This window comes from Flavonifractor sp. HCP28S3_F3 (genome assembly GCF_052065355.1).
In the GTDB taxonomy this organism is placed as follows: Bacteria; Bacillota; Clostridia; order Oscillospirales; family Oscillospiraceae; genus Flavonifractor.
Map to the genome: position 1 here is coordinate 1 of NZ_JBQHUF010000009.1, position 57671 is coordinate 57671.

Genomic DNA, 57671 nt, shown 5'->3' on the forward strand with positions numbered 1-57671 from the left:
CCGCCCCCCCCCGCCCACCCGCCGCCCCCCCGCTCCTGTTGTGTGTGTGAACAGAGAGGTAAAAGAGAGAGTAGAGAGGAGGTTGGTTTGTCATTTCTTCCTGACATGCTTATCATACATGACGGGACTCTCTCATTGGTGAACGGACTGTGAACAGAATATAAAGGTATTATAAAGGATACTAAAAATTGCTTAACCTCCCATGTAGGAGAAGTGCATATAGTCGTGATAGCCCTGGCTGGCATCGCTGTCATAGGCCCAGGCGTCGCCGCCCCAGCTCCAGCCGTGCTCGGCAAAAATCCGCACCACCGAGCTGTCCGGAGCGATGGAGTAGGGGTTGCTGCCCGGCTGCCACAGACTGCCCACCAGTACCTGGCCGTCCCGGATCTGGTAATTCTCGTTGGCGTTGATGTCGATGGCGGTACCGCAGTTGTGTTCGCCGGTGGCACTGTCGCCCCGCCAGGAGTAGCCGCCGATGTCGTGGATGGGGAACTGCTCAGGATCGTTGTAGATCTCGGTAAAGATGGCCTTTACATCTTCGGCAATGGCGCTGTGTACGGTCAGAGACAGGGTGGAGCTGACCTTTTTACCGCCCTGCAGCTTCCACACCGGAATGGTGATGGTGGTCATGGCGGCCTTGGCCTCCTCCTGATTGGCAAAGCGGCGCTTGGTGGGGTCCCCAAAGAGAAGGGTGTACTTGCGCTCGTTCTCGCCCTGGAATTTCAGCCAAAAATCCTGCTTGGCGTAGTCCTCGTAGGAGGCAAGACCCTGCTCTACCTTTTCCCAGAAGTCTGCCTCCTCCCGCTGCGCCTGGGTCATGGGCTCATAGTACAGCGTGTAGGTGTCGCAGACGGAGCTGACCTGGTCGACGAAGCCGCCCTCCCAGCTATAGTTGTAGTACTTCAATGCATCCGTGTCGATCTGGTAGGGGAGGCTGGACAGGTATGTACCGATCTGAACGGACATTTGCTGGTCAGGCAAAATGGGCTGTCCGGTGGTCCGATTCAAAATACGAACGGTAATATCTTTTGAATCATATTGCGAACAGGAATCGACCACATCCAAAACCCGCATCACCAGCACCGTGCCGTCGCAGCGCTGGATGGAGTCGTTGCAGCCGAAAGAGCCGTCGCTCTTGCCGTTGATAATCCCCAGTTCCACCAGACCGGCCACGGCCTGCTGATGCAGGGAATCCATGGTGTTCCAGTCGGAGAAAAGGGTCGGATCGGGAACCTGCTCCCAGACAAAGTAGACGTCCCAGGCTTCCGACGGCAGTGCATTGTACAGCAGCACTGCCGCATCCTGCCGGGAGATATTGCTTCCCAGGGTCTCCGCCGTAACCGGCAGAGCGTCCTCTTCCCGCAGAAGACCGGCGTCTGCCGCTGCGGCATAGCCCGCCTGGTCCCAGGCCAGACCGGCGTCAGTAGCGGACTGGTAGGCGTCGGGGGCGAAGGTGCGGGCGATCATGGTCAGGAACTGACCCCAGCTCATGGTGTCGGCGGGGGCCATCCGGCCGTCACCCACACCTTGAATGATACCCAGCTCAGAGGCTTCCATCAGGTCGGAGTAGGCCCAGTGGCTTTCCGGCAGATCTTTGTACCCGGCGGCCAGGGCGGGCACAGCCAGGGTCAGGGCCAGAGCCCCGGCTAAAATCAGACTTTGGATGCGGCGTTTTACGGACATTTCTTCCCTCAGCTCCTTCAATTGTACAGATAAAATAAGTTTAGTACGAAGACGGAAGAAAAGCAAGAAAATGGACGAAACTTGTCGGGGCATCAGGCAGGCGCTTTACAAGGCGGCCTGTCGGGCCGTATAATGGGAGAAAACAGGCCAAGGAGGAAGCGGGATGAACAGTCTGCTGTGCTGTCCCATCTGTGGGGAAGAGCTGAGCCGGGAAGAGGGGCGCTATGCCTGTCCCAACGGACACAGCTATGACAGAGCCAGGGAGGGGTACGTCCATCTTCTGCCCGCCAACCGAAAGCACGCCAAGGAGCCGGGGGATGACAAGGGCATGACAGCTGCCCGGAACCGGTTTCTTTCCGGGGATCACTATGCACCGCTGCGGCAGGCCCTGTGTGACCTGTCTGTGGAGCGGATAGGCTGTGAAGGGGCGGTGCTGGACTCGGACTGCGGCGAGGGATACTATACCCAGAGCGTGTTTCAGGCGCTGACCGGAGCGGGAAAGTCCGTCCGACTGGCGGGCATTGACCTCTCCAAGCCCTCGGTGCGTCTGGCGGCCAGACGGCTGCCGGAAGGGGAGTTCGCCGTAGCTTCCGCCTACCATCTGCCGGTGGGGACCGAGCGGGTAGATCTGCTGCTCAATTGCTTTTCGCCCTTGGCCCTGGAGGAGTTTAAGCGGGTACTCCGTCCCGGCGGGGCTTTCCTGTATGTGGTGCCGGGTGCAGACCACCTGTGGGAACTGAAGCAGGTGCTCTACGATACCCCTTACCGCAATAAGGAGGAGGACATTCCCTACGAGGGGTTTTCCTGCGAGACGGTGGTGCCGGTGCGGTATCAGATGTCAGTGAAAGGGGAAGCTCTGGCCGACCTGTTCCAGATGACGCCTTATTACTGGAAGACGCCCAAGGAGGGGGCCGCCCGGCTGGCGGCTCTGGGCGGTTTGGAAATCACGGCGGACTTTCGGATCCATGTGTTCCGAAGAGTGTGACCAGAAAAGGAAAAAGGAAGCCATGCACAATGTGCATGGCTTCCTTTTTTGCTGAGCCCAGGGAAGAGTTATGCCTGGATTGGACAATGCGCACAAAATGTCGAAAGATGTGCGGAAAAAAGTATGAGAAAAAATCATACTTGCCCACTCAAATCACTGTGATAAACTGAAAATAGACTTGTTGGTCGATATTGGCAGATTGGAGGACTGCCAAGAAAAATGAAAGAAAAGATAGGAAGTGATGCCCGTTCCAATGTGCCTGTGAGCTGTAATCGTTCCAGCAAAAAAGAAGAGGTGAAATTTATGGGAATACAGAGAAATAAGCGTGTGCTGTCTCTGCTGCTTGTGGGTGCGCTTTTGTCCGGTGCGGTATCTCCGGCTTTTGCGCTGCAGCCGCCTGCGGAGGGACAGGTCCAGGACAGCTTGGTAAACGGCTTTTCAGAGGACCCTGACCGCTATGAAATCTATCCCGTTCCCCACTCGGCGGTCTATCCGGAGGGCGCGTCTTCCTTTACCATGACAAAAGAAGTCAATGCGGTCATTGAGAGCGGCGTTGACAGCAGCACAAAGGAATTTTTGGAGGAGATCCTTGCCGGCTATGGTATGACTATGACCACATCCGGCTCTGTGGATCCGAGCAAGACCAACATCCTGCTGGGCATTTACGGTGACGAGGATACCACCGTTGCGGATCCCACACCCACTTCCCGCACGGACCTGTTTGAAGACACGGACAGCACCGGGAAAGGGAAGTATGATCCCTATATGTTGGTGGCTGAAACGGGCGAAAATGAGAACGGGATCGTAACCATAGTGGGTAAGGATACAGACTGTGTCTATTATGGTCTTGCCACGCTTCAGATGATGTTCACATCCTTTGCCGGCCAGAAGTTTCTGCCGGTGACCATTGAAGACTACTCCAACGTGCGGTTCCGGGACTTTATCGAGGGCTTTTATGGCGGCTTTGACTATGCGGGCCGGGAAAGCCAGATGCGCTCCATCCGTGACGTGAAGGGCAATATCTATGTGTTTGCCTCCAAAACAGATCCCTACCATTCCGACCACTGGTATGAGCTCTATCCCGATGAGGAATTGGCGCAGATCAAGCATCTGGTGGAAGTCGGCGAGGAGACCAAGGTAGCCTATACCTGGTCGGTACACATCGGGAAGGGCGGCTTTTTCAACGGTGCCAGCACAAATCCGGATGCCGGTGCCCGGTACGAGAAGTATCTGGAAAATCTGGCGAAGCTGGAGGCAAAGTTCCAGCAGCTTTACGATGTAGGCGTGCGGAATTTCCATGTGCTCAACGACGACTACAACAGCGGCACCAACGCTGACGTGGTGGTGCTGCTCAATACGCTGAATGCCTGGTGCAAGGAAAAGGGCTGCGGCCCCATCCTGTACTGCCCCAAGAACTATAATGTGGGCTGGGCCGGCGGCGGAAGCGAGCTGAAGGAACTGGCGGGACTTGATGATGACATTTATCTCTACTGGACCGGTTCTGACGTCAACTCTCCCATCAACCAGAGTAATATCAGCTTCCCCTATGAGAAGTCCGGCCAGTATCCGGCCACATGGCTGAACTATCCCTGCTCTGAGCACGACAAGAGCGGTATTTATCTGGGTGACATCAGCCATTATGTCTCTGAGGCGGACGGCCTTACCGGGCAGATGGGCATTATCTCCAACCCGGTAAACTATCCCGAAGCCAATAAGGTAGCCTACTTCCAGCTGCTCTCCTGGGGCTGGAACCGGGATAACTATACCTCCTATCTGGAAGAGCTGTGGGAAGACTGCTTCAAGTATCTCCAGCCGGAGGTCTATGATTCCTACCTCACGATTGCCCGCAATGTGTCCAACTGTCCTGAGTCTGGCCGCATCAAGGAGGGCTTCCCTGAGTCGGAATACCTAAAGGATAAGCTGGACTCGGTCCAGACCAAGGCCCTTGCCGGTGAGACCCTTGCCGGTGACCCGGAGGTAGAGGCGCTGCTGCAGGAATTCAGCCACATCCTGTCTGCGGTGGAGGACTTCCGGGCCAACTGTACCAACGAGGCTCTGGTAGCGGAGCTGGATCCCTGGCTCAGCTCTCTGACGGGGATCACCAATGCCTGCAAATCCGCGCTGGAGGCCATCCTTGCGCTCCAGGCCGGGGATACCAACGGCGCGTGGCTAGCGCTGTCCAATGCCAGCCTGGGCCTGGACGAGTGGGACAACTACCCCACCCCTCAGTATGCCGAGAAGATGGCCAAGGCGGGCAGCAAGCGGCTGCAGCCCTTTGCGTCGAAGCTGGTTCCTTACATCAAAGAGGCCATTGTGCCCGTCCTGTTCCCTGACGGCGGCACGAAAGACGAGCCCACGTTCTATGGCATGATCAACGGCAAGCAGCTGACTGCCGATGCCGAGTCGGACAAGATGTTTGACGGCAGCGACGCCACGGCGTCTTCCTTTGCCGGCACCCAGCTGCAGGGCGACTATCTGGGCGTGGATTTGGGCAGCGTAAAGACGGTCAGCTCCGTTCAGGTCCTGCAGGGCGCGGACGACGAGGATCAGAGCTACTTCCACGACGCGGTCCTGGAGTGCTCTGCTGACGGTGAGAACTGGACTGCCCTGACGGCCAGAGCGGATTCCTGCCGCATCCAGGCGGATGGGCTCACGATTCCGGCCCGCTATGTGCGCATGCGCCTGACGGGCGACGGCAGCGGGGATATGACCCGGGTCCGTGAGTTTACCGTGACTGCCGCCTCTCAGGAGGGGACATCCCTGGTCTATACCAATCTGGACAGCGAAGAGGGCCTGTCTGTGGCAGAGTCCGGCGGCGTCTATACGCTGAGCGTCAGCCAGTCTCTTACCCTGGAGCCCGGCCAGTATGTCGGAATCCGGCTGCCTGAGATCATGGGCATCAGCGATATCGCGCTGGATGGTGAGATCCCGGCGGGCTTTGCAGTACAGATCTCCACTAACGGCGCGGTATGGACGGACGGAGCCATCGAGGATACGACCACGGTGCGCTATATCCGGCTGATCAACCAGTCGGAGAGTGCCTATACCGGCGAGCTTCCTGCACTCTCCGCCACAGTGTCCTATATCCAGACCGATTTGTCCTATGTGTCCACAAATATGGGCCTCTATTCAGGAAACTGGAGCAATATTGTGGACGGTGACCGCAGCTCTCTGGCCTGGACCAATGCCAAGCAGACCGAAGGCCAGTACATTATCTTTGACATGGGCTCCAGCCAGCCGGTTTATGACGTAACACTTTACTTCCCGGAAGAGGGCGACTATCCCCACTATCTGGACATCAGCATCGGCGACAGTTCCGATCCTGCCGGTGACTGGACTCTGCTGAAGAGCTTCGACAATCACCCGGATATGGAGGTGCCTTACCGCTACTATGCCTGCAATGGCGGCGGTCAGGCGGCCCGGTATATCAAGCTGGAGATCAGCAAGACGGACAGCGGCTGGATCAAATTTAATGAGCTGGAAGTCAATAAGAAGCTGGATCAGGGTGACCCGCTGGGCGCGTTCAGCGGCGAGCCCAAGGGCGATTTTGACAAGACCATGGATGGAGATATCACCACCTTCTTTGCGCCCGGCGAGATCGGGGCAGAGGGCGGCTATATGCAGTATCTCATTTCCGAGGATCCTGCCATCAGCAGCGTTACCATCGTCCAGTCCCCCACCTCCATCTGCGGCGCGGAGTTCTCCGTCCAGACGGCAGATGGGAACTGGGTCCCTGTGGGTACGCTGGATCAGGGTATCTGTACCTTTAAAACAGCCGGGCTGGGCGACCTGCTGGCCATCCGGCTGGATTGGAAGGCCGGTACCAGCCCGGCCATTGCCGAGATCGTGCTTCAGACCGGCGGGGAAGATGTGACGGTTCCCTCCGAGGATCTGCCTTTGCATGAGGCCGGCATCTATGCGCCGGTGGGCGATACCAGCCTGGAGATAGCAGTGGACCGCGGCACGCCCGAGGCGTTCGTGGGCCTGCCCCATCAGGCAGAGGTGGAGACCAGTGGCGGCCATACCGTGACCCTTCCTGTCTCCTGGTCCTGCCCGGACGGCTATGACGGAACTGTACCCGGTGTCTATTCCTTTACCGGCGTCTATGAGCTGGATGGGACCGGACTTACCAATCCGGGCGGCTTTGAACTGAGTGCCTCCGTCACGGTGCGGACGGTACCGGAGGATCCCGGACAGCCGCCTGTGACTCCGCCCACGGAGAATCTGGCGCTGGGCCGTCCTGTGGAGGTCTCCGGCTATGAGCCGGGCGGACCCCAGGGCAACAAGGATGTGGTGGTCAACGGGGTGACCAACAGCACCGATATCAATGAGCGGTGGAGTTCCAACTACATGAAGGGCGGCGGCCTGGTGGACGGAAAGCAGACGCCCTCCTGGGTCATCGTAGATCTGGGCGAAGACGTGGACGGCATCCAGTCCGTCAAAGCCTACTATCACGCCAAGGTATGGCCCACCGACTATGTGGTGCAGTTCTCGGCCGACGGCCAGGATTGGACGGATGCGGAGACCATCCAGCGTGACAATGGTTCCCTGGCCGACGCGCCTGTGGACGAGCTGGACCTGACTGATGCCCAGATCCCCGACGGGGTCCGGTATATCCGCCTCTATTTCAATACCGTCAATGAGAATGCAGCGGGCCATTCCGTCGGCCTGAAGGAGCTGGAGGTCTACGGCACCCGTGAGATCCCCGGCGGAACAGTCACCTTCGAGCCTGAAGTAGTGTCCGCCGATCCCGTGACCGCCGTGGGCCAGCTGGGCAGCGAATTTGACGCGCTGCAGCTGCCTGAGACCGTTGCAGTACACCTGAAGGACGGCAGCGTGGTCAGCCTGCCTGTGGACTGGCAGAGCGATGGCTACGACAACGCCAGCGGTGAGGCGCAGACCCTGACCGGCACGCTGGATGTGGCTGCGCTGAGCGCTTATGAGATCACCAATCCCGAGCAGATCACGGCCAGCCTGACGCTGACGCTGACCGGTACGCCTGAGGTGGAGAGCGTGCTGCTCAACCCCTCCGGGCTCACCGTGTTGGAAGGCACTGCGTTTGAGAGCCTGGAGCTGCCGGACCAGGCGGTCCTGCAGCTGGATAACGGCTATACCGTTACCTGCGGACTGGCCTGGAACAGCGAAAGCTATGATCCCCAGTACATTGGTGTCCAGACCGTTTCCGGAACGCTGGTCCTGCCCGAGCAGGTGAATAACTCCCTGGGACTGACTGCCCAGATGCCTGTCACCGTGACCAGCAGTGCGCCCGAGACCGTTACCGTGACCTTTAACAGCAATGGCGGCAGCGCCGTAGCGGCTCAGACCGTGGCTTACGGCGGCACGGTGCGGGAGCCCGATCCTCCCACCCGTTCCGGCTACCGCTTTGCCGGCTGGTATTCCGACCCGGGACTGACCCGCGCCTGGGATTTCAGCTGGACCGTAACCGCCGACATGAGCCTGTATGCCAAATGGGATACCGAGAGTTCCGGCGGCAGCGGCGGATCTGGGACCACCAGCTACGGCGTCACGGTGAAGAATGTTGAAAACGGTCAGGTGACCAGCAGCCACAGCCGGGCTGCGGCCGGCGTGACTGTGACGCTCACGGTCCGGGCGGATGAGGGCTTCCGTCTCTCTGGATTGACCGTAACGGACCAAAAGGGTGCTCAGGTGAAGGTGACCGACAAGGGTGCGGGCAAGTATGCCTTTACCATGCCTGCCTCCGCCGTCACGGTGGAAGCCTCCTTCGCTGCTCAGACTCCTCAGGATCAGTTGCCCTTCACCGATGTGAAGGAAACGGACTGGTTCTATGAGGCGGTAAAGTACGCCTATGAGCAGGGCCTGATGGAGGGCACCGCTGCCAATACCTTCGCGCCTCTGGCCACCACCAGCCGCGGGATGATGGTCACGCTGCTGTGGCGGCTGGCCGGTGAGCCCCAGGTGGACTATGCCATGACCTTCGGCGACGTGGAGAGCGGCAGCTGGTATACAGAGGCTGTGCGCTGGGCCGCGTCCGAGCAGATCGTGGGCGGCTACAGCGATACCGTGTTCGCGCCTGGTGACGCCATCACCCGGGAGCAGCTGGCGGCCATTCTGTACCGCTATGCCGAATATGCGCAGCGGGATACCTCCGCGCGGGGCGACCTGAGCGGATATACCGACGGCGCCCAGGTCTCCTCCTGGGCCCGGGATGCCGTTGAGTGGGCGGCAGGCACCGGACTGCTGACCGGCAAGGGCGCCGGAGTGCTGGATCCCGGCGGCACCGCCACCCGGGCCGAAGTGGCCACGATGCTGATGCGCTTCGTAACGGCCGCAGATAAGTAAATCCTCAGTCAAAGCAAACGCCGCCTGCAGCCGCAGGCGGCGTTTGTTGTGGTGCCCGGGCGGCGTCCGGCCCCCCTTGCGAAACAGGCCGGGCTATGATATAGTAGTTGGGCAAAATCCGCCGGAAAAGGGTTCCGGCGGCTGGATTTGAGGTCGCGCCCCGGAGGAACGGCGGGCGTTTGGGTACGAAAGGGAGTTTCGATGCCTGTGGGGACCTTGAATCAGGCAAATCGAAAGGAAAGGAAGTTTTGTACCCATGGAAATCAACGGCGAGCAGGTCAATGAGGTCGTGAACTATGCCGACCTGGGTCTGTCTCCGGAAGTGATGCGCGCCATCGACAAGAAGGGCTATGTCCAGGCCACTCCAGTGCAGGCGGGCGCCATCCCCTACTTTATGGAGTGGAAGGACGTCATTGCCAAGGCCCCCACCGGCACAGGCAAGACCTTTGCCTTCGGCATCCCCATGGTAGAGCACATCGATCCCGCCAGCGAGGATGTGCAGGCTCTGGTGCTGGCTCCCACCCGGGAGCTGGCGGTGCAGATCCAGGAGGAGCTGCGGGACCTGTGTGAATTCAAGGAGGGCGTGCGCACCGTCTGTCTGTACGGCGGCGCTCCCATTGACAAGCAGATCAACACCCTGAAGAAGCGCCCCCAGATCGTGGTGGCCACCCCCGGCCGTTTGATGGACCACATGAAGCGGCGCACTGTCAAGCTGGACAAGGTGCAGACGGTGGTGCTGGACGAGGCCGACCGGATGCTGGACATGGGCTTTGTGCGGGACGTGACCCGCATCCTGGACCAGATCAAGCACCGGAAGAACCTGGGCATGTTCTCCGCCACCATCAGCCGGGAGGTCATGGATATCTCCTGGGTGTACCAGCGTGATCCCATTGAGATCACCGTCCGGCCGGTGGAGGAGTCCAAGCCGGATATCACCCAGTACCGCATCGACCTGGACGGCCGGGAGCAGAAGCTGGATACCATCGTGGCCCTCATCACCCACGGGGAGTACGAGCGGGCCATCGCCTTCTGCAACACCAAGAACATGACCGACCGGCTGGCTGGTCTTTTGAAGATGCGGGGCATCTCCTGCGAGGCCATCCACGGGGATATCCAGCAGCGGATCCGGGAAAAGACCCTGGACAAGTTCAAGAAAGGGGAGATCCGGGTGCTGGTGGCCACCGATGTGGCGGCCCGGGGTTTGGATATCGACGACGTAGACGCGGTGTTCAACTACGATGTGCCCGACGAGCTGGAGAACTATACCCACCGCATCGGACGTACCGGCCGTGCCAAGCGCCACGGCGTGGCTTATACCTTTATCGCCACTGTGACCGAGGGCATCCGCATGGACGACATCATCCGCAACACCAAAGCGGAGGTCCAGCGGCTGAAATATGACAAGGACGGCTGCCTGATGCTGGTGGAGTCCTGAACTGCGGGCCGGACGTTTGTCCGGCCCGCCGGTTTTTCTTGCCATGTCCGGTATAAGCGTGATATCATATCGGCATACTAGACCAATATAAGGAGAAGCGCTCTATGATCGAATTTCATACGCCGGTCCCGGCCGACAAGCTCTGGGTGGACGAGCTGCTGGCCCGGAGCAGCCATCGGGGCTGTGATTATAATTTTACCAATATGTTTGTCTGGAGGAAGGCCTACGGTCTGGAGATCGGCCGGATCGGCGACTTTGTGGTGACCCATCTGTGCGGCCGAATGGGGTGCAGCTATATGTACCCCGCAGGCTCTGGGGATATTGCCGGGGCTATCCGGGCGCTGGCGGAGGATGCCGCCCGCCGTGGCCAGCCCCTCCGTCTGGTGTGTCTCACCCGGCGGCAGATGGCAGAGCTGGAGGAGTTCTTCCCTGGCCAGTTCGACTATATCTCCGACCGGGACGGCTATGATTACCTCTACGAGATCGACCGCCTGGCGGATCTGGGGGGCAAGAAGCTCCACGCCAAGCGCAACCATATCAACCGCTTTATTGACAACAACCCCACCTGGGTGTACGAGGAGATCACGCCCGAGAGCCTGCCCGAGTGTCTGGAGATGGACAAGCAATGGTATCTCCGCTCCCTGTCCCGTGAGGGAGAGGCCGAAGAGCGGGACCTGGGGGATGAGGGTATCGCCCTGCGTACCGCCATGGAGTATTATGACCAGCTTGGGCTGGAGGGCGGCCTGATCCGGGTGTACGGTGAGGTGGTGGCCTTCACCATGGGAGACTTCCTGACCCGGGACACCTTTGACGTCCACTTTGAAAAGGCCTACAGTGAGCTGCAGGGCGCCTATGCCATGATCAACCGGGAGTTTGCCCGCTGGGTGCGGGCCAAGCACCCGGAGATCAAGTACCTCAACCGGGAGGACGACATGGGTGTGGAGGGCCTGCGGAAGGCCAAGGAGTCCTACTATCCTGATCTGATGGTGGAGAAGTATGCCGCCGTGCTGCGTGCCTGAGAGAAAGGAGCGGTCCCATGATTAAAATCCGTCCTTCCCGGCCGGAGGAGGCCGAAGCCCAGAAGAAGCTGTGGCAGCTGGCGTTTGGGGATGACCCGCGGTATATCGACTGGTTTTACACCTGCTGCTGGCAGCCGGAGAACATGCTCCTGTTGCTGGAGGATGACAAGCTGGCCTCCATGCTGGCGCTGCTGCCCCATGAGCTGACCCTGCCCAACGAGGATACTGCCAGCGCATACTACGTATATGCCCTGGCCACCGACCCGGCGGCGCGCAGCAAGGGCTATGGCCGGCAGCTGCTGCACTATGTGGACTTCCACCTGGCGGCCCGGGGCGCCGACTGTGTTACGGTGGTGCCTGCCGAGCCCAGCCTGTTCAAGTTCTTTGCCACCGCCGGCTTTACCACCGGCTTCTATACCCGTAAGGTAGAGCTGCTGCGGGAAGAGGCCAGCCAGCCTCGGCCGGAGGATCAGGTGGAGCTGGCATCTCCCCAGGTGTACAACACCATTCGGGACCGCCTTCTGGAGGGTACCCCATCGGTACACTACGATACGGAGCTGATCCGCTATCAGGAGGGCATGGGCAAGCTATCCGGCGGCGGACTGTACCGGGTAGTGGCCGAGGGAGTGGAAGGCTGCGCGGCGGTGGAGTATGTGGGGGAGGACAGTGTGCTCTTCAAGGAACTGCTCCTGCCTGTGGCTCAGATTCCCCGGGCGCTGGCAGTCTTTTCCCGGCTGCTGCCGGGCCGGCGCTGTCATGTGCGTACTCCGGCCTGCTGGGACGGTGTGCCCGGCAGCTATATTCAGCCCTTTGGGATGGTGAAATGGTATCATCTGGACAAGGCTCGCCTGTGGCAGGAGGATACCAAAGGCTATATGGGTTTAGGCTTCGATTGAGCCTGTGGGCGGCACAGCATGCTGTGCCGCCCTTTTTGAATTAACATGAAGGAAAAAATGCAGGTAAAAATTTTCAGAAGAACCAGCAAAATGAATATTTATATCACATAAAACGAATAAATATATCAAAAAATTTAGCGTGATAGCGAATAGAAGTATTAAAACTCAGTATTTCCGCCACCGAAGCAAAAAGAAATGCCAAATCATTCATGGACAAACATGCAGATAAATGTACTCCACACAAAGACACTTGCAAGAAATGACGGAAGAAACGGCAAAAATGGGGGCTCAACCCTTGACGCAGAGAGTGAGATAAGATAAAATAAGTAAACTCAATAAGCGCGGATTCGACCAGAAGAGACTCCGAAAAGCTGATGTATGCCCGACGGCTGCGGGGGAAAGCTGGTATGGCAGGTGTCGCTGAGTCGGATGCGCGGTATGTGGTACGCCGGGGGGAAGCCTCCGGCGACTGTGTGTCATTAGGGGCACACAGCGGAAGGAACAGAGAAAGGTATTATAGGAAGTGAAGAAATGGCAAAATACATTTTGAAAAGGGTGCTGATGGCAGTCATCACGTTGTTTGTCGTGATCTGCCTCACTTTTTTCCTGATGAACGCCGTGCCGGGCAGCCCGTGGCTGTCGGAACGGTCCCCCAGCCAGGCCACCATTGACGCGCTGAACGCAAAGTATGGCCTGGACAAGCCGGTCATTGTTCAGCTGGGCATGTATCTCAACGACCTGCTCCACCTGAATTTCCGGGACTCCATCAAGATGCAGAAGGACCGGCCGGTGCTGGACATCATCGTGAACATGTTCCCCATTTCCGCCAAGATCGGCGTGATCTCCATTTTGTGGGCCATATTGGTGGGCGTCCCATTGGGCTGTTTGGCGGCCTACCGACGAGGTACGTGGGTAGACAGTTTGCTGCGGGTGATCTCAACCATAGGCATATCCATGCCGGGATTTGTGGTGGCAACGCTGCTGCTGCACACCCTCACCGGCGGTCTGCCGGGGGTGAACTTGTTCCCGGCCACCTTTGTGGAATCGGACTGGCGCAGTTACGTGCTGCCCTGCCTGTCTCTGGGCTTCTATCCGATGTGTTATCTGTCCCGCCAGACCCGGACGGCCATGCTGGACTCCATCAGCCAGGAGTATATCAAGACCGCCCGCGCTAAGGGCCTGAAGAATGGGAAGATCATCTTCAAGCACGCTCTGCGCAACGCGCTGATTCCGGTCATCACCTATCTGGGTCCCCAGATCGCCTTTACCCTGTGCGGCGGCTTCGTGGTGGAGACCGTGTTTACCATCCCCGGCCTGGGCCGCTACTTTGTGCAGTCCATTACCAACCGGGATTATCCGCTGATTATGGGCACCACCATTTTCCTGGCGGCATTTATCATCATTATGAATCTGGTGGTAGACCTGCTGTACAAGCTGGTGGATCCGCGGATCAATCTGAGCAAGGGAGGGGACTGAGTTGGCGGACAAGAAGCATAAGAAAGTACTCGGCTCCCTTCAGCCGGACATTGAGGATATCCTGAGCTGGAACGACCTGCCGGCCAACGCCTTTGAGCCGGCCAGCGTCCAGGAGAAGGAGGGCTTCATCCAGGACCGCAAGAGTGTGTCCTACTGGGCGGACGCCTGGCGCCGCCTGCGGAAGAACAAGGTAGCCATGGTGGCCCTGGTTATCATCGTGCTGCTGGCCCTGTTTGCCTTCCTGGGTCCCGTGATCGTGCCCTACAGCTATGACGAAGTGATCCCCGGCGCCAACAACATCCACCCCTGGCACTACTCTCTGGAGGACCAGGAGAAGCTGTCCGAGGCCCGGCTGAGCCCGGACGAGGCCGTGGAGAAGGCCCGGGAGGAGGCGGCGGCCGAAGGCCGTGAGCTGAGCCGGGTTGAGGAGGCCCAGATCCGGGCCCAGGCCAAGGTGAACAGCTCCAGCGAGAGTGTGGACGCCCTGATCAAGGAGCTGGGCATCAAGGCCAAGCCCTTCGGCTACACCAATGAGGAGCTGGAGCGGATGGCCGCGGGCGAGTTTGTGTTCCCCCATGTGTTCGGCTGCGATATCCAGGGCCGTGACATTATGGTGCGTACCATGGTGGGCGCCCGGGTGTCTATGATCGTGGGTATCTGCTGTGCCCTCATTGTGCTGGTCATCGGCGCGCTGTACGGCTCCATCTCCGGCTACTTCGGCGGCAAGGTGGACGCAGTGATGCAGCGCATTGTGGAGATCATCTATACCATTCCCGAGGTGCTGGTGATCCTGCTGCTGGGCGCCACCCTGAAGCCTATTTTTGAGGAATTCCAGAACTCAGGTGACGGGCCGCTGCAGCAGCTGGTCACTGTGCTGGGCCCCAACCTGATTTCCATTTTTATCGCCTTCGGTATGCTGTACTGGGTGACCATGAGCCGCATCATCCGCGGCCAGATCCTCCAGCTCAAGCAGCAGGAGTACGTCACTGCCGCCCGGGCGCTGGGCGCCAAGGGCGGACGGATCATCAGCCGCCACCTGCTGCCCAACTGCGTGGGCCAGATCGTCACCACCACTTTCCTGCAGATCCCCTCGGCCATCTTCACCGAGTCCTTCCTGTCCTTCCTGGGCATGGGCGTTTCCGCTCCCATGACCAGCCTGGGCTCCATGTGTTCGGACGCGCTGAGCGGCCTGACCACCTATCCCTACCGTTTGTTTATCCCTGCCGCCATCCTGAGCCTGATGATCCTGTGCCTGAACCTGTTCGGTGACGGCCTGCGGGACGCTCTGGATCCCCGGCTGAAGAAATAAGAAAGGAGGAGACAACATGGAAGAGAATGTAAAGACCGGCAAGCTGCTGGAAGTGAAGGATCTCCACGTCTCCTTCTTTACCCCCGCCGGCGAAGTCAAAGCGGTGGGCGGCATCAGCTACGACCTGAATTATGACGAAGTCATGGGCATCGTGGGTGAGTCCGGCTCCGGCAAGAGCGTGGAGGCTTACTCCATCATCGGCCTGCTCCAGTCTCCCGGCAAGGTGGTGGGCGGTTCCATCACCCTGGAGGGCGAGGACGTGCTGTCCAAGAGCAAGGAAGAGATGATCGCTCTGCGGGGCAACAAGGTGGCCATGATTTTCCAGAACCCCATGACCTGCCTCAACCCTGTGTATACCATCGGCAACCAGCTCATTGAGGCCCTGAAGGCCCACGACAAGAAGGTCTCCAAGGAGGAGGCCGCCAAGCGTGCCATGGAGATGCTGGAGCTGGTGGGCATCAACAATGTCCAGAAGCGGATGAAGCAGTATCCCCATGAGCTGTCCGGCGGTATGCGTCAGCGCGTCATGATCGCCATGGGCCTGATCTGCCATCCCCAGCTGCTTATCGCCGACGAGCCCACCACCGCTTTGGACGTGACCATCCAGGCTCAGATCCTGGAGCTGATGAAGGACCTGCAGAAGAAGACCCACATGGGTATCATCTTCATTACCCATAACCTGGGCGTGGTGGCCGAGATCTGTGACAAGGTCTCCGTCATGTACGCCGGTAAGATGGTGGAGCAGGGTCCCGTGGACGATATCTTCTACAAGCCCGGCCACCCCTACACCATGGGCCTGCTGCGGTCCATGCCCCGTGTAGATGCCGAGAGCTATGAGCGCCTGATCCCCATCGAGGGCACTCCTGTGGATATGCTCAATCCTCCCGAGGGCTGCCCCTTTGCGCCCCGGTGTGAGCATGCTATGAAGATTTGCCTGCAGAAAATGCCTCCCTATGTGGAGCTGGGGGAGAATCACCGTTCTGCCTGCTGGCTGCGGGTGCAGGAGCAGCTGGAGCGGGAAAAGCAGGGCGCTGCTGAGAACAAGGAGGTGGGAGACCATGAGTGAGAAAAATGATATTCTGCTCCGGGTAGACCACCTGACCAAGTACTTTCCCGTCAAGGGCCTGAAGGGTCCCGGTGTCCAGGCTGTGGAGGATGTGTCTCTGTTCATCAAGCGTGGCGAGACCCTGGGCCTGGTGGGTGAGTCCGGCTGCGGCAAGACCACCCTGGGCCGCACCATCCTGCGGCTGCATGAGCCCACCTCCGGCCAGATCGTCTATGACGGCAAAGTCATCTACGAGCATAAATACCCCTTTGAGCCCAAGACTATGCCCGTCAAGGACAAGGACGGCTCTGTTCATGAGGATACCGTGCTGGTGAAGAAGCCCGTTCCCCGGGCGAAAGCGGTGGATATGCTGCCCTACCGGCGGAAGATGCAGATCATCTTCCAGGACCCCTCCGCCTCTCTGGACCCCCGCATGACGGTGGGCGAGATCATCGGCGAGGCTCTGGACATCCACAAGCTGTATCAGAGCAGAAAGGACCGTGCCGACCGCATCAAGGAGCTGCTGAGCATGGTGGGCCTGAATACCGAGCACGCCAACCGCTATCCCCATGAGTTTTCCGGCGGCCAGCAGCAGCGTGTGGGCATCGCCCGGGCGCTGGCGGTCCGTCCCGAGTTCATCGTGTGTGACGAGCCTATCTCCGCCCTGGACGTGTCCATCCAGTCCCAGGTGGTGAATATGCTGGAGGACATGCAGCAGGACCTGGGTCTGACCTATCTGTTCATCGCGCATGACCTCAGCGTGGTGCGCCATATCTCTAACCGCATCGGTGTTATGTACCTGGGCACTCTGGTGGAGCTGGCGGAGAGCTACGAGCTGAACCGCAACCCCATTCACCCCTATACCAAGACGCTGCTGTCTGCCGTGCCGGTGCCTGACCCGGAGGTGAGCCGTTCCCGCCAGCGTATTGTGCTGCAGGGCGACATTCCCTCTCCCATGAATCCGCCCAAGGGCTGCCGGTTCCATACCCGCTGTCCCTATGCTACGGAGAAGTGCAAAGAGGTTGTGCCTCAGCTGAAGGAACATGCACCCGGGCATTGGGCTGCCTGCCACCTGCTGGGGTAAGCGCAGCGCCTCTATGCGTATCCTGAAAGGCCATGGCCTTTCGCCGTCCACGAGGGTGGACGGCGAACATAATAACCCTGTGTATCCCGTCTTTTGATGGATCGATACAAAAAACTGAAGGAGGAAGAACGATGAAAAAAAGGAAGGTACTGTCCCTGTTCCTTGCCGGCGCCATGACTGCCGGTCTGCTGGCCGGCTGCGGCAGCAACAAGGACAATACTCCCGATAGCGGGAACAGCCCTGCTGCCGGCGGCGAGACTGCTGCCAACGAGATCACTGTCAACTTTGCCTCTGAGCCCGAGTCCCTTGACCCCGCCCGTAACACTACCGTGGACGGCGCTGTCATGATCAACCACCTGTTTGAGGGCCTGATGCGCTGGGAGGACAGCGGCGAGGAGGTCCCCGGCACCGACGGCACCTGCAACAACGCTGTGCTGGGCTACGGCCAGGCCGAGAGCCACGATGTGACCACCAACGATGACGGCACCGTCACCTACACCTTCCACCTGCGCGACGGCATCAAGTGGTCCGACGGCAAGGACGTGACTGCCCAGGACTTTGTGTACGCCTGGCAGCGGGTCGTCTCTCCCGAGACCGGTTCCGACTACAGCAACATGCTCTCCGGCGTTGTGAACGCCACCGCCATCACCAACGGCGAGATGGATCCCTCTGAGCTGGGTGTGGCCGCTCCCGACGAGAAGACCTTTGAGGTCACTCTGGTCAACGACCTGCCCTACTTCCTGGAGATCTGCGCATTCCCCACCTGCATGCCTGTCCGTGAGGACGTGGTGAGCGACACCCAGTGGACTTACGATCCTGAGAAGTTTATCAGCAACGGCCCCTTCAAGCTGGATATCCGCGAGACCAACTCTCAGATCAGCATGGTGCCCAACGAGAACTACTACAATGTGGATCAGGTGAGCCTGGACCGTCTGACCTTCAAGCTGATGGACAACGATAACGCCATTCTCAACGGCTTCAAGTCCGGCGACCTGGATTATATCCAGACCGTGCCCGTGGACGAGACTGCCGGCCTGATCGCCTCCGGCGACCTGAAGATCGTGGACCAGATCGGCACCTACTATGTGTGCTTCAACACCCAGCAGGCTCCTTTTGACAACGCTCTGGTCCGTGAGGCCTTTACTCTGGCCATCGACCGCACCTATATCGTGGAGCAGATTGCCCAGTCCGGCCAGGTCGAGGCCGGCGGCTATGTGCCCGCCGGCGTGTATGACGCCGAGGGCGCTACCGGCGAGGACTTCCGCACCGTGGGCGGCGACTACTACAAGCCCACCGACGCCGACTACGAGGCCAACTGCGAGCGCGCCCGTGAGCTGCTGGCCGAGGCCGGCTATCCCAACGGCGAGGGCTTCCCCGTGGTGGAGTACCTGTACAACACCAGCGACAGCCACAAGGCCATTGCCGAGGCTCTGCAGAACATGTGGAAGACCGTTCTGGGCGTACAGGTGACCCTGAACAACCAGGAGTGGAACGCCTTCCTGCAGGTCCGTAAAGAGGGCGACTACTCCATCTGCCGCAACGCCTGGGTTGCCGACTACAACGATCCCATGTCCTTCCTGGATATGTGGATGACCGGCGGCGGCAACAACGACGCTCAGTACTCCAATCCCCAGTACGACAGCCTGATTGAGCAGGCCCGTACCGAGACCGATCCTGCCAAGCGCATGGATCTGCTGCACCAGGCCGAGGATCTGGTTGTGGGTACCGACTACGCCATCTGCCCCATCTACTTCTACACCCAGAAGTATATGCTGGCCGATGACATCCAGGGTATGTATTATACTCCTCTGGGCTACTTCTTCTTTGACCGCTGCACCAGAGGCTAATTTCAGCCAGATAAAAGGGCGGAGCCAACCGGCTCCGCCCTTTTTCTGTCCGCTCCTGCCAGAGAACGGGAGAAAACTGAAAGGTTTTTTGTGTGCTTTGACCAGTGAATAAATATTGCATTTTCCTGAATATCATGTATAATAAGATACAACCAATAAGGAAACTCCGAGAGAGTACAATGAATAGGAGAGAATACATCATGAAGAATCTGAAGAAGCTGGCCCTGCTGGGCCTGACTGCCGTTATGTCTCTGAGCCTGCTGGCCGGCTGCGGCAACGGAAGCACTGGTAATGCCGAGACCCCCGACGCCGGGGAGACCACTCCTGCCACCGAGAGCCAGGCTCCCGCTGACGAGACCACTCCCGCTGGTGAGTTCACCACCGTGGAGGCTGGTAAGCTCCACATGTCCACCAACGCCGCCTTCCCTCCCTATGAGATGATCAAGGACGACGGTACCTTCGAGGGCATCGATGTGGAGGTGGCTGGTGCCATCGCCGAGAAGCTGGGCCTGGAGCTGGTCGTGGACGACATGGGCTTTGACGCCGCTCTGCTGGCTGCTCAGAACGGCCAGAGCGACATGGTCATGGCCGGTGTTACCGTCACTGACGAGCGTCTGGAGGTCATGGACTTCTCCGACAGCTATGCCACCGGCGTGCAGGTGATCATTGTTAAGGAAGATTCCCCCATCCAGACTGTGGACGACCTGGCCAATGCTGATATGATCGGCACCCAGAAGGCCACTACCGGTTACATCTACTGCTCCGACACCCCCGAGAACGGCGGCTACGGCGAGGATCACGTCACCGGCTATGAGTCCGGCGCCCTGGCTATCCAGGCTCTGATCAACGATCAGGTTGACGCCGTGGTTATCGACAGCGCTCCCGCTGAGGAGTTTGTGGCTGCCAACGAGGGCCTGAAGATTCTGGAGACCGAGTTCGCGGTTGAGGACTACGCCATCGGCGTGAAGAAGGGCAACACCGCTCTGCTGGATGCCATCAACGGTGCTCTGGCCGAGCTGATCGAGGACGGTACTGTGCAGTCCATCGTGGACAAGTACATCACCGCTGACTAATTTCAATCTGACTGTGTGCATGACAAACGAAAGGGCGGCCCCTTCTGGCCGCCCTTTCGTTCCCTGTTATAAGAGAGGAGGATTTTGAACTTGTCATTCTGGCAGGATTTTGCCCAGCAGTTCCACACGGCCTTTATAGAAGGCGACCGCTGGAAGCTGTATCTTCAGGGCGTGGGCGTGACCTTACAGCTTACCGTGGCGGCCCTGATCATCGGCGTGATCCTGGGCGTGGTGGTGGCCGTGATTCGCACGGCCCATGACCAGCAGCGCCTGGGCCGCCGCAACTTTTTCCTGGGTGTTCTGAATATTATTTGTAAGATTTATACTACCATCATCCGCGGTACCCCTATGATGGTTCAGCTGCTGATCTGGGGATTTGTTATTTTCAAGACCAGCCGGGACCACACCATGGTGGGCATCATCGGTCTGGGCATCAACTCGGGCGCCTATGTGTCCGAAATCGTCCGGGGCGGCCTGATGAGTGTGGACATGGGTCAGATGGAGGCCGGGCGCTCTCTGGGCCTGAACTACCTGGATACTATGCGCTTTATCGTCATTCCCCAGGCTTTTAAGAACATCCTGCCCTCCCTGGGCAATGAGTTCATCACGCTGTTCAAGGATACCTCTCTGGTCTCCGCCATTGGCGGCACCGAGCTGGTGTACTATGCCGAGGCCGTAGGCGGCAAGACCTATCAGTACATGTTCCCCTACCTGGGCATTGCTGTCATCTATCTGGTATTCGTGATGATCCTCACCTGGCTGCTGGGACTTCTGGAAAGGAGGCTGCGTCAAAGTGATAGACGTTAAACATCTGTCCAAGGCTTTCGGAAATCATCTGGTGCTGGATGACATTTCCGAGCACATCTATCCCGGCGAGAAAGTGGTAGTCATCGGACCCTCCGGCTCTGGCAAATCCACCTTCCTGCGCTGCCTCAATCTGCTGGAGACCCCCACCAAGGGTACCATTACCTTTGAGGGTACTCCCATCACCGATCCCAAGAGCAACATCGACCAGATTCGCCGTCAGATGGGCATGGTGTTCCAGCACTTTAATCTGTTCCCCAACATGACCATCCGGAAGAACATCACTCTGGCGCCTGTACGCACCAAGCTGATGAGCCAGGAAGAGGCGAATGACACCGCTACTGCGCTTCTGAAGCGGGTAGGTCTGGATGAGAAGGCGGATGCCTATCCCAACCAGCTCTCTGGCGGCCAGAAGCAGCGGATTGCTATCGTCCGGGCCCTGGCCATGAAGCCCAAGGTGATGCTGTTTGACGAGCCCACCTCTGCTCTGGACCCTGAGATGGTAGGCGAGGTGCTGGAGGTCATGAAGCAGCTGGCCGACGAGGGCATGACCATGGTGGTGGTCACCCACGAGATGGGCTTTGCCCGTGAGGTGGGCAGCCGGGTGCTGTTCATGGACGGCGGCCACATTCTGGAGCAGAACGAGCCCCACGCCTTCTTTGCCAACCCGAAGGAGCCCCGTACCATCGAGTTCCTGTCCAAGGTGCTGTAAAAATGAGAAAAAGCCGCCCCATCCGGAAGGATGGGGCGGCTTTTTGCATCTTTGGTTATTCGGCGGAGATCATATAGTAGTACACGGGCTGTCCGCCGGACAGCAGGGTGATCTCAGCATTGGGGCAGCACTCGGTGAACAGCTCCAGAGCCTTCTGGGCGTCCTTCTCCGACACGTCCTCGCCGTAGAAGATGTTGATAAATTCCGCGTTCTGCTGGTTCTCGTCCTCCGCCAGCCGGCGCAGCAGCTTCTCCAGCTTCCGGTCGGTGCCGAAGAGCTGGTGCTCAGTGAGGGCCAGGTAATCGCCGCGCTTGATGGCGAAGCCGTCAAAGTCAGAGTCCCGGGCGGCATAGGTGATCTCGGAGGTGTGGACGTTGCCGATAGCCTCAGTCATGGCGGCCACATTGGCCTCCTCGTCGGCCTCGGGATCCATCATCATCAGGGCGGAGATGCCCTGCGGCACCGTCTTGGTGGGCAGGACCACGACCTTCTTGCCCTCAGCCAGAGGCACGCACTGCTGAGCGGCCATGATGATGTTGCCGTTGTTGGGCAGGACAAAGACGATCTCCGCCGGGGTGGCGTCGATCTCCTTCATGATATCGTCGGTGGAGGGGTTCATGGTCTGACCGCCGCTGATAACGCCGTCAGCCCCCAGATCCTTGAATACAGCAGCCAGACCGTCGCCGGCGGCCACCGCCACCACGCCATACTTCTTTTCGGGAGCGGCGATCTTCCGGCCGCCCTCCTCCTGGTGGTCGTGGTCATCCTCCTCCAGATCGTCGGTGCTCTGGATGTGGCGTCCGGCGGCCAGATCCTCCGCCTGGGTGCGCATGTTTTCAATCTTGGCCAGCTCCAGGGTGCCGTACTTCTGAGCCTCGGTGAGGGCAGCGCCGGGAATGTCGGTGTGGACGTGGACCTTGAAGCAGTCGTCGTCCTCGCCGATGACCAGGCTGTCGCCGATGCTGTTCAGGTAAGCCTCAAAGGAGGTGAGCTCCTTGTTGGTGGTCTTGCGGACGATAAACACCGTGTCGAAGGTAAAGGTGATCTCCTCGGCGGCGATGGCGGCGTAATCGGTCTTGGTCTCCGTCTTGGTGTCCTCAGCTCCGTCGGGCAGAGGCACACCCCGCAGGGAGTCCAGCATGCCCTGGAGAATGACCAGGAAGCCCTTGCCGCCGGCGTCCACGACGCCCGCCTTTTTCAGTACGGGGTTCATCTCAGTGGTGTGGTCCAGTGCCACCAGACCCTCCTGGATGGCGGCCTCCAGCACGGCCTCGGGGTCGTTGGGGGTCTGCCGCGCGGCGTCGGCCGCCCGGGCGGCGGCCAGCCGGGAGACAGTGAGGATGGTGCCCTCCGCGGGCTTCATCACCGCCTTGTAGGCGGCGGCCACGCCGAAGTCCAGGGCGATGGCCAGATCCCGGCCGTCGATGGTGTCCTTGTCCTTCACTGCCTTGGAGAAGCCCCGGAACAGCAGGGACAGGATGACTCCGGAGTTGCCCCGGGCGCCCCGCAGCAGGGCGGAGGCGTTGGTAGCGGCCACCTCACCCACCGTGCGGGGCTGCTTTTTCTTCAGCTCAGCGGCGGCGGTGGAGATGGTCAGGCTCATATTGGTGCCGGTGTCCCCGTCGGGTACGGGGAATACGTTCAGCTCGTTGATCTGCTGCTTCTGCAGATTGATGGAGGCGGCCGCGTGGATCAAGGCCTGGGCCAGAGACGCTCCGTCAATACGCTCTCTCATGTCTGTGTTCCTTCCTTTCGATGGCGGTCGGTCAGCCGATGACCATGGAGTCGATGCACACGTCCACATTGCGCACTTCGGCGCCGGTGGTGCGATGCACGATATAGCGGACCTCGCTCATGATGGAGCGGCTCACCGCCATCAGGTTCACGCCGTTGTCCACGATGATGTGCAGCTCGATGGAAACGGAGGAATCCTCGTTATAGGTGACCTTGACGCCCTTGCCCATCGATTCCCGCCGCAGCAGGTGGACCAGACCGTCGGCCTTGGAGCGTACCGCCATGCCCTTCACGCCGTAGCAATTGGTGGCGGCGGCGCCGGTGATATTGGTGAACACCTCGCTGCTGATGGTGATCTCGCCCTGTTCCGTCTGGAATTTCATGGATGCATCCCTTCCTTTCCTGGGAGTGGATCCGGCAGGCGGTGCCGCTGGAGCGGCCTGCACAGCCGGGGGACCTGAATCATATTTTGTCACTCTATTGTATTCTATTTTTGGGAAAATTACAAGGGAAAAAGTTTCGGGAAAGTAGGCGGAGACACTTGTATTTTGAACAGGAAACGTGTACACTGATGACATCCGCAAATAAGTGGAAAGAAAAGGAGGCTGTTTGCCGATATGAAGAAACTGGTCTGCATGCTGGCCAAGCTGTTTGCGCTGCTGGCCGTGCTGGGCGCGCTGGTTTACGCCGCCGTTCTTTACTGGGATAAGATCATGGAGCTGCTGTGCAAGCTGAAGGGGATGCTTGGCTGCAAGGATTCCTGCTGCTGCTGCGACGACGAGTCGGAGGATTACGCCGACTGGGAGGTCTGAATAAAAAAGAGCGGGTGTGCCGCCATGTGGCGGCACACCCGATTTTTTATGCAAAAACGGTGTTGGATAATGAAAAATTACCGGTTCAGCTTGTGCTTCAGGGATTCCACCAGGCCGCCGCAGCTGACAAGCTCCATGATATGGGGCGGAATTTTATCGCAGTGGTATTCTGCCCCGGTGGTCAGATTGCGGATGATCCCCGATTGGGTATCCACAGAAATCTCGTCAAATTTGGAGATCTTATCCGTATCCGGACATTCAATGGCCAATATACCCAGGTTGTTTTCCGCCACGAAGATGTCGCCGGGGCGGGCGGTGGCCGCAAATTCCGGATCCACCGGGCTCATGGCGTATTTGGCGACTTCCTCCATGGACAACTCCATATAGGCAGGGGGAGAAATAATATCCGTGTTGATGTTATCTCCGAATTTCAGAACTCTGCCTGTAATTTTCTCTTCCATAGTCTCCCCCTCCTTACAGCATGGTACGCGGATCGGTCAGCTTTCCAGTGACAGCGCTGGCTGCCACGGACAGGGGAGAGGCCAGATATACGTCACCCTGCTTGCTGCCCATGCGGCCGATAAAGTTTCGGTTGGTGGAGGACACGCAGACCTCGCCCGCGCCAATGGCACCCGAGTGGATCCCCATGCAGGACTGGATTGACGCCGTGAAGGCCACCGGCTATGACGGCTTCTGGTCTTACGAGCTGATCTCTCGCCGCTCTTTATGGGGCCGCTCATCGACCTGTTTACCAAAACGGTGGCGCTTCCGCTGCTGGGGATTAAAGAAGACAATGTATAATCAAACAGCCTCCCGCTGAACGGCGGGAGGCTGTTGTTTTAACCAAAGGGCTCTTTGAGACAAAGCAGAGCGTCCCTGCCGTGAAAGGAGGGGACGCTTTCATGGTTGTGATCATAGTATAAGGCGGGAGCTTTTCCCAGAAGGAGGTAACACACATGGGTGTTACGAATTCCAACAAAGTAATCAACACCGACCGCATTGCCTGTGATGGTACCCTGCGGGTTACTCTGGCGCTGACGGCAGCGCCGGATATTGTTTCCAATCCGACTGATATCGTGCTGCTGCTGGACCGCTCCGGCAGTATGGCTGGAACACCTCTGGCCAATATGAAGCTGGGTGCAAAGACCTTCATTGACATCATTGACGAGGCCACGGACGGCAGCAAAGACGGTCAGATCGGCTTCGGAAGCCAAATGGCCGTCGTCAGCTTTTCCAATACTGCTGCGGTGGATACGCAGCTAATTACCTCTGTGGATGAGCTGAAGGCCGCTGTGGACAGCCTGAGTGCCGGCGGCAGTACCAACCACGCCGATGCCTTTGCCAAAGCCGCCCAGCTGTTTGATCCGGCCTCTTCCAATGCCAAGGTCATGGTCATGTTTACCGACGGCAATACCACCGCCGGTGCGCCGCCCGCTCCTGTGGCCGCAGCGGCCAGAGCGCAGGGAATCATCATTTACTGCATTGGCCTGATCGGCTCCGACGGTCTGGACATCAATGCGCTGAACAATTGGGCCACCGATCCGGACGCCTCCCATGTGGCGGTGACGCCGGACGCTGCCGACCTGGAAGAACTCTTTGCAGAGCTGGCCGCCAATATTTCCAAGCCGGGCGCTACCAATATCGTCATCGATGAAGTTGTCAACCCGGACTTTATCATCACCAGCATTGCTTCCCCTGCAAAAGGATCGGTGGCCATGCTGGACGCCCATTCCTTGCGGTGGAATATCCCCCAGCTGGGGGTCACCTCCAGTGAGAGCGCAACGCTGGATTTCTTTATCCGTCATGTAGGCCAGCAGTCCGGGACCAAGCTGGTGAACCAGTCCATCACATATTCAGACAACGAGGGAAACGTGGTTTCTTTCCCGGAGCCTGCCGTGTTGGTGGACTGCAGCATTGTGGTTCATCCGGAGAAATGTCCCGAACCGGTGGAGCTGACGGTGGAAGGTTGTCAGGATTCGGCTCTGGTGGACTTGGGGGATGTGTGGCTGGAGTCTCAGGGCCGGATCATTCAAATGGATGTGACCATTAAAAACGTCTGTCCCGGAAAGCGGGTGGCCCTGGCGGCCATTCTCACCGAGGTGGATCAGGATGGCATGGAGCACCAGCGGGGCATGAAGGCGATGACTATTCCTGCCCATAGCGCGCCTGTGTGCCGGGATGTGCTGGTAAAGTGCGTAAAATTTGTTGTGCCGGAAGACTTGAGCGTATCCGGCGGAGCCATGTGCAGCCCCCGTAAATTCAAAGCCCGTTTTCTCGCCAACAATATTGACACAGATTACCGCTGCTGCGAGTCTGTCTTTGTGCTGTAGGCTGGGCTAGAAAAATAAGTGGCGCATCTCCGGGGGAGAGACGGCTGTATCAGCGGTCTTCCTCCAGAGATGCGCCGGCTGTCTATTCAGACAGTCTCATTGTTCCAGCGACGGCAGAATGTATTCCACTTCCTCGTGAGGGCGGGGGATCATGTGCACGGAGTTGAGCTCTCAACCGGTGCCATAGCAGCTTGTCTCGCCCCAATTTATAAAGGCGGCTAAAACGTAAATCTACACAAAAGCAGAGGCGCAGTTTTAATAATAGCCATTGCCCAAAGCGTGATGGCTATGTTACCAAGCTGGCCCTGGGCCACGGGAATCTGGCCGCTATGCTGCTGCGGGACGAGACCGAATGCTTTGCCTTTCTGGCTGGCCATGAGTCCTTTGCCGCGGCGGCGGAGTCACTGAAAGCTTAATTAAAAAGCCTGACAGGTGTGCAGCGGCTGAACTATAGACGAGCCTGACTTTACAACGGCTGGTATGTAAGAGTGTCTTCTCAGAAAGGATATTCCTGGGAATGGGCTCTTGCGGTAAAGACAATTGGAAAAAGCGGCGCAGCCTTCGGGTGAAGCGTGTTTGAGGATTTTATTGCCGTAAAAGTAGCTTTATTGGTGTATTTGTAGTAAAATATAATATATATAATTGTCCTGATTACAGGGAATTCTCACACAGATAAGATCCTGTTGGCGCAAAAGCCTTACATATCTTCTCTATAAATTTGTGGGTGAAAGCTGTCAGGCAGATGTGGATTTAGCGGTGAAGAGGCCCACACAGCCTTCTGCGTGAGTGATCATATTATGATAAATGATTGAAAAATCAGGGAAAAGCGTGTATTCTTTAAGCTACAAACGCTATGCACTTCGGCCCGAAGGTCGAGAAACGAAAATTTAGCTACAAAAGTTGCTTAAATGAGGTATTTTATGGAACAGTATATCATAAAACCAAAGACAAAACGCGGCGAAGCAACGCTGGAAAAGCTGATTGAGGCGGCTAAAGCGGTGTTTTATGAAAAGGGTTTTCATGGTGGTTCCATTTCTGATATCACCAAGCGGGCCGGCGTAGGAAGCGGTACGTTTTATATTTATTTTGACAGCAAAATGAGCCTTTACCGCTATCTTTTGAAGGAATACGGACACAGGATCCGTGCCAATTCCAGTCAGGCCATTGCCGGCTGCACCACCCGAAAAGAAGCGGAGCGCCGCGGAATCCGCAGCTTTTTTGAGTATGTGCAGAAGGATCAGGCCATTTTCAATATCGTATGGGAGTCGCTGTATATTGACAAAACCCTGCTGGATGACTTCTATACATCGTTTTCTAAATTCTATGTTTCCCGATTGACCCAGGCGCAGCAGGCAGGGGAAGTGCGTGACATTGACCCGGATGTGCTCAGCTATGTGCTGATGGGCATTACCAACTTTGTCGCGCTGAACAGCCTGGTGCTGAAACAGGAGGACAACATTGACCACCTGGTGGACGAGGTAATGAAAGTCCTGGAAACAGGCATTTTTAAATAAACAGAAACGTGACTTCGGCAAGGCCGGTCCCTTTTGCGGGGACCGGCCTTGCGTTTGTTTTTAATACAATTAATGGGATTGGCATTCTTTACTAAAAAGGTGGCCTGCTTTTGTGAAAATCCGAAAAATTGTAGAAAAGGTCAGTTTTCTTATTGACCAATAAACATTTATAGGATACTATGACCATAAGATGAATCATGATTCATGTTTCATGTTTGAGAGAGGAGGTGGAGTAAAACAACGCAGAGGTAAACCGGGAAAAGACTGAGTAGGAGGAATGAGCGCATGAACGTAAAGAAACATCAAACCGTCATTTGGATCCTGATTGCGGCCTTGTGGATGGTGTGCATTGTAAGCGGAACCATGGGCCACTTTGTGTTCGGCATGTGCGCCGGAGTGGTGCTGATGTTCCTGCATATGCTGCTTGGAATGGCAAAGGGGGAGAAAATATCCAAGAAGGTTCTGATCTATCCCATGGGGATCTGGGCTGTGCTTTGGATCGTCAGCTTTCTCCTGTCGGGCTACTACGCGAACCTGTTCCAGGGGGTCACGCCGACCTTTACGGTGTTTGGCCTTGATCCTTCCTTTGCGCCTACGATTTTCCTGTACTGGATCGGCGGCCAGCTGACCCTGAATTTGGGCTTTTATCTGCTGCAGGATGAGTGGCTGAGCGAAAAAGACTGGAATGATTTCTGTGACAAGGCTAGAATGATTAAGGAGGGCAAGCAGGTATGACTGGCGGTACGATTACTTTGATTCTCCTGTTTTCGGCGCTGATGATTGTGGTATCCTTTGCCATTGGCATCTGGGCCCGCAAGAAGGCCACCACTGCCCAGGCCTATTTCGGCGGCACGGCCATGTTTGGACCCGTGGCCGTGGGGCTGAGCTCTATGGCCGGTATCGCCTCTGCCTTTGCCATGGTGGGTGTGCCCGGCATCATTTACGGTACCGGCAACGCCATGACCTTCTGGATGCTGTCCGGAGCGGCGTTTGCCATGAGCTACATGATTTTGGGTAAGAAAATGCGTGCCATGGCCGAGGTGGCGCCCATTTCCAGCTTGGGTGACATCTGCGACCTGCGGTTTAACAACAACAAGCTGATCAAGGCGCTTATGTCCATCATCATTTGCCTGGGCTGCGTAGGCTACCTGGCAGCTCAGATCTCCGCCGGCACGGCGCTGATCTCCAATCTGGTGGACATTCCCCCCATCGTGGCAGGCATCATCATCTTTGGCCTGCTGACCATTTATACCGCCCTGTCCGGCGAGGTAGGCGGCCTGCTGTCTCAGGCATTTCAGGGCTTCATCATGGTGGTGGCCAGCCTGGTGCTTATCATTGCCTTCTTTGCCGTGACCGGCGGCTTTGGCGGTGTGCTGGAGGCTGTCTCCGCGGTCCCCGAGGTCACGGGAGCCACCAATGGCGTGACCAAAACGCTGGGTCCTGATTTCCTGAACGCCTGGGGCACCTATCCCGGAGCGGTCTCTCTGGCCTGGATGCTGATCCCCATCCTGGGCTGCGTCGGTCAGCCTCAGGTGCTCACCCGCATGTATGCGGTCAAGAACCCCCGGGATCTGCCCAAGGCCGGTCTGGTCACTGCCATCACCCACACCATCGTGGGCTTCCTGGCTGTTGCAGGTGCTTACGGTGCTTTGTATCTGGTTGCTACCGGAAAGATCGAGCCTCTGGCAGTGAATGACCAGGCGATCTATGCCTTTGCCGACTACCTGGGCATCTGGGCGCAGATGCTGGTGTACGCCGCTATTCTGGCCGCGGCACTGTCCTCTGCCTCTATGTTCCTGACCTCCTCTTCCACGCTCCTGTCCAAGGATCTGCCCAGCGCAGTGGGTATCAAGATCGCTCCCGAGAAGCAGATCGGCATTTCCCGCATCTTTATGTTCGTGCTGGGCGCCGTTGCTATCGTGGTGTCTATCTACTCCTCCGAAATGGTAGCTTTGCTGGGCACCTTTGGCTGGGGCACGCTGGTCAGTGCTACCTTCCCCATTTTTGTGGTCGGCCTGCTGTGGGACCGCTGCACCGAGCAGGGCGCTCTGGTGGGTATCGCATACTCCTGCATTTTCAATATCCTGCCGCTGGTTACCAACTTTACCTATCCTTCCAGCCTCTTCGGCTATTTCATCACCTCCGCTGTAGCGGTGGCTCTGACGGTAGTGGTGTCTCTTGTGACGCCCAAGCCCAAGCTTAACGCAGCTACCAAAGCGGTTCTGGATCTATAAGAATATGTTTTAAGCAGACTGCGGAGGTAAGTGTATGAAAATTTTGGCGCTGTCAGGCAGTCCGAGAAAAGACGGGAACACGGAACGGTACATAAACATCGTATTGGAGCAATGTGCCGCGGCCGGAGCTGAAACGGAACTGGTCCGGGTGTTTGATCTCTCAGTAAAGGGGTGCCGTGCCTGCTACGGATGTGTGGAAAAGAAGGCATGCATCTGGGAAGATGATTTTCAGCAGGTATTTGAGAAGATTAAGCAGGCTGATGTCCTGCTTCTGGGCAGTCCGGTTTATCATGCGTCCATTACGCCGGAGCTCAAAGCGGTGCTGGATCGAGCAGGATTCTGCGGCCGGTGGGCGGTAAGCGAGATGAAGGCAAAAGAGGGCGCTTATGAGTTTAACGCCAGCGTGCTAAGTGGTAAGCTGGTGGCGCCGGTGACCGTAGCCCGCAGAGCCGGACAAAACTTTGCCTTTGCGCAGCTGTTCCTTTGGGCGGCATGCAACGACTGTACCGTCGTCGGCAACACCTATTGGAATATCGGTGTCGCCGGAAAAGGCGGAGCTAAGGATGCTTTGGAAGATGAAGAAGGTGTGACCACCATGAAGAATCTGGCGCGCCGCATCTTGTATACAGCATCAAAACTGCGGCCCGAAGGGTAAATGAGGAAAGGGGAATACAACCATGGACAACAGTTGGATCGGCAACTACGCATATGCCCGGGCCCGGCTCAACAGTGAGGGTGTTGCGGTAGTTGATCTGGACACGGAACAGAAATACACCTATGGCGAACTGGACCGCAGGGCGAATGTTCTGGCCAACCTGCTGCGCAGCCGGTATGGTATCTGCAAGGGCGACCGGGTAGCCTTCATCAGCCGCAACCGGGTGGAGTTGATTGACGGCTATTTTGCCACGGGAAAGCTGGGAGCCATCCTGGTCCCCTATAATGCCCGGCTTTCTGTGGATGAGCTGGCTCAGCTTATGGGCAGTGAGCAGCCCAAGGTGCTGTTCTATGAGGGCTGCTTTGCGGCCACGGCCAAAGAGCTGGAAGCGCGGGGTGTGCTGGAGCACTTTGTGGTGCTGGACCGGCAGGAGACGGGGACCCACGCCTTTTACGGGGAACTGATTGCCTCCGGTGACGCCGCACCTGTATCCTGCCCGGAACTGGAGCTGGAGGACATCCACCTCATCATTCACACCGGCGGCACTACCGGGCTGCCCAAGGGCGGACTGATCTCTCACCGATGCGAGATGTTCAACTCCTTCAGCGAGATCTGCACCTGGGGCCTGCGCTATGATGACAAGGCCCTGATCCTGCTGCCGCTGTTCCATACCGGAGGATGGAACCTGCTGACCCTGCCGCTGCTCCATGCAGGCGCCACTATTTACATCAACAGAGGATACGATCCGCAGAAGACCATTGAGGTGGTGCAGCAGGAGAAGATCACCTATCTCTTTGGCGCAGCTACGATTTTCCGCATGATGGTGGAGCGGCCTGAGTTTGCGCAGGCGGATCTGTCCAGCCTGAGATGGGTCATGGCAGGTGCGGCTCCCACCCCTCAGAATATCATGCAGGAGTTCTGGAACAAGGGGATCAAGTTTGTGCTGGGCTACGGCATGACCGAGGCCGGTCCCAACAACCTGTCCACGCCACCCCAGTTCGTGCCTCAATCGGTGGTGGAGGAAAAGTATGCCTCCGTGGGTAAGCCCTTCTATCTGACCCAGCCCAAGCTGATTGATGACGACGGCAACGAGATCACCACGCCGGACACGCCCGGCGAGCTGCTGTGGAGCGGTCCCCAGATCTTCAGCGGCTATTGGGGCAATGAAACCGAGACTCAAAATACGCTGGTGGACGGCTGGGTACATACCGGCGACATGGCCACGTTTGACAAGGACGGCTTCTACTATATTGTGGGCCGGAAAAAGAACATGTTTATCAGCGGCGGTGAAAATGTCTTCCCCCCGGAGATTGAAAGTGCCCTGTATGAGATCGAGGCCATCCGGGAGGCCTGCGTGATTGGCGTGCCTGATGAAAAGTGGGGAGAAGTGGGCAAAGCCGTCGTTTCCCTCAAACCGGGCATGGAGATCGACAAGGCTGGGATCCTGGCGGCGCTCAACGGCAGACTGGCTCGGTATAAGATCCCCAAATATGTGACCTTTGTGGACGATATCCCCAAAAATAACGTGGGTAAGATCGTGGTGCATGAGATTCAAAAGCTGTATGGAGAGGCGAGGGATTGAACCGGTGAAACATAACGTTGGTATACGCAGTATCGGCTCCTATGTTCCCGCCGGTATACGGGACAGCCTGTATATCAGTCAGGCGTCGGGAATCCCGGAGCCCGTAATTCGGGATAAATTCGGCATCAAGCAGGTGCATAAGGCCGGGCCGGAAGATACCGTGTCCGGTATGGGGGCCAAGGCGGCCCTGAAGGCTCTGGACGGGCTGCCGCCCGAGGAACTGGACCTGGTGGTATACTGCGGCAGTGAGTATAAGGACTACTATATGTTTAATTGTGCCGCCAGGATCAAGGAGGAGATCGGTGCCAAGAACGCGGCCGCGTTTGAGATCCACAATCTGTGCTCAGCCGGGGTATACGCCCTGAAAATACTGAAGTCTATGATGCTGCAGGACGAGAGTCTGAAGCGGGTGCTCCTGGTGTCATCCTCCAAGGAAGGAGACCTTATCAACTACGCCGACGGCGACAGCCGGTTCATGTTCAACTTTGGCGACGGAGCGGCTGCTGCGGTGTTGGAGCGTGATCTGGGCCGGAATGTGATCCTGGAATCCGCTATGATCGTGGACGGACGCTTTGCCACCGATGTATCGGTGCCGGGGGTGGGCTGCTGCAATCGAGACAAGATCGATACCATTGCCCATGAGGACTGGTACCTGCAGGTGCGTGACCTGGCCGACATGAAGGCGCGGCTGGATCCCATCACGCTGGACCACTTCTGCGGTGTTATGGACCAGGCGGTGACACGCAGCGGATACAGCAATTCCGATGTTGGATTTTTGGCGCCCATTTGTATGAAGAAGTCCATGCTGCTGGGCCTGCTGGATCACTTCGGCCTGCCGGAAGAAAAGAGCTTTCTGCTGGACGAGTACGGACACTGCCAGTCTGCCGACTGCTATCTGGCCATGGAGGAAGGCGTGCGGCATGGGCGCCTGGTGGACGGAGATCTGGTAGTCACCGTGGCGGCGGGTACCGGCTATTCCTGGGCGTCCACGGTGATCCAATGGGGGCCCTGCAATGTCTGAGCCGTTTTTTATTCCCTATGCGGACATCCATGTGGGTGACCGGGCCAGCCGAAGTGATGTGATCACGGAAGATATCGTGACCCGGTTTTCACAGCTGATCGGTGACACGGATTCCTTCCATATCAGTGAAGAGAGCGCGGCCAGGACCGTATTTCAACGGCGGATCGCCCATGGCATTCATATTGCTACCTTTATCTCCACCCTGGTGGGTCAGAAGCTCCCAGGCTTTGGAACAATCTATTGTTCCCAGACCTTTGACTTTCAAAAGCCTGTCTATCTGGGTGAAACCATTCGGACAGAAGTAACTGTGCTGGAAAAACTGCCCCACCGCCGCCTGCGCATGCAAACTACCGTGACGGACAGCGCGGGCGAAGTGGTCCTGGACGGGATCGCAGTGATCAAAACCTATCAATAGGGCCTTGCGGGAAAGAGCAGAGATGGATCCTGTCTGATGCAGATGAAAAGTCTCTGCTCTTTGCCTTTTAGCGCGGCTGCATTTAAATGGGAGGGCTTGATCGTGAAAAGAAAACAGAGGTTTATTCGGACTTTGACATCTGTTGTTGCGCTGATGCTGCTCATCACATTGACCGCGGCAAATGCTTCTTACAGCGGGTATGAATATGCTGGCGTGATAGGGCAGGAATCTGATCCCTTCAATGGGTATGTTCTGGGCACCCCTGTGGCGATTTCCAAAGACTCCAATGGCTATTTTTATGTAGCGGATATGGCGAATGGCCGAATTCTAAAACTGAACAGCGGTATGCAAAAGGTGGACACCATCGAAAACATCGATATGCCGTTGTTTGTTTATGTAGACAACAATGACTACATTTTGGTCAATGAGCTGGGCAGCAATAAGATCCTGAAATATTCACAGGAACTGGAACTGGTGGACTCCTGGGGCGGACCAGGTACAGGGGACGGTCAGTTCAACATTCCCCGTTCTATTGTTCAGGACAGCAGAGGAAACTATTATGTAAGCGACGAGCTAAATCACCGCATCCAGAAATTCAGTGAGGACGGCAAATTTATTGCCTCGTATGGCTCGTACGGCAGTCAGGCGGGATATTTCGCGGTGCAGCAGGGACTCTCCATTGATGCCCAGGACCGTGTTTATGTTGCCGATACATACAACAACAGAATCCAGGTTTTTGAGACATATCCCAGCTGGGAATATGTGGACTCTTTTGGCACATATGGAGTTTATAATCCATATAATGTCACCAGTTTTCAGCCGGGAATTATGAACCACCCCCGGGGAGTTTATGTGGACAAAGCTACCGGCCGTGTGGCGGTTACAGATAGCTCCAACAATCGTGTCATGGTCTATAACAGCTATGAACAGGGGTTTTCCTTCTACCAGTCTCAAAATGGATATCTTGGAATGAGCCTGCCCACTCACGCCATCATAAATAATGGATTTCTTATCGTGTTGGATTCCCACAGCAGAATTTTGAAGTACAACTCCATTTTGAATAATACCAATCTGTTTACGGAATACGGGACATACCGCAATGCAGCAGGTACGTTTTCCAATCCCCAGAGCGTGTGTGTGGATCCTAATAATGGAAAAGTATATGTGAGCGACTCGTTTAACCATCGGATCCAGATCTTTTCCGAAAACGGCACATTTTTAGGCAGTATGGGCGGGATTGGCGGCCCGTATGGGTATGGGACGGCATTAAACTATTTCCTCTATCCCAAGCAGACCGCGGTTGACAAAAACAGCACTTTATATGTGGCGGATTTTGGGAATGGAAGAGTTGTAAAAAAATATGCCATGGGCTTCAGTTTTGTGCTGGCCGCAGCGGTAGGCCAGCCTTGGGGCGTGGCGGTGGACCAAAATGGGTATCTTTATGTGTCCGATTGGGCAACGGATTCGATCAAGGTTTTTTACAATGGCATACCGGTAAGATCCTGGGGCGGAACAGGCTCTTCCTCGGGACAATTCAATAAGCCCTGTGATTTGAAAATCGGCACCTATAATGGAACCACTGCGCTATATGTTGTGGACTGCGGCAATAACCGTGTTCAGATCTTTTCTCTGAACGGTACCTATCTGGGCGAGCTGGGAACCCCTGAGACCGATCCGCTGCAGAACTATGATGCGGAGAAATCTGCGGGAGCTATGCTGCTGCCCTATGGAATCGCCATAGATGGCGACGGCAACGTGATCGTGTCTGATACATCCCACAAATGTATGCGGGTATATGATGACAGCGGAACGCTTCTGGAGACCTGGGGAAGCATGTCCAGCTCAGACGGCAATTTCTTCTCCCCCATGGGATGTGCCGTCAACCCCACGACTGGACGTCTATACGTCACAGACGGAGTACTGCAGCGGGTACAGTACTATGATCCGGTGGAAGAATGATCTGAAAGCGGAGGTTGCGATGACTATTTGTGAAATGAAGGTTGGGGATACCGCGAGTGTATCAAAAACGATTTCTGAGTCGGATGTATATCTGTTTGCAGGGATCACCGGAGACCACAATCCTGCGCATGTAAATGAAGAAAGCGCTTCACGGACCATGTTCGGCAAACGCATTGCGCATGGGATACTCAGCGCTGGCTTTATTTCTGCCGTCCTGGCCATGAAGCTGCCTGGACCGGGGACCATTTACTTAGGTCAGGATTTAAAATTCAAAAAGCCGGTATATTTTGGCGATACAATTACGGCTATATGCACGGTGACTGAATTGCTTCCAGAGAAAAACATTGCTAAACTCTCCACCCAATGCATGAATCAAGCTGGTGCCATAGTGGTGGATGGTACAGCAACCGTGATGCCGCCAAAAGGTTAAGTCTAAAAAATCCCCCCCTGGCAGACCTGTCGAGCACAGGCCTGCCACATATGGAAGGCCCGGGCCATGGGATGCTGTAAAGCACCCATAGCCCGGGCCTTCTGTATGCTTATCGGAGTCATTCAGTTGGTCTGGCGAGCAAGGTGGCGAAATCGTGGCGTCTGTTTGCTGTGTTTGTGAAAAGGTTTTGCCAATAATCTCTCCTCCACCCGAAGTGGGGCTAATATCTTTAAATGCCGTGACAAAGCTTTTTCCATAAAGCTAAGACCTGTTTTAAGCAAAACAAAATCCCCCAAAGCCTCGCGGCTTCAGGGGATTGGTCTGGTGGACGATACAGGACTTGAACCTGTGACCTCCCGCACGTCAACACCAAGTTTTGCTTTTTTCTAATCTTTTTTGGAGGTTTACAGCCATTTCTATTCCGAATAGATTGTTTTCCGGTTCGTTTGAAACGCACACTTTCCGGCTGTTTCGACCCTGTCTGTGGCTGGTTGTGTGGTCAAAGAAACGATAAAAATAGAACGAGAATATCCTGGAAAGCCGTATGCTATCTTCACTCTATTGAGGGAATCTGGTGAAGGAAGATGATTTTAATACGCTGTTAACAAAGATATCCTTCTGAGGTTCTCAACGCATTTACTCAACCAGACCATATTTGACCTTTATACGATCCAGTTTTTCCAGCATAGGTTCCGCACCAAACCACAAAAACAGCCAGGTGGCCATGGCGTGGATGCAGTCAAAGGGCATTCCTACGACATAACTGCTCAGCAAGATGCCGCCTGTCAGTTCCCGGTTTGCCGTCAGAGCCGAAGCCGGATTCATGATACCACCGTAAATCAGAATCGCGCAGAGAGCACCAAAGACACACAATGCGCCCCGGGTCCTCATCAAAAGTCCCTTGCGGAACAAAATGCCCGCCAGAAATCCGATGATACCCATGGAAAACATCTGCCATGGTGCCAGGGGGCCTTGCCCGAACATGACGTTGGAAGCTAGCATAGTCATGGCTCCCACCAAAAAGCCGGTTTCCCCGCCAAAGGCCACGCCTGCAATAATGGTCACCGCCATCACCGGCTTGAACTGGGGCAGCATGAAAAAGAATGCCCGGCCCGCCACGCCAATGGCACACAGCACCGCGATGATGACCAGCTCCCGGGCCTGGGGCTTCCGGCCTTCAAAGGCCAGGAAAAAGGGAAGCATGGTTTCCAGCAGGATCAGGAGGGAGATAAAATAATACTTCTTCCCGCCCAGATAGGTGATCCCCACAAAGAGCGTCACCGGAATAAGCAGTACAATCAGAATCGTTGCCGCCAGTGTGCGTTTGGCCAGCTTCCGCTGTTCCTTCGGTGTCTGCCTCAGATAGTCCGGCCGATGGCTGCGGCGTGTAATACAGACGGCAAATACGATCAGGGAACTGCAAAAAACCAGGTATAGCAGCAGCTGCTCTCCCGCCAGGGAAGTCAGCCCCTCGGCGGTGACCAATGCGGTTAGATCGGTCACGCCCATAAAAGAAAGAAACAGAAAAAGCGCGACCCCCGCTGACAAGGCCGCCAGCAGCTTGCGCCACCAGGGCAGCTTTTTGGGTTTTTCCGCCGGGCTTCCTTCTTTCGGCTCCGGCAGGGGAGGGATGTCGTCCGGCAGCTCCGGCGCAGGCGGCAGATACCCGCCGCACAGGGCAATCACGTCCTCCGGCGTCACAGCTTCAGGCTCAAGCTCCCGCGCCATACGGTTGGCAGAGGTAGTATAAAAACTGTTGCCGGAAAAGAATGCCCGGGGCGTACCCTCTGCCACGGTGCTGCCGTCAAAAAACAGAGCGCAGCGATGGGCATAGCGGGCACAGAATCCGATATCATGACTGACCATCAGAATCGTAACGCCCCGCCGCAAAAGCACCTGCAAAATCTCCGCAAGCACCTGTTTGAACTCCGCGTCCAGTCCCTTGGTGGGCTCGTCCATCAGCAAAATGTCAGGATCCAGCAGTAAGACCTTGGCCAAAGCCGCCCGCTGCTGCTCACCTCCGGACAGGTCGTAGGGGTGACGATCCAACAGGCCTTCCAGTCGGCACAGAGCGACCACATGGGCGATCCGCTCCGCCTGCTCGGCTTTTCTGCCGCCCAGAATCTCTGCCAAATCCTCCCGAACCGTTTTCTTTACAAAGAGGGCCTGGGGATTTTGGGGCAAAACACCGATTGTGCCCTGGCAGTTTACCGTTCCCCGATAGGGCTTCAAAAGTCCGGCCAGCAGCTTTAGAGACGTGGATTTACCGGCGCCGTTTCCGCCCAGAAGGGCGTAGAACTCCCCTTTTTTCAGGGTGAGGCCCAATCCTCGCACCACATCCGGGCCGTCTTTCTCATACTTGAACCACAGCTCCGATGCCACCAGTACAGGCTCTTCCGGATATACCCGTGACGGTTCCGGCGGTATTGGATGCAGCGGATGCTTTGCTCCATAGTCTGTCAGCCACTCCCGGCCTTCCCGAACTGTAACGGGGCATGAACCGTTCTGTTCCACTGCCGCCCACACCCGCATGGCAGTGGGCATGGCCAGAAACATGGTGTGCCCGCTCGTCCGCAGGGCAGCGCCCACCTCGGCAGGTGTGCCGCTGCACAGCAGCCGCCCTTCCTCCATGACGGCAACTCTGGTGGCCAGGGGGAAGGCGTCTTCCAAACGATGCTCGGTCAGAATGATGGTTGTGCCCAGCTCCCGGTTGATCCGCCCAAGGGTGGCCAGAAAATCCGACGCTGCGATGGGATCCAGCTGGGAGGTGGGTTCGTCCAGGATCAGTACGGAAGGCTGCATGGCCATGACGGAGGCCAGATTGAGCAGCTGCTTCTGTCCGCCGGACAGCTCGGTCACATTTTTGTAAAACCAGTTTTCGATGCCAAAGAAGGCCGCCATCTCCGCCACCCGCTGGCGGATCACCGGCGTTTCATAGCCCAGGCTCTCCAGCCCAAAGGCCAGCTCATGCCAGACCTTGTCAGTGACGATCTGGTTGTCGGGACTCTGCTGGACAAAACCGATTCGCTCCGTCTGCTGCCGCTGATCCATGGAATCCAGCGGTTGTCCTTCAAAGAGAATGGTGCCGCTCCGTCTGCCATGAGGCGCGAGAACTGTTTTCAGCTGCCGCAGCAGCGTGGACTTTCCGCAGCCGGAGGGTCCGCAAAGTACCAGAAATTCTCCCCGCCGGACAGTCAGGCTCATGTCCCGCAGGATAACCCCGGACTGCTCTGGATAGGAAAAGCAAAGGTGTTCAATTACAAAGGTGTCTGTCATGGAATATTCTCTCTCTTCCGCAGCAGGATCTGTTGGATCTCTACCGCTTGTACCCGTTCCGCTCTGGCACGGGAGGTCAATTCGTGGGTCAGCCATGTCGGGGCGATCCGCTCCAGAACGGGCAATATGGCTGAATCTGTCCAGGGCCGGTGCTGGTCGATCTGAAGGACATGGGCATAATTGATGGAAAAACGCTGCTCGAATTCCTCCGGCCAGCCTTCCGGCAATCGCCCTGTATGGGTTTGGACATAGGGGCCGCTGAGAGATTGATGGAAATGGACGCCGCGAATCATAGCGCTGAGGCTGCCGTGCCGATCCAGCATAGCGCTGATATAGGCGGCTCCCTCACTTTGGCTTCGCAGTTCGGTACAACAGTTCATCAGATGCCCTGTATCCAGCAGGATTCCTTTATTGGCATAGCGTATGCCGTCCAGCAGCCGCTCTGTCTGCCTGGGCTCGGTGAAGGTAAAGCCCGGCCACCACTGGTTTTCCACCAGAAAAGCAAATGGCCACTGTTTTCCAGGCAAAAGCTCGTTGATGAGCTCCAGAGCGGCGGCAATGACCTGATCGTTGGTATGGGAGAAGCGATAGGTGAAGCACTCCTCCATGGAGACGTCTGAAACATGGAACACCACATATTCGGCGCCCAGGTGTTTTGCACGTTCCAGGTCGTCACGGTACTGCCGCAGCAGCGTCTCCCGGCCCAGTCCGCCGTACACAGCGGAGGCTTGTTCCAAAGTGCCGTATTTCTCCTTCAACGCCGGCCAGTTACCGTTCCAGAGATCCACCCAGTCATGGAAAAAGATCAGGTGGTAGCCCTGTACCAGCCCGGCAGGGAGTGCTTCCGGGATGGGTTCCCCACCCCATATGGCCTCAATGCCGTCACAGCCCAGGGCGTGCACCTCCTGCTGCAGGTCCGTCCAGTCCCGGTATTCCCGCAGCGTATCAGAATAGAGCGGCAGGCTCATACTTTGAATCATGTTGCAGTCTCCTTACTATGCAGCCCAGCCCACACCCGGTCTGCATGGACGTTGATTGCCACCGGCGTCAGGCACAACCCTGCCCAGCAAAGCAGAAGGCAGACGGTCACAGGAGTCAGCGGCGCGCCTTTTATGGTTGGATAATACCGCCAGAAAAGGCCGCCTGTCAATGCGCTCCAGCCGAGAACACCCCCGCAGAAGCAGAGCCACAGCAGGATCATCTTGTCCCGCTCATCAAAGCGGTAAATGGAAAATGCCGTTCTGCCCGGCAGCCCATAGCCCCGGCTCTTCATGCTGTCCGCCGTCTCAATGGCATTTTCCAGCGCCCAGGTGACCATAATGGAGAAGATCGTCACGGCGTTTCGGATCCGCCGCAGGAGGCTGCCGTCGGAGACGTCCCGCCCCACACATCGCTGGGCCTCGCTGACCACATGAAGCTGCGCCTTGAACTTGGGCACAAAGCGCAGCGTCATGGACAGCACCAGGGACAGGGCCGGGATCACTCTGCCGAACAGATACACGAACTTGTCGGAGGTCATCACGGCGGTATAACAGGAAAACCAGGAGATCACGGCGGCCAGCATGGCGGCGGCGGAAACGCCGTAGAGAATGCTCTCCAGCGTCAGGGGGTTACCCGTGGGCAGATAGGTCAGGATCGTAATGCCCTGGTGATTGAAGGCGGGATTGATTATCAGTGTCAGGAGCATCATGGGCAGGAGAAACGCCAGGGAAAACCGCACCGCCCGCTGACCGTTGAGGTACACCGCATAGACCACGCTGCCAGCCAGAGAAAGCCCCAAAATGATAGGGTGCAGGCAGAACATGGTCACCAGCAGGACCAGCGCAAAATACAGGAAATTGATGACTGGGTGGCAGCTGGAAAAGGCATCTCGATTTTGCACGGAGGTCTCCTTTCTGTTACGCTACCGGCCTGCCGACATCAGCTCCATAATCGCAGGTATAGACCCACTCCACTACATCGCCGTCCTGCAATTGATAGCGGCTGCATCCGTAGTTGGGAAACCAGTCGTTGACACTGTACATCCAGCCGGACAGCTCGCCCACATCGAATTCGTAGAGGTTGTGGATGCCTTCGATATAGGCGGAGTTATACATAGGCGTATCCTCAAACTCCATATGGATCTTCTGCTGCTTGCAGGTGCGCTGGAGTACGTTGAAGACGCTCTCTCCTTCATAGAAGGTGACGGTCATAGGTTCCAGGATCCATCCGTCCTCCGGAACCAGCTCTTTCTTTTCCGGATCGCAGAGATCCAGATTATCCAGAATGGTCGCGCAGGAGATGGAAATGGTGCAGCTGTACGCTGTTGTGCCGATGGTCACATCCTGAGGCTCCACCGGCAGCGGTTTGCCTTCCGGTACCGGATCGGTCAAATACTGATCCTTTCCCGTCTCCGGGTTAATGACCATCTCCGGCTGGTCGGATGGCCGGGGCTGTTCGGGCTGCTTGGAAGCGGGAGGCTCAGCAGTCTGCTCCGGTGTCGCTTTCGCTGGTTCTTCCTTTGTATCATCCACCACTGCGGAGGGCTCCGGTGTATGTTCCGCAGCCGTCTCCCCAGGGGTCGGAACTGCCGACGGCTCCTGCGTCTGCTCCGGTTCCGCCGTATTATGCAGATCTCCTTCCAGCGCAGGCTGGGATGCCTCATTTACCGGGACAGTCCAACCCCGTGCGCCGGGGGCGTTGCCGCCATACCAAAACGCGCCGGCCAGTACCGCCGCGATCAGAACCGGTATGAGTACCTTCCATTTATGCTGTTTCCACCACATGACGGATTCTCCTTACAGCAGTTTGGCGCTGTCCAGCATACGATACAGCATTTCGGCGATCTCACAGCGCAGGATCGCACGGGCAGGCTCCACATTCAGGTCGCTCTGGTTGAGGATGTCCTCGCCATAACAGAACGCAACGCCCTCCTGAGCCCACTGGGCAATGGTCACATAGTCGGTAAACTGTGCCAGAACATTGAGGATCTCGTAGTTTTCCAACTCCGTATCCATACCGCAGAGCTTGGCGGCACGGGCCACCATGACGGCGGCTTCCTGCCGGGTAATGGTGCCGTCGGGATTGAAGCGCCCGTTGCCTGCCCCGGTAATGATGCCGTAGGAATAGGCAGTCCCCACATAACCGGCGTACCACGCGTTGGAGGAGACATCGGTAAAGGCGTTGGTGGCCTTGGGCGTCAGCCCCAGAGCCCGCACAACGATGGCAGCAAACTCCGCACGGGTCATGGTGGCGTTGGGGTCAAAGCGGTTGTCGCCCTTGCCGGTGATAATACCCCGGGAAGCCAGTGCCTCGATGGCTTTCTGGTTGGCGTGACCGGCCACATCGGCAAAGGAGACACTGCCGCTGACAGGTACCGGCTTGACGTCGGCGTGCTTGCCGGGCAGGCCAATGGTTTCCTTTGTCACACCGCTCACATGGATGGTCACATCATCCATGTGGTAGAGTGTGCTCTTTCCAGCCGCGGCGCGCTGGGCCGCCACCAGGCCGTAGAGGCCCTGCTCACTGGCCATCTGGCTGTCGCCGTTTCCGGCGGAGGTATGGAGGAAGCTGCCGTTGTCCTGCCGGTAGCTGAGCAGGTTCTCCAGCAAGGTATGGCCGTTTTTGACAAAGCGGGCATCATTCAGATCAATGCCCAGGGCGCACAGGCCCACGATAACCTGTACCACGCTTTCGGAGCTGCTGGTATTATGGCTGGCATAGCCGCCGTTGCTCTCCTGGGCTGCGCTCAGGTAATCCAGCGCCCGGTCAATAGCCGCCTTGACCTCGGGCTGGGACTGATAGCCGGCCAGAGCCTGGAGGGCCATTCCGGTAATATCGGGGTCGCTCTGACCGGCACCGCCCTTGTCGGTCAGGTTCCAGCCGCCGTCGTTGAGCTGCCGGGCAAGGATCTCGTCCACATACATCTGCCGGGTGGCCTGGGTTTTGGTGTTCTGGTTCCGGGGCATATCATAATTTCCTGCGTCCAGCGCGATCAGCGCCCAGATTGGGCCGTTGATGCCCTGCCAGATGGTTTTGTCAAAGTCTCCCAGAGGGGTGAGCAGATTATAGCCCGCCACGTCGGTGGGATCGGCGCCGATGGCGGTGAGGGCCACGATCAGGCGGGAATATTCGGTGTACTTCTTGTCGTGAAGGTTACCTTTGTGCTCCTCCACATAGTCCTCCACTGTGGCGTAATAATCATCCCAGTATTTCTGGGGAACGTCGTAGCCGGAACGGGCCAGGCCAATGACCGCCCATTCGCCGCCCACGGATCCCACCTGAGGCTCACGAACGGTGTTGAGCATATATTTGGCGCTTCCCTGCACTGCGGCGGTCAAATCCGTCTCCGCCGCAAATGCGGGGACACTCAGATTGAGCAGTAGCATGAAAGCCAGCAGAAAGCCTGTTCCGCGTTTGAAAACCGTTTTCATAGGAACTCCTTTCCGTGCCGGGGTGTCTTACGCCCCCCCACGCCGTTTGTTATTTCGTCAATTCTGTGAAACGCATGAGAATGGTCGCCACTTCGGCACGGGTGGCCGTACCGGTGGGATCAACGACATTGGCGGTTTTGCCGGAAATCAGCCCAGCGCCCACTGCCCACGCCATGGCGTCGGAAGCCCAGGCGGCGATCTGATCGCTGTCAGCGAACTTGCTCAGGTCGCCTTTGGCAATGGTATCCAATTTGCTGTACTTGGCGTAGCGATAAAGCATGGTAGCCAACTCTTCGCGGGTGATCGCCTGCGTGGGTGCAAACTTGCCATCGCCGACGCCGCTGACGATACCGTTGGCGCTGGCCCAGGCCACGGCAGAGGTATACCAGGTATCCGGTGCCACATCCATAAACGTTTTACCTTCACCCCTTGCAGCAGGCTCGCCGGACAGACGATACAGGATGGTGGCCAGCATGGCCCGGTTCAGGGACTCGTCAGGAGCAAAAGTAGTGTCGCTGGTGCCGTTCATCAGGCCGTTTCCATAGACATAAGTAATGGCTTCAGCGGCCCAGTGGCCGGACAGATCGGTGAAGGGCATGGCCTTCTGTGTGGTCACCACAAAGGTGCTCAGATGGGTGATCTTCACCTGCATGCTCAGTTTCCCGTTTTGCTTGATGCAGGTTCCGGAAACAGTTTCTTTGGAGCCGTCGGCACTGAGCGCGATCACCTTGTAAGTCTCGCCGGAGACAAAGGCGGAGCCAGTCACCGGAATGGTGACGGTCAAGGATTTTCCGTCAAAGGTGGTGAGTTCCTTTTTGCCGGAGGTAATGGACACCTTTGCCACCATCGCGCCTTCCAACTGGGAAGCGCTTACCTGCTCTTTGACATCCTCAGGCTTCTTGGCTTCCACTGTGATCGTCACGGTGCTGCCGCCGGCCTGTCGGGTAAGGCTGTCCAGAGCGTCGTTGGGGATGGACACGCTGCCCACGCCGGTCTGCACTTCCAGGGCCGCGTCGGTGTTCTTGACCACGTCCTTCAGGGACTGGGTAGGAACTTCCGTCATCACCTTCTTGGCCTCGCCGGTGACCTGAGGCGCAATAACAATGGAGCTGCTGCCCTCGGTCTTGGCCGTAGCGATAGCGTCCTTCATCTGAGTTTCATCCACTGTGACCTTGGCACTGCCGTTCTTGTCCGGCTTGATCTCCGGGGTAATGGTGCTGGTACCGCCCTCTTCCGGCTTGCCGGTCTGTCCGGCATTGGGATCGTCCCCCAGATCCACACCCAGGTTGGTGGTGTAGCGCCACTTGATGACCTCGCCGCCGGTGAGGGTGTAGCGGCTGCATCCGTAGTCGGGATAGACGCCGTTTACGCTGTACTTCCAGCCGCTGCCGGAGCCATGGTCAAACTCTCCGTCGCCGTCAATGGACTCTACATAAACACTGTTATACTGGCTGTTATTGCTGTACTGATACTTGATCCCGCGCCGATCCATCTCCCGCTTAAGTACATCCCACACGGTTTCACCTTTGACGATCTCCACCTCGGTGGGACTCAGGACATAGCCTTTATTGATGGTCAGCTTGTCGATGGAGAGGGTGACGGTGGCCTTGTCCTCGGGCTTGATCTCTCCGGCCTTGGTAACGGTGATGGAGGCCGTGGCAGTCTTGTTGCCGTCCGCCGTGGTGACGGTGATGGTAGCGGTGCCTTCTGCCACGCCGGTGACCAGGCCGGTTTTGCTGACAGTGGCCACCTCCGGCTTGCTGCTGGAGAAGGTAACATTCTTGTTTGCCGCCGTGGCGGGAATGACCAGGGCATTGAGCTGTGCCGTCTTGCCGGTCTCGATCTTTGCGCTGGTGGGAGTCAGAGTCACGCCGGTGACCGTCGTGCCGCCGCTGCTGCCGAAGGTCACGTCATTCATGTCATACAGGCTGTTCCCTCTGGGGTTTGCATAGAACCGGCTGAGGGCCGCCAGGGTGTAGAGAGCCTGCTCGGTAGCCATGCCGTCAGAGCCACCGTTCATGGAGTGGCGGAAGGAGCCGTCCTCCAAAGCGTACATCAGCAGGCCGTCCACCAGGCTGGAGCCCACTTTGATGAAGCGCTCGTCCTGATCCGGGTCGATGCCCAGGGTGCACAGGGCCACGATCACCTGGCTGGTGGCCTCCGGATTGCCGTAGGAACCGTCGGTGCCTTGGGCCTGGGACAGGTGGGTCACCGACTTGTCCACGGCCTCTTTTACATCCTCACGGGTATTGTAATAAGGGGCCAGAGCCTGGAGGGCCATGCCGGTGATGTCTACATCAAAGGACGGGCCGCTGAGGCCGAAGCCGCCTTCCTCGGCCTGATAGACGCCCAGCAGCTTATCGATCATCTGCTGTTCGGTCATGGTAACGGATTCTGGGCGGGATTCCTTCAGGCTGGCATGAGCATTGATGGCCAGCAGGGCGTAAATCAGCTCATTGGAGCCCTGCATATCGCCCAACACAGCTCCATTCCAATAGGTTTCCTTGTTCCAGCTGTAATCCAACAAATTGACGCCGCCCACATCGGTGGGATCCTTACCGATGGCGGTCAGAGCCAGGGCCAGCCGCTGGGTCTCGGTGATCTTATTGTCCCAGGGGCGGGAGCTTACCTTTTTCTGCTCCTGCACCTTTTCATAGGCGGAGGCATAGTAGGTCTCATAGAAATTTTCGGGCACTTCGATGCCTGCCCGGGCCAAGCCCAGGATGCTCCACTCCTGAAGGAAGGCAGGAGCGTTGTTCAGGGCATTGAGCTGGTATGCGCCGGTCTTGGCCAGGGCATCGGCCACCTGCTCCTCTACCGGTTTGTTGAGGGCGGGGTCGCCGGCCTTCACATGAACCGTGAGTTCAATGGTTTTGGTGCCGTTGGTGGTATCCTTGGCGGTGCCTTTGAGGGTGACGGTTCCTTCCTTTACGCCCTTGATGAGCCACTGGTCGTTGGAAACAGTGCCCTCTTCCAGGGAGAAGTCTTCATCGCCCTGCATGATGACGGGATAGCTGCGGTAGGCAAGCACCTGGCCTTCGCCGCTCTGCTCCCAGGTCATGTAGCTCTCGGAGACGTGGAGACCCTTGGGATACTTCTCCGGCCATTTGGTATCGTTCTCGCCGGTGAAAATCAGTCCGGCGTCGATGGTCTCACCCACCTTGACGGTCAGTTCTGTTTTCTCCGCAGTCAAGGATTGCAGGGGATTGAGGTAGTTCAGCGTTACTTCCCTGGTATCCGTAAACTGTTTATCCAGTTTGGGATCTTTGGTAGTGACGGTGACGTTGACCATCCCTGCCTTCATGGGAATCAGGTTTTGTACCAGAGCGCTCTGGAATTCCATAATGGTTTTGTCGCTTGTGGTGACATCGTAGCTGCCGGCATAGGTAGCCCCTTCGGGCTCCACCTGGGCCATATGCTCCTCGCTGCCCACAATTGCTTCTCCATTTTCATCCACATGGCGCAGCGGGTTGAAGCTGGCCTCGCCGGGGGTGCCGTTCTGTCCGACGGAGTTGGGACTGCGGCGGTGAATGGTATATTCTCCCTCAAACAGGCACTTGATGCCGGTGGCTGCTGTGTAGCCGGCCGTTACCCGGACGGCGGCGGAGACGCCGTTGAGGGACGCCGTCAGGTTGGCAGTTCCTTCTTTATAGATGGTCACCCAGGCATCGGAATCCACATGGATCGCACTTGAATTACTGCTCTCCCAATCGAAGAGTCCGTAATAAACCGGGATCTCCTTTCCTTCTACCGATACATAGGGAACCAGCTCAAAGCCCTGGCTGCCCTCCACCGCATAGGTCTTATTGGTATAGTCCTCGCCGCCAATCTTCAGCTTCAGATCAAAATAGCTGGGCACCTTGGCCTCGATCTGGAAGGACTGGAGCTCCTTTCGCGGCGCACCTTCTGTCCCCTTCAAGAACGCCGTGACCGTCACCGTACCGGCATCGCGCACCCATACTCTGGTCTGCTCCGAGTCTTTGTCATAATATACCATGATGGGGGCATCGGTGGCGTGTGAGGGGGTCTCCCACTCCAGCTGATCGCCCTGGTAGCCGTCAATGGTCAGCGCGGCTACATCGCCGCCCTGCTCGCCGAATACGCTTACCTTCAGCACATCATCCGGCTCTTCAATCGAGGCAGTTTCCTCGGTAATCAGGTTTGTAACGGTTACAGCCTTGAAGTCGGGCTTGACATACTCCTGCTCCTCCCCCAGCCAGGGAAGGCCCTTGTCACTCTGGTGCCACTCCATGCCGCCATAGCGGTGTGTGTTGAGCATGGCGCGGAAGCTGTCCTCTTTTTGCTTGGCGACGTCCTGACTGTCCACCATGGAAGTACCGGTATCAGTGCCAATTGCTTTTCCCTCCGGCCAGTAGCTGTGGAGAATATGTCCGCCGTTTCCGGTCATTACCAGCCCGCCGGAGCCGCTGCCGCCGGGCATTTGATACACATAGCAGTTGGCAATGACAGAGCCGGAGAACATCGTTCCCACAAGACCGCCATATTGGGTGTCCGCCCAGGAATAGCAGTTGATCAGCTTACCATAGAGCTTATCCACCAGGGGCACATTGGTGATGCTGCCGTTGGCACCCAGGTTCTGAATCACGCCGCTGGGGCCAAGGGTGTTGATGACAGGATTCGGATACTTGTCTGCACCTGCAAAGGTTACGGTAAAGCCATTGCCGTCCAGCACACCATTGAAAGGCTTGATTTGGGTACCAAACGGATCGTAAGTACCCACATAGTCCACAATGTCGTTTTTCAGTTTATAGTAGCCGGCGCCGCCTTTTGTCGAAAGCTCCGCCAGCTCCTCGGCTGTGGAAATCATCGTCCACTCCTGGCCCTCCGGCAGCTCCGTCACCGCAGCCGGATCTGCGATCTCAACCAGAGCGTCGACAGCGTTTTTCAGGGAAGCAGTCTGCTCGGCCAGCTTTTCCGCAGTAGCGGCTGGATTCTGTAAAAGGTTTTTGGCAGGCTTGAGGGCTGCCTGTACGGCAGACCAGCTGGCATCGGTATACCGGCCCTTTTCACTGGGCACTTTTGCGATCTCGTCCTGAAGGGCCACACGTTCCGCCGCCGTTGCCGTGGTGCGGTCGGGAACTAAGCCGTCAATTGCCGCCTGCAAATCCTTCCTTGCCCCATCAATGGCGGCCTGGGTGGCGTCTGCATTGTCCAGAACGGCTTTTGCCTTGTCACGGGCAGCCACAAAGGCCTCCCAACTCTCAGATGTATAAGTAACATCTTCTTCGTCAGGAACGGCATTTGTATTGTCCTTTACCCTGTCGTACAGCTCCTGAAGTGCCGTGCGATCCGCCGCAGGTTTCTCTGAAGCAATCGGCTTGGGCACGCCGCCCTCGTCCATAGCCCAGTACAGCAGCCCGGCCTCGTGGACAGCGTTCAGCTGCGCCATGGCATACGGATATTCGTCAGCATTGATTTTCTTGTTGTTCGTATCGGTAAAGTCGCCATTGTATACAGCGTCATAGAGGGTATAATAGCAGTTTTCAATGACAGGCAGACCGGTCGCCTCACCAACAAAGCCGGAGTCGGCGTTATCCGTTGTAGAGAGGCAGTTTTTAATGGTGCCGCCAGCCATGGTGCCAACAAACCCGGCAAAGCACCACGCGGTATAATCATATCCGGCCCCAGACCAGCAGTTATTCACTGTTCCGCCTGTCTGTGTGCGGGCCAGCGCACCTACGGTATCGTCCTCGCCTGCTACTTCACCGTCCAGGCAGAGGTTCTGTACGGTGCCGCTCAGGGTGTTAAACAGCGGCTGGCCGGCCACAGTAATGGTGTAGCCATTACCGTCCAGGGTTCCGGAAAAGTCAATGGCTGTCCATCCGCTCAGTTCAATATCCGCTGTCAGGACATAGCTGCCGTCAGTCATTCCGGCCAGGTCCTCCTGGCTGGACACCTCTGTTACGCCCTCCGCCGCCAGTACACCGCTGGGCAGCAATCCCAGTACCATGACAAACACCAGCAGCAGGCTCAATACTCGTTTCTTCATATTTGCTCCGTCTCTCCTTTTGAGTGTCGCTCTGCCAGGGCATAAAAAATGCCGTGACAGATCCCAATGATCGCCACAGCCGTGTTCCCATGGTCGGGTCGCATTTCGACGACCCTTTGCATTCCTTGTAGGTCTTCTGACTTGCGCTTCCGGAGAAATTCCCCACAACGCCGGATCTGCCTTCCCAGGTCTCCCCAGTGACTGACTTTCGTCAACGATCCGGTGTCTCGGCGCTTACAGCGGCGGTTACCGTTCGGGACTTGCACCCGATTCCCTTGTTCATCCCTCCCTCTGCTTCCGCCGAGACAGGGCCACAACAAATGCTCTATTTACTTGTCAGTTATCCATCTTCGCCTCCTGCCATTTCTCAAAATGCTCCGCGGCGGCAATTACGTTCTCCCACGAACGGAATCGCTCACAGAGGATCTTCGCCTGCGGTACATCACGTTTGCGCGGCGGGTATCCAAGGCGGCATCTGCGGCGGGTCACATCCTCCAGAGCACCGCAGATCTCCGGCTCCTCCGCCAGCATCTGTGACCAATCCGGCATAATCAAATCCGGTGTTGGCAATCGCCGCATCCCGGCTGCCCGCAGTGCGCCTGGCCAGGTACCAAACCGCGCTTTCAGGTAGATGCGATACAGAGAAAAGACCTCATCCTGTGTGGGCGCACGTCCCAGGCGTGACGCCGCATCGTGCAGAACAGCCAGCAAATCCTCGTCGGAATAACTGGCATAGACCGCCCTGCCAAGCCCACTGGACAGCGTAAGAGATGTATAAGGGTGCTTTTCGCCGTTGTCTGCGTACTCTGGTGGAGCTTGCTGTGCCCATTTCTGTATCAAATTGCGATATTGTTCTGCCTCTTGCGGCGTAAGCCTGGCTGGGCGAGCCTGTCTTCGCTTGCTGACGGTCTTCACCCCCTTCCGGTTTCGGGATCTGCTGCCGGTTCAGAAAACAAAAAGCCGGCAGACAATGGTGTCTGCCGGCAAAAAGCAGATATCCATTGCCGATCCCTGCAAATCGAGCGTTTGCACATCAAAAATGTACAAAAACCCTGGCCATCCCCATACATGGGCATGGCTGCAAAAATCGGCAATGGATACCACCTTGATCAATTACCATGGAACAGGCTGACAATCCTGGCTTATGGCCGGAGCCAAATACAGTAGAGGTAAGACTGCGCCGGATTCTCACCGGCTTGTCAGTTGGCATATGTCAAGCATATGACCTGTTCACGAAAATATTCTATCCGCTTTTTATGACGTTGTCAAGGGAATCCGAAGACAAGGATACCTATGGCAGCCCTTGTCTTCAACTGCCGACTTTTGCCGGGCTGGTTCTTTGGGTCAAACTTGCTGTTTCCTCAGGATCGGACTTCCGGGATCCACAGCTGGGGATGCTGTGGATCCCGGAGATCCTTGAGAGGGAAGTATGCTTCAACGAGGAGGCAGTTACTTTGCCAGTTCCTCGCCAAAACGCATCAGAATCATGGCCACTTCGGCCCGAGTAGCGGTGCCTTGCGGCACAATAGTGGTTGCGGTACGCCCGGTGATCAGCCCCTCCGCGTATGCCCAGCGCAGAGCCTCAACTGCCCAGTCGCTGGCGTTCCCGGCGTCAGTGAATGCCGAGAGATCACCAGCTGCGGCTGTATCATGCTTCATAAACTTGGCGTAACGGTAAAGCATAACGACCAGCTGCTCCCTGGTGATACTGTCAGTGCCACCGAACAGACCATTTCCGTAACCTGTGACGATGCCGTTCCCATTGGCCCAGGCTACGGCGTTAGTATACCAGGTATCCGGCGCCACATCGGTGAAGGCCGGGGCTTTACCGTCTCCGGCGGGCGAGCCCGCCAGGCGGTACAGCACGGCAGCCAGCATGGCGCGGCTCATCTCCGCGTCAGGGGAGAAGGTTGTTGTACTGGTGCCGTTGAACAGGCCGTTTTTATAGACGTACTGAACCGCCTCAAAATACCAGGCATCCTTATCCACATCCGTGAAAGGCAGACCGGCATCCAGAGCCGCGAAAGCCGCCTCAGCCTCTGTCAGTACGTTGTAGTTGCGAACCAGCTTCTTCTGGGTGTCGGTCAAGGCATCATATGCTTTCCGGGCCGCTTTGATCTTATCGCCGCTGTCCTTGGTAACAGTTCCGATGGCGTTGATGAGTTTTTCCACCGCCTGGGCCGCTTTCTGGTTATCGTCATAGCCGTGAGTTCCGGGAACTGTATGGTAGTCACCGGTATAGAAGAAGGTGATTTTATCGCCGTCGCTCAGGTAATACTGGTTCAGCGTTATCTCCGGCAGTGTACCGTTGACACGGTACATCCAACCACTGCCTTCGCCATGCTCCAGTTCGGAAAGGGTAACGCCGTTGGAATCCGTCACAGCGCTGACATAGGAGCCGCTGCCCTCATAGCGATATCCCGCCTCACGCAAGGCCGCCTGCAGCGCATCCCACGCCGTCCAGTCCTGACTACCGCTGCCGGTAAAGGTGTATGCGCTTAAATCAGCAAAGTTTTCGAAGCCGCCGCCGCTGACAGAAACCGTAGCCTGAATCTGTTCCGGCTGGGGATTCGGATTCTCTCCGCCCTTGGTTCCCTTTACTGTTACCGTCACAGAAACCGGGCGTTTATAGAACTGTTCAAACTGCGCGTAAGCCGGATTGCTGCCAAATTTCTCCCAGTATTTCCCGTATGCGCTGTGGGTCAGGACACTGTCCAGCGTAACCTTTGTGTCGTACTCCGGGCGGGTGACCAGGAGATTTTCGCAGGCGATGACGGTGGGACGGCTGGAGCGATACTCCCGCCACGGCTGGGCGTTCATCGGGTCGTAACCCGGCAGATCATCCACTTCCGCTCCGCCGAAGGTCAGGTTGATCGCGCCGTAGATATACTGCGGCTGCCCCTGGTCGCCCTTTAAAACTTCCGCAAACGGTTCCAGATTCTCTGTCACCTGGGTCTTATCCGTATTCTTGCCGCGGATGCCGTTCCAGTAGGCGTTCTCCGTACAGACGCTGTCCATGAACGCCGCAGCGGAGTTGATTTCATCCTCTGTCAACGGCTGCACGGTCAGGGAAAACGTCTTCTCTCCCAGCAGGGCATTGTTGCGGCGATCCAGAATTCGCACTGTATAAGACACATCCACGGCCGGGCTGCTGGGCAGCGGGCGGTAGACCACAGCGTGATAGCCGCTGAATTCCAGCACATCGGTGTTGCTGCTGGTCATGGACACTTTCTGATTATAGCGATCCGGCAGAATACCGGCAGACTCCAGCTGGCCAGGTGTGGGCATTTGCAGATCTGCGGTAACCTGGGTGGGAGTCACAGGCGTCTCTTTGTCCACAAAGTCCCGCAGCAGGGAGGGATACTTCTCCAGAGCCTCGTTGATCTGGGCGGACTGATCCACATCATTGGGAGCTACCGTAATAACGAATTTTCGAATGGCAGCGTACCAGTCCTGCACAGCGCCTTCAGCAGTTGCCTCCTGAATCATGTAGTCATCCAGGCGGTTGAACCGGGCCGTGGCGATCAGCGGGAAGGTAAACGGATCGCCACCGAACGGCGGGCGGTTAAGCGTAGCGGTGTAGGATCCATCCGGATTTGTCTGCACCGTCAGCGCATCCGTGTCAGTGGACGACCACTGAATGCGTACATCGCCGTAGGTATCCAACCGTGTGGGAAGGATCAGGTCTTTGTCTACCTGGCCGTCTACGGTGACCGTGTACCACCAGCCCTCGTCCTGGGTCACTGTGGCGGTATTGGTGTTCTCGCCCCGAATCTGCTCCCAGGTGATGGAGTTCACCGCACGGGAGAGATAGTCCTCCAGATAGTCATTTGCCCAGCCGATGTGAACTGTCATCGACACCTGTACGGACTGGTCGCCCAGCAGCAGCCGGAAGGTCACATCCCGATAGATTGCGTAGTTGATGCCCAGGCCGCCTTCATCCCTGTAATAGGTGATCGTACCATCATTGGCTAGGTAGCTGCCGGCCTGAGGCAGAACTTTGGTGCCGGGCGCAACAAATTCCACTTTTATGGCACGGGGGTCATCATCATATCTATACTGGGCCATATCCACCGGGTAATCCTTTCGGAGCAGATACTGCTCCATGGTCTGGCGGATATTGGTGTGGCCGTAAGCCTCCAGAGGCTGGATAAAGGTACCGCCGGACTGGGCCTCGTCACGGATCCCCTCCAGGGTCTCCAGATCCTGCGCGCCCTGGGACCAGAGAACCAGCCGGAATTCTTTCTGCTTAGAGGCTTCTCCCTTTTTTACCTGAGCGGTCAGGGTGACCTCCAGTTTGCCGTTTTCCGGAAGGGTGATCATACCGTCAGACAGGGAGATGCCGTCCTCCGGCGATGCCGTCCAGGTGATGGTACTGCCATGCTCGCCCTGTCCGGGCAGTTTCAGGGTGAGGGCATTCCGGATCTGGTAAATACCCTGGCTGTCGGCGGAGAGGGTCTTGCCGTCTGTTGTTTGCAGGTTCAGCGCCGCCAGATCCGCCGTCGCGTCCTCCTCGTCGGTGCTCACCACCGGCGCACTGCCGCCCTGCCAACTGAGGATGGGGAAGCCGCTGTTGACCCCGCCGGTATCCATATGGAAAGCGCTGCCCAGTCCGTGGGCAAAGGCATCGGTTCGCATCTGTTCTGTGCTGGTTTTCGTAACAGCAGGTGCAGTGGACGCATTATTGTCGGCAACGGCGGGAATGGATCCGTTGGGAAGGAAGAAGGTGTTCTCCACCGTGCCCGCATTGGTGCCGATCACAAGGCCGATGCCATTCTCCGGGCCGGTGACCGTGCCGGAGAAATAGGCATTTCGCAGCGTGCCGTTCGCATACAGGGTACCTACCAGACCGCCCAGGGCAGAGTTGGTGTCGCGGCTGGAATCGGCCCAGACGCTTCCAGTGGCGTAGCAGTTTTCAATGATGCCGTAGGCATATCCGGCAATGGAGCCGGTATGCAATGCGGTGTTATACGACGCGGTATTGTTCTTGAGCACCGCCGAAACAGCGCAGCCACAGATGCTGCTGCCTTTCTCTCCCCGGCCAACGATGCCGCCCAGACTGACGGAACCATAGGAGGGGCCGCCGTTCGTGATGCTGCCCTCAAAAGCGCAGTTTTCCACAGTGCCCGAAAGCGTGCTGACAATGCCGCCCAGGTGACCGCTGCCGGTAATGCTGCCCATTACCACAAGGTTTTTGATGGTTCCATTTGCGCCCACCGTGTCAAAGAGCGGCGCGGTGACGCCGGAGATCACATGCCCGCCGCCGTCCAGAGCACCGATAAACGGTGTCTCATACGAGCCGATGCCGGTCCAGCTCTTTCCGCCGAGATTGATGTTGGTGGTCAGGACGCCTTGCAGGCCGGCATCCGTCTCCGCCTGTTGGGCAAACCAGGCCAACTCCGTCGCGCTGCCGATCTGGTAGACGCCTTCCGTCTGCGTGGGCTTGGTCACAGTCGTGCCGTCCCAGCCCGCACCGGCATCCGTCAGGGTGCCCACTTCGATGGTGCGTTCCTCCGTCAGCGTAAAGCTGCCGCGGCTGGGCAGGCAATTTGCCTTGGTGACTTCATAGGAGTAAGTCTCTCCGGCAGGCAGGGTAAACGCATTTCCCTGACGGAAGGCATCCATGCTGCCGGCGGTGGGGTGCGTTACCGCAAGAGAAGCGCCCTCCGGGATCTGGAAGGTCACCGTATAAGTAGGAAGCTTTGTCAGGGAGACGGATACACTGTTTTGACTGGGGATCGCAATACTGCCCTGGGCCGTCTCGTATCCGAAAGCCGAGGCGGTATAGGTATACGCGCCCTCCGGCAGAAGATAGGTGCCGTCACTCTGGGGCGCAATGGTCTGTCCCTTGGAATCGCGCACCGCAAAGGTGCCGCCCTCCGGCAGGCCGGCACAGGTCAGCGGGTACAGAGTGGTCACACGGAAATTCTTGAGGCGAACCGCATCACTGTCTTCATTTCCACCGCTGTCCTTTTCATATTGAAAGGTCAGGGAGTCGTCGGCGGCTACGGAAACAGCGAACTCCGTCCATTCCCCATTGCCGCTGGCAGTGATCAACGTGTCCGTCCCATGCTTCAGCGTGAATTTGTCATACTTTTCTTCCGAGGACACCCGATAGGCAAACTCCAGCCGGGCAGCCTGGGAGAAGGTAAGGGTCATGATGGCGGACGAACTGCTCTTTCCGGCGTTATCGGATATCAGCCCGCCGTCATGCTCCGTGTCCCGGACAAAGCCGTAGCGTGTGCCGTTCTCGGCGGTTATGGCAGGAGAAATAGCCTTGAAATAGTCGGAAAGTGTCCACTGGCGTTCCAGCATCACCGGGACGGTGACCGCGCCCTCCCTTACTGTGAAGGAACCGCTGGCGGGCTCACAGCCCTCGCAGCTAACCGTGTAGGTATATTCGCCGGCCGGCAGCTGATACACATTGGCCTCGTCTCCGCTGTGGGTGACCGGTTTTCCCTGAAAGAGAACGCTGATCGTATACGGCGCGGAAATGTCCTCCGGACGGGTCACCTGGAACGTGACGGCTTGCCGGGTGCTGGCATCCAGCGTCACCGTCTCCGTCACGTCAGCGCCGTCCACAGTGATCTGCCCCGTCCGCTCCGCATAGCCAAAGCAGGATACCGTGTAGTCATATGTGCCGTCGGCCAGCGCATAGACTATCGTTCCGGTGCTGTTGGAGACAGGCTCGATAGTTTCTTCGTCGTTCTGTGCTTTCAGGATCATCTGGGCATTTCCCGGACTAAGAGTAAATGTCGCGGTGTGCAGGGTTTCCAGCGCAAAGTCCTTCAGATAGACGCAGTCGTCTCCCTGGTCACCACTGGAATCCTTGACGTAGGTCAGCGTGACCGTGTCGCCGCCTTTTACATCCAGGGTATGCTTCGTCCAGTCTATTTCTCCGCCGACTTTGGAGCCGTTATTGATGACGAGACCGTCATATACAGTCCAGGAGCCCTCGGACGACACCTTGTACCAGAAGGAAAGGCTGCCCTGGGCAACGGACTCGTCGACCGTAATGGTCACGGTGACCTGGGAACTGCTCTGCCTCTTGCTGTTGGAGCGGAGAACGCCGTCCTCCTCCACAAACTCCTGACCGGGTTCTCCTTTATAGCTGGAATTGTGGCTGTACGCCACCTGGGCTTTCCCGGCCAGAGCGTTGAATACAGTGCTGGGGAAGGGCTTCTCCGACACGGAAACCTGGAATGTTGCGCTGCTTCCGCAATAGGTGACCGTGACCGTCTTCTCCCCGGCTGTTGAGGAATCAAAGCCGCTGACGTCGAAGCCCTGGGAGATCTCCCGGGTGGAGTTGTCGGAGTAGCTGACAGTTACCACAAGGCCGGCGGTGTCCAGCGTGTCGCCCACATAGTATTCCGTCTTGCCTGGCTGGGTTTTGACCGCAATGCCGGTGACCGTTTTCAGGGAGACCGTCTCGGTCTTATCCTCAGTCAGACGGATACTTCCCTGCGCGCCTTCCACCTGCTCCGCTGTCGGCGTCACGACATAGTCATAGGTCTTGTTCAGGAGCAGCGTATAAGCTCCGTTTTCCCCGGCGGCCATTTCCTGGCCATCCAGCGTCACGGTAATTGTATAATCCTCCG

At 57.4% G+C, this 57671-nt stretch carries 37 protein-coding genes, 1 pseudogene and 2 riboswitches (1 of these 40 running past the window's edge); of the genes and pseudogenes, 25 read left to right on the forward strand and 13 right to left on the reverse strand.

The window, feature by feature from the left end; translation table 11 throughout:
* Positions 1–192: 192 nt before the first annotated feature.
* A complete protein-coding gene (locus ACTNB1_RS09235; RefSeq protein WP_441169029.1) occupies positions 193–1683 on the reverse strand; it encodes an S-layer homology domain-containing protein in 1491 nt (496 codons plus the stop codon).
* Positions 1684–1846: 163 nt separating this feature from the next.
* Here ACTNB1_RS09235 and ACTNB1_RS09240 point away from each other — a divergent pair, with 163 nt between their 5' ends.
* The 13 genes from ACTNB1_RS09240 to ACTNB1_RS09300 all read left to right on the forward strand — a co-directional run bounded on the left by ACTNB1_RS09240 (position 1847) and on the right by ACTNB1_RS09300 (position 21689).
* Complete coding sequence (locus ACTNB1_RS09240; protein ID WP_441169031.1) at positions 1847–2668, forward strand: putative RNA methyltransferase; 822 nt, start codon at positions 1847–1849, stop codon at positions 2666–2668.
* A gap of 303 nt (positions 2669–2971) precedes the next feature.
* Positions 2972–8989: a beta-N-acetylglucosaminidase domain-containing protein gene (locus ACTNB1_RS09245; RefSeq protein WP_441169033.1), complete on the forward strand. Its 6018-nt coding sequence runs from the start codon at positions 2972–2974 to the stop codon at positions 8987–8989.
* 256 nt (positions 8990–9245) lie between these two features.
* Positions 9246–10424, forward strand: a complete 1179-nt coding sequence (locus ACTNB1_RS09250; protein WP_441169035.1) for a DEAD/DEAH box helicase — start codon at positions 9246–9248, stop codon at positions 10422–10424.
* Positions 10425–10528: 104 nt separating this feature from the next.
* Positions 10529–11443: a DUF2156 domain-containing protein gene (locus ACTNB1_RS09255; protein WP_441169036.1), complete on the forward strand. Its 915-nt coding sequence runs from the start codon at positions 10529–10531 to the stop codon at positions 11441–11443.
* A gap of 17 nt (positions 11444–11460) precedes the next feature.
* The gene (locus ACTNB1_RS09260) at positions 11461–12339 is read left to right on the forward strand and encodes a GNAT family N-acetyltransferase (protein WP_441169038.1); all 879 of its coding nucleotides are present in this window, start codon (positions 11461–11463) and stop codon (positions 12337–12339) included.
* A gap of 531 nt (positions 12340–12870) precedes the next feature.
* Positions 12871–13815 carry an ABC transporter permease gene (locus ACTNB1_RS09265; RefSeq protein WP_441169040.1) on the forward strand — a complete coding sequence of 315 codons (945 nt, stop codon included), beginning with the start codon at positions 12871–12873 and terminating at the stop codon, positions 13813–13815.
* A gap of 1 nt (position 13816) precedes the next feature.
* Positions 13817–15124, forward strand: coding sequence for an ABC transporter permease (locus ACTNB1_RS09270; RefSeq protein WP_441169041.1), 1308 nt, complete (start codon positions 13817–13819; stop codon positions 15122–15124).
* Positions 15125–15140: 16 nt separating this feature from the next.
* Complete coding sequence (locus ACTNB1_RS09275; RefSeq protein WP_441169043.1) at positions 15141–16190, forward strand: ABC transporter ATP-binding protein; 1050 nt, start codon at positions 15141–15143, stop codon at positions 16188–16190.
* Positions 16183–17253: an ABC transporter ATP-binding protein gene (locus ACTNB1_RS09280; RefSeq protein WP_441169045.1), complete on the forward strand. Its 1071-nt coding sequence runs from the start codon at positions 16183–16185 to the stop codon at positions 17251–17253. The genes ACTNB1_RS09275 and ACTNB1_RS09280 overlap by 8 nt, the downstream gene beginning before the upstream one ends.
* A 131-nt stretch (positions 17254–17384) precedes the next feature.
* A complete protein-coding gene (locus tag ACTNB1_RS09285) occupies positions 17385–19100 on the forward strand; it encodes a peptide ABC transporter substrate-binding protein (protein ID WP_441169047.1) in 1716 nt (571 codons plus the stop codon).
* 200 nt (positions 19101–19300) lie between these two features.
* The gene (locus tag ACTNB1_RS09290; RefSeq protein WP_441169049.1) at positions 19301–20173 is read left to right on the forward strand and encodes a transporter substrate-binding domain-containing protein; all 873 of its coding nucleotides are present in this window, start codon (positions 19301–19303) and stop codon (positions 20171–20173) included.
* Positions 20174–20263: 90 nt separating this feature from the next.
* On the forward strand, positions 20264–20980 hold the full coding sequence (locus ACTNB1_RS09295) for an amino acid ABC transporter permease (RefSeq protein ID WP_441169050.1): 717 nt from the start codon (positions 20264–20266) through the stop codon (positions 20978–20980).
* Entirely contained in the window at positions 20967–21689 is a 723-nt protein-coding gene (locus ACTNB1_RS09300; RefSeq protein WP_441169052.1) for an amino acid ABC transporter ATP-binding protein, read from the forward strand. The genes ACTNB1_RS09295 and ACTNB1_RS09300 overlap by 14 nt, the downstream gene beginning before the upstream one ends.
* 55 nt (positions 21690–21744) lie before the next feature.
* Here the strand turns inward: ACTNB1_RS09300 and ACTNB1_RS09305 are convergent, their stop codons facing one another.
* Entirely contained in the window at positions 21745–23424 is a 1680-nt protein-coding gene (locus ACTNB1_RS09305) for a DAK2 domain-containing protein (protein WP_441169053.1), read from the reverse strand.
* A gap of 31 nt (positions 23425–23455) precedes the next feature.
* On the reverse strand, positions 23456–23806 hold the full coding sequence (locus ACTNB1_RS09310; RefSeq protein WP_130870171.1) for an Asp23/Gls24 family envelope stress response protein: 351 nt from the start codon (positions 23804–23806) through the stop codon (positions 23456–23458).
* A 234-nt stretch (positions 23807–24040) separates the two neighbouring features.
* Between ACTNB1_RS09310 and ACTNB1_RS09315 the strand changes: the two genes are divergently transcribed.
* Positions 24041–24235 carry a hypothetical protein gene (locus ACTNB1_RS09315; RefSeq protein WP_441169055.1) on the forward strand — a complete coding sequence of 65 codons (195 nt, stop codon included), beginning with the start codon at positions 24041–24043 and terminating at the stop codon, positions 24233–24235.
* A 77-nt stretch (positions 24236–24312) separates the two neighbouring features.
* Here the strand turns inward: ACTNB1_RS09315 and ACTNB1_RS09320 are convergent, their stop codons facing one another.
* Together ACTNB1_RS09320 and ACTNB1_RS09325 are read right to left on the reverse strand one after the other, a co-directional pair.
* The gene (locus ACTNB1_RS09320; protein ID WP_441169056.1) at positions 24313–24696 is read right to left on the reverse strand and encodes a hypothetical protein; all 384 of its coding nucleotides are present in this window, start codon (positions 24694–24696) and stop codon (positions 24313–24315) included.
* A 13-nt stretch (positions 24697–24709) separates the two neighbouring features.
* Positions 24710–24913 (reverse strand): aconitase family protein, encoded by a 204-nt coding sequence (locus ACTNB1_RS09325; RefSeq protein WP_441169057.1) that lies wholly within the window; start codon positions 24911–24913, stop codon positions 24710–24712.
* Between the two features lie 278 nt (positions 24914–25191).
* Between ACTNB1_RS09325 and ACTNB1_RS09330 the strand changes: the two genes are divergently transcribed.
* From ACTNB1_RS09330 to ACTNB1_RS09380, 11 genes and pseudogenes are all read left to right on the forward strand, one after another.
* Positions 25192–26565, forward strand: a complete 1374-nt coding sequence (locus ACTNB1_RS09330) for a vWA domain-containing protein (protein ID WP_441169059.1) — start codon at positions 25192–25194, stop codon at positions 26563–26565.
* A 296-nt stretch (positions 26566–26861) separates the two neighbouring features.
* Positions 26862–26975: pseudogene (locus ACTNB1_RS09335) on the forward strand (GGGtGRT protein); the annotation flags it as partial.
* Between the two features lie 510 nt (positions 26976–27485).
* Entirely contained in the window at positions 27486–28079 is a 594-nt protein-coding gene (locus ACTNB1_RS09340; RefSeq protein ID WP_441169061.1) for a TetR/AcrR family transcriptional regulator, read from the forward strand.
* A gap of 285 nt (positions 28080–28364) precedes the next feature.
* The gene (locus ACTNB1_RS09345) at positions 28365–28814 is read left to right on the forward strand and encodes a hypothetical protein (protein WP_441169062.1); all 450 of its coding nucleotides are present in this window, start codon (positions 28365–28367) and stop codon (positions 28812–28814) included.
* Complete coding sequence (locus tag ACTNB1_RS09350; protein WP_441169064.1) at positions 28811–30313, forward strand: sodium:solute symporter family transporter; 1503 nt, start codon at positions 28811–28813, stop codon at positions 30311–30313. The genes ACTNB1_RS09345 and ACTNB1_RS09350 overlap by 4 nt, the downstream gene beginning before the upstream one ends.
* Positions 30314–30347: 34 nt before the next feature.
* Positions 30348–30968 (forward strand): flavodoxin family protein, encoded by a 621-nt coding sequence (locus ACTNB1_RS09355; RefSeq protein ID WP_441169065.1) that lies wholly within the window; start codon positions 30348–30350, stop codon positions 30966–30968.
* 22 nt (positions 30969–30990) lie between these two features.
* Complete coding sequence (locus ACTNB1_RS09360; RefSeq protein ID WP_441169067.1) at positions 30991–32550, forward strand: AMP-binding protein; 1560 nt, start codon at positions 30991–30993, stop codon at positions 32548–32550.
* A 4-nt stretch (positions 32551–32554) separates the two neighbouring features.
* Positions 32555–33571: a 3-oxoacyl-ACP synthase gene (locus tag ACTNB1_RS09365; RefSeq protein ID WP_441169068.1), complete on the forward strand. Its 1017-nt coding sequence runs from the start codon at positions 32555–32557 to the stop codon at positions 33569–33571.
* The gene (locus ACTNB1_RS09370; protein ID WP_441169069.1) at positions 33564–33986 is read left to right on the forward strand and encodes a MaoC family dehydratase; all 423 of its coding nucleotides are present in this window, start codon (positions 33564–33566) and stop codon (positions 33984–33986) included. The genes ACTNB1_RS09365 and ACTNB1_RS09370 overlap by 8 nt, the downstream gene beginning before the upstream one ends.
* Before the next feature lie 102 nt (positions 33987–34088).
* Positions 34089–35945 carry an NHL repeat-containing protein gene (locus ACTNB1_RS09375; RefSeq protein WP_441169070.1) on the forward strand — a complete coding sequence of 619 codons (1857 nt, stop codon included), beginning with the start codon at positions 34089–34091 and terminating at the stop codon, positions 35943–35945.
* A 19-nt stretch (positions 35946–35964) separates the two neighbouring features.
* Positions 35965–36375 (forward strand): MaoC family dehydratase, encoded by a 411-nt coding sequence (locus tag ACTNB1_RS09380; protein WP_441169119.1) that lies wholly within the window; start codon positions 35965–35967, stop codon positions 36373–36375.
* Positions 36376–37011: 636 nt separating this feature from the next.
* On the opposite strand, the gene ACTNB1_RS09385 is transcribed toward ACTNB1_RS09380, so the two are convergent.
* From ACTNB1_RS09385 to ACTNB1_RS09420, 8 genes are all read right to left on the reverse strand, one after another.
* Positions 37012–39651: an ATP-binding cassette domain-containing protein gene (locus ACTNB1_RS09385; RefSeq protein ID WP_441169071.1), complete on the reverse strand. Its 2640-nt coding sequence runs from the start codon at positions 39649–39651 to the stop codon at positions 37012–37014.
* Complete coding sequence (locus tag ACTNB1_RS09390; protein ID WP_441169072.1) at positions 39648–40631, reverse strand: TIM barrel protein; 984 nt, start codon at positions 40629–40631, stop codon at positions 39648–39650. Before ACTNB1_RS09390 ends, ACTNB1_RS09385 begins: the two co-directional genes overlap by 4 nt.
* The gene (locus ACTNB1_RS09395; protein WP_242623773.1) at positions 40628–41533 is read right to left on the reverse strand and encodes an energy-coupling factor transporter transmembrane component T; all 906 of its coding nucleotides are present in this window, start codon (positions 41531–41533) and stop codon (positions 40628–40630) included. Before ACTNB1_RS09395 ends, ACTNB1_RS09390 begins: the two co-directional genes overlap by 4 nt.
* 16 nt (positions 41534–41549) lie before the next feature.
* Positions 41550–42416: a DUF4430 domain-containing protein gene (locus ACTNB1_RS09400; protein ID WP_441169074.1), complete on the reverse strand. Its 867-nt coding sequence runs from the start codon at positions 42414–42416 to the stop codon at positions 41550–41552.
* A gap of 12 nt (positions 42417–42428) precedes the next feature.
* A complete protein-coding gene (locus tag ACTNB1_RS09405; RefSeq protein WP_441169075.1) occupies positions 42429–44063 on the reverse strand; it encodes an S-layer homology domain-containing protein in 1635 nt (544 codons plus the stop codon).
* A 49-nt stretch (positions 44064–44112) separates the two neighbouring features.
* Positions 44113–50073 (reverse strand): S-layer homology domain-containing protein, encoded by a 5961-nt coding sequence (locus ACTNB1_RS09410; protein ID WP_441169077.1) that lies wholly within the window; start codon positions 50071–50073, stop codon positions 44113–44115.
* Between the two features lie 109 nt (positions 50074–50182).
* Positions 50183–50407: riboswitch (cobalamin riboswitch) on the reverse strand.
* A gap of 2 nt (positions 50408–50409) precedes the next feature.
* Positions 50410–50988 (reverse strand): homing endonuclease associated repeat-containing protein, encoded by a 579-nt coding sequence (locus tag ACTNB1_RS09415; RefSeq protein ID WP_294698267.1) that lies wholly within the window; start codon positions 50986–50988, stop codon positions 50410–50412.
* Between the two features lie 194 nt (positions 50989–51182).
* Positions 51183–51318: riboswitch (cobalamin riboswitch) on the reverse strand.
* Between the two features lie 204 nt (positions 51319–51522).
* A protein-coding gene (locus ACTNB1_RS09420; RefSeq protein ID WP_441169078.1) for an S-layer homology domain-containing protein crosses the window boundary here: on the reverse strand, positions 51523–57671 show its 3' portion. Its footprint extends 1195 nt past the window's final position; the window shows 6149 of its 7344 coding nt (coding positions 1196–7344); the start codon falls outside the window, past its right edge; the stop codon is at positions 51523–51525.

Excerpts from the sequence above, each read along its gene's own strand:
- ACTNB1_RS09235 (WP_441169029.1), bottom strand. The coding sequence starts at position 1,683 with ATGTCCGTAAAACGCCGCATCCAAAGTCTGATTTTAGCCGGGGCTCTG.
- ACTNB1_RS09240 (WP_441169031.1), top strand. The coding sequence starts at position 1,847 with ATGAACAGTCTGCTGTGCTGTCCCATCTGTGGGGAAGAGCTGAGCCGG.
- ACTNB1_RS09245 (WP_441169033.1), top strand. The coding sequence starts at position 2,972 with ATGGGAATACAGAGAAATAAGCGTGTGCTGTCTCTGCTGCTTGTGGGT.
- ACTNB1_RS09250 (WP_441169035.1), top strand. The coding sequence starts at position 9,246 with ATGGAAATCAACGGCGAGCAGGTCAATGAGGTCGTGAACTATGCCGAC.
- ACTNB1_RS09255 (WP_441169036.1), top strand. The coding sequence starts at position 10,529 with ATGATCGAATTTCATACGCCGGTCCCGGCCGACAAGCTCTGGGTGGAC.
- ACTNB1_RS09260 (WP_441169038.1), top strand. The coding sequence starts at position 11,461 with ATGATTAAAATCCGTCCTTCCCGGCCGGAGGAGGCCGAAGCCCAGAAG.
- ACTNB1_RS09265 (WP_441169040.1), top strand. The coding sequence starts at position 12,871 with ATGGCAAAATACATTTTGAAAAGGGTGCTGATGGCAGTCATCACGTTG.
- ACTNB1_RS09275 (WP_441169043.1), top strand. The coding sequence starts at position 15,141 with ATGGAAGAGAATGTAAAGACCGGCAAGCTGCTGGAAGTGAAGGATCTC.
- ACTNB1_RS09280 (WP_441169045.1), top strand. The coding sequence starts at position 16,183 with ATGAGTGAGAAAAATGATATTCTGCTCCGGGTAGACCACCTGACCAAG.
- ACTNB1_RS09285 (WP_441169047.1), top strand. The coding sequence starts at position 17,385 with ATGAAAAAAAGGAAGGTACTGTCCCTGTTCCTTGCCGGCGCCATGACT.
- ACTNB1_RS09290 (WP_441169049.1), top strand. The coding sequence starts at position 19,301 with ATGAAGAATCTGAAGAAGCTGGCCCTGCTGGGCCTGACTGCCGTTATG.
- ACTNB1_RS09305 (WP_441169053.1), bottom strand. The coding sequence starts at position 23,424 with ATGAGAGAGCGTATTGACGGAGCGTCTCTGGCCCAGGCCTTGATCCAC.
- ACTNB1_RS09310 (WP_130870171.1), bottom strand. The coding sequence starts at position 23,806 with ATGAAATTCCAGACGGAACAGGGCGAGATCACCATCAGCAGCGAGGTG.
- ACTNB1_RS09315 (WP_441169055.1), top strand. The coding sequence starts at position 24,041 with ATGAAGAAACTGGTCTGCATGCTGGCCAAGCTGTTTGCGCTGCTGGCC.
- ACTNB1_RS09320 (WP_441169056.1), bottom strand. The coding sequence starts at position 24,696 with ATGGAAGAGAAAATTACAGGCAGAGTTCTGAAATTCGGAGATAACATC.
- ACTNB1_RS09330 (WP_441169059.1), top strand. The coding sequence starts at position 25,192 with ATGGGTGTTACGAATTCCAACAAAGTAATCAACACCGACCGCATTGCC.
- ACTNB1_RS09340 (WP_441169061.1), top strand. The coding sequence starts at position 27,486 with ATGGAACAGTATATCATAAAACCAAAGACAAAACGCGGCGAAGCAACG.
- ACTNB1_RS09345 (WP_441169062.1), top strand. The coding sequence starts at position 28,365 with ATGAACGTAAAGAAACATCAAACCGTCATTTGGATCCTGATTGCGGCC.
- ACTNB1_RS09350 (WP_441169064.1), top strand. The coding sequence starts at position 28,811 with ATGACTGGCGGTACGATTACTTTGATTCTCCTGTTTTCGGCGCTGATG.
- ACTNB1_RS09355 (WP_441169065.1), top strand. The coding sequence starts at position 30,348 with ATGAAAATTTTGGCGCTGTCAGGCAGTCCGAGAAAAGACGGGAACACG.
- ACTNB1_RS09360 (WP_441169067.1), top strand. The coding sequence starts at position 30,991 with ATGGACAACAGTTGGATCGGCAACTACGCATATGCCCGGGCCCGGCTC.
- ACTNB1_RS09370 (WP_441169069.1), top strand. The coding sequence starts at position 33,564 with ATGTCTGAGCCGTTTTTTATTCCCTATGCGGACATCCATGTGGGTGAC.
- ACTNB1_RS09380 (WP_441169119.1), top strand. The coding sequence starts at position 35,965 with ATGACTATTTGTGAAATGAAGGTTGGGGATACCGCGAGTGTATCAAAA.
- ACTNB1_RS09385 (WP_441169071.1), bottom strand. The coding sequence starts at position 39,651 with ATGACAGACACCTTTGTAATTGAACACCTTTGCTTTTCCTATCCAGAG.
- ACTNB1_RS09390 (WP_441169072.1), bottom strand. The coding sequence starts at position 40,631 with ATGATTCAAAGTATGAGCCTGCCGCTCTATTCTGATACGCTGCGGGAA.
- ACTNB1_RS09400 (WP_441169074.1), bottom strand. The coding sequence starts at position 42,416 with ATGTGGTGGAAACAGCATAAATGGAAGGTACTCATACCGGTTCTGATC.
- ACTNB1_RS09405 (WP_441169075.1), bottom strand. The coding sequence starts at position 44,063 with ATGAAAACGGTTTTCAAACGCGGAACAGGCTTTCTGCTGGCTTTCATG.
- ACTNB1_RS09410 (WP_441169077.1), bottom strand. The coding sequence starts at position 50,073 with ATGAAGAAACGAGTATTGAGCCTGCTGCTGGTGTTTGTCATGGTACTG.